A 57,671-nucleotide genomic window follows, 5' to 3' on the forward strand; every position below is an offset into this window, starting at 1 on the left:
CGCCGGGGCCGCCGGCCGGTCCGTCGCCGGCCTCCGGGCCCCGTGGTGCCCTCCCCGGGGCTGTTGGTCCCCGGGCGCTTCCGGGGGCGGGCACGTCCGGGCGCCGGACGCGTGGGCTCAGGCGGTGGCCGGGGGGTAGAGCTGCGGGGGGAGATGGGCGGCGGCGGCGCGGTCCAGCAGCCACAGGGTGCGGCGCCGGCCGTACACCCCGGCGGCCGGGGCCTGGAGTTCCCCCGCGCCGGACAGCGCCATGGCCACCGCCGTGGCCTTGTCCGCGCCCGCGGCCAGCAGCCACACCTCTCGCGCGGCCCGGATGGCCGGCAGGGTCAGGCTGATCCGGGTCGGCGGGGGCTTGGGCGAGCCGTGCACCCCGACCACGGTGCGCTGCCCCTCCCGCACCCCCGGATGCTCGGGGAAGAGCGAGGCCACATGGGCGTCCGGGCCGACGCCCAGCAGCAGCACATCGAAGGTGGGCACCGGGCCGTGCTCCTCCGAGCCGCAGGCCGCGGCCAGTTCGGCGGCGTACGCCGCGGCCGCGGCGTCGGCGTCGTCGCCCCAGGGGCCGCCGCCCGGGGCGGGCATCGGGTGCACCCGGGCCGGGTCGAGGCCCACCCGGTTCAGCAGCGCGTCCCGGGCCTGGGCGTCATTGCGTTCCGGATCGCCCGCCGGAACGAAGCGCTCGTCGCCCCACCACAGATCCAGCCGGGACCAGTCCACGGCGTCCCGGGCCGGGGACTCGGCCAGCGCGTGCAGCAGGGCGATGCCGTTCCGGCCGCCGGTGAGCACCACCGATGCGGTGCCGCGGCCGGCCTGGGCGTCCACCACCCGGGTGATCAGCCGGGCCGCCGCGGCCTGCGCCATCAGCGGGGCGTCGCGGTGCACCACGAGCTGCGGGACCCGCGAGGTGGCCTCGGAGGAGGCCATGGAGCCGGTCATGCGCCGCTCCCTTCCCCCTCGGCGGCGGGTACCGCCACCGGTGCGGGAGGCGCCGCGGGTACGGGCGGTGCGGCGGCGGAGGCGGCACCGGTACGGCCACCGTCGGCGGCCAGGCGCGGCACGCCGAACTTCACGGCATGGGCGTAGGCCGCGTCCGGGTCCAGCCGGCGCAGCTCCTCGGCGATCAGCTCGGCCGTCAGCCGGCGGTGCAGCGCCACATGGCGCTCCGGCTGGCCGGGCATGGCAAGGGTGGCCAGGGAGCCGTCCGGCCGGTCCAGGCAGATCACGCCGTCGGCGGTGATCAGCCGGACCGCGGTGATGCCCGGCCCGGCGGAGACGTCCCGGCGGACCGGGATGTGCAGGCGTTCGGCCAGCCACAGGGCGAGCAGTTCGGTGGAGGGGTTGTACTCCTCGCCCTCCACCACCGCCGATTCCAGCCTGCCGTGCCGCTGGTCCAGCGCGGAGGCCAGCACCGAACGCCACGGTGTGATCCGGGTCCAGGCCAGATCGGTGTCGCCGGGGGCGTAGCCGCGGGCCCGCACCGCCAGGGTCTCCACCGGGTCCTCGGTGGTCGCCGCGTCGGTGATGCGGCGCTGTGCCAGCGCGCCCAGCGGGTCCTTGGCCGGGACCTCCGGGGCGTCCTCCGGCCACCACACCACCACCGGCGCGTCCGGCAGCAGCAGCGGGAGCACCACGCTGTGCGCATGCGCGGACAGCTCGCCGTACAGCCGCAGCAGCACGGTCTCGCCGGTGCCGGACTCGCCGCCGGTGCGCACCTCGGCGTCCAGCCGGGCGCCGGCCCGCTGCCGCGCGGTGCGGCCCGGCCGCCGGATCACCACCAGGATGCGGCACGGATGCTCACGGGCCGACTCGGTGGCGGCCTTCAGGGCGTCGTAGTGATTGCCCTCGTCGGTGACGATGACCAGGGTGAGCACCATGCCCACGGCCGGGGTGCCGCTGGCCCGCCGTGCCTTCACCAGCGCCGCGTTGATCTGGCCCGCCGTGGTGTCCGTGAGATCGATGTTCATGGCCTGCGCCAGCTCCGTCCGTCGCGCGCGAGCATCTCATCGGCCGCCCTGGGGCCCCAGGTGCCCGCCGTGTACGGTTCGGGGCGGCCGTGCCGGGCCCAGTACTCCTCCACCGGGTCCAGGATCTCCCAGGACCGCTCCACCTCCTGATGCCGCGGGAAGAGATTGGCGTCGCCGAGCAGCACGTCCAGGATCAGCCGCTCGTACGCCTCCGGGGAGGACTCGGTGAAGGACTCGCCGTAGGCGAAATCCATGGTCACGTCCCGGATCTCCATCTGGGTACCCGGCACCTTGGAGCCGAACCGCAGGGTCACCCCCTCGTCCGGCTGCACCCGGATGACCAGGGCGTTGTTGTTCAGCTCCCGGGTGTCGGTGGCGTCGAAGGGGGAGTAGGGCGCCCGCTGGAAGACCACCGCGATCTCGGTGACCCGCCGGCCCAGCCGCTTGCCGGTGCGCAGGTAGAACGGCACCCCGGCCCAGCGGCGGTTGTCGATCTCCAGTTTGAGCGCGGCATAGGTGTCGGTGACCGAGTCCGGGGCGATGCCCTCCTCGTCCAGGTAGCCGGGCACCCACTTGCCGCCCTGCCAGCCCGCGGTGTACTGGCCGCGCACCGTGTGCCGGCCCAGGTCCTTGGGCAGCCGGACCGCGTTGAGCACCTTCAGCTTCTCGGTCAGCAGCGCCTTGGCGTCGAAGGAGGACGGCTCCTCCATGGCGGTCAGCGCCAGCAGCTGGAGCAGGTGGTTCTGGATGACGTCCCGGGCCGAGCCGATGCCGTCGTAGTAGCCTGCCCGGCCGCCGATGCCGATGTCCTCGGCCATGGTGATCTGCACATGGTCGACATAGCCGCGGTTCCAGACCGGCTCGAACATGGTGTTGGCGAACCGGAGGGCGAGGATGTTCTGGACCGTCTCCTTGCCCAGATAGTGGTCGATGCGGAAGACGTCCCGGCTGGGGAAGACCTCGTGCACCACCCGGTTGAGCTCCTGCGCGGAGGCCAGGTCGTGGCCGAAGGGCTTCTCGATCACCGCCCGCCGCCAGCTGTCGCCCGGCGCCTCGGACAGGCCGTGGGTCTTGAGCTGCCGCATCACCTGCGGGAAGAACTTCGGCGGCACGGAGAGGTAGAAGGCGAAGTTGCCGCCGGTGCCGCGTTCCTTGTCGAGCTGCTCGATGGTCCCGCGCAGGGTGCGGAACGCCGTGTCGTCGTCGAAGACCCCGGGCACGAACCGCATGCCCTGGGAGAGCTGCTGCCAGACCTCCTCGCGGAAGGGGGTCCGGGCGTGTTCCTTGACCGAGTCGTGCACCACCTGGGCGAAGTCCTCGTCCGCCCAGTCCCGGCGGGCGAAGCCGACCAGCGAGAAACCCGGCGGCAGCAGCCCCCGGTTCGCCAGGTCGTACACCGCCGGCATCAGCTTCTTGCGGGACAGATCCCCCGTGACGCCGAAAATGACCAGGCCCGACGGCCCCGCGATGCGCGGGAGCCGCCGGTCCTGGACACTGCGCAGCGGGTTCCCGGGGGCGGAGCCGGCGCCCCCGGTCGCGTCCCCTGGTCCGGGGGTGACGCTGCTGCTCACGTGTGGTTCAGCCTTCCTTCGGTGCGAGCCGTTCCAGTTCCGCGCGGGTCGAGTCGAGCAGGGCGTTCCAGGCGCTCTCGAACTTCTCCACGCCCTCGCGCTCCAGAAGGTTCACCACCTCGTCGTAGGAGATGCCGAGCTTCTCCAGGTCGTCGAGCACCTTGCGGGACTCCTGGTAGGTGCCCTTGACGGTGTCGCCGGTGACCTTGCCGTGGTCGGCGACGGCCTCCAGGGTGGACTCCGGCATGGTGTTGACGGTGCCCGGGGCGACCAGCTCGGTGACGTAGAGGGTGTCGGGGTAGGCCGGGTCCTTCACGCCGGTGGAGGCCCACAGCGGGCGCTGGGCGTTGGCGCCCTGGGCGGACAGCGCCTGCCAGCGGTCGGAGCCGGTGACCTCCTCGAAGGCCTGGTAGGCCAGGCGGGCGTTGGCCAGGGCGGCCTTCCCGCGCAGCGCGGCGGCCTCCCCGGTGCCCATGGCGTCCAGGCGCTTGTCGATCTCGGTGTCCACCCGGGAGACGAAGAACGAGGCCACCGAGTGGATGCGGGAGAGCTCCATGCCCTTGGCGGCGGCCTGCTCCAGGCCGGCCATGTAGGCGTCCATCACCTCGCGGTAGCGCTCCAGGGAGAAGATCAGCGTGACATTGACGCTGATGCCCTGGGCGATGGTGGCGGTGATGGCGGGCAGCCCGGCCCGGGTGGCCGGGATCTTGATCAGTACGTTGGGCCGTTCGACCAGCCAGGCGAGCTGCTTGGCCTCCGCGATGGTGGCCTCGGTGTCGTGGGCCAGCCGGGGGTCCACCTCGATGGAGACCCGGCCGTCCAGACCGCCGGTCTCCTCGTAGACGGGGCGCAGCACGTCGCAGGCGTCCCGGACGTCCGCGGTGGTGATCATGCGGAGCGCCTCTTCGACGGTGACCCGCCGGGTGGCCAGTTCGTGCACCTGGCGCTCGTAGCCGTCGCCGGCCGAGATCGCCTTCTGGAAGATCGCCGGGTTGGTGGTCACTCCGACCACCGAGCGGGTGTCCAGCAGTTCGCCGAGGGCTCCGGAGCTGATCCGGCGGCGGGACAGATCGTCCAGCCAGATCGCCACGCCCTCCTGGGACAGGCGGGTGAGTGCTTCGGTCATGGGGATCGTTTACTCCTGCTTGACGTCTCGTGGGTCTCAGCGCTGGACGGCGGCCAGGGATTCCCGGGCGGCGGCGGCAACGGCATCGGCGGTGATGCCGAACTCGCGGTACAGGGTCTGGTAGTCGGCGGAGGCGCCGAAGTGCTCCAGGGAGATGACCTTCCCCGCGTCACCGACCCAGCGGTACCAGGACTGGGCGATGCCGGCCTCCACCGCGACCCGGGCGCGCACCGTCGGGGGCAGGACGGCATCACGGTAGCCCTGGTCCTGCTCGGTGAACCACTCGACGCACGGCATGGAGACCACCCGGGTCGGGATGCCCTCGTCCTGCAGCGCCCGGCGGGCCTCCACGGCCAGCTGGACCTCGGAGCCGGTACCGATCAGGATCACCGCCGGTTCGGCCGCCCCGCCGTCCGGGCCGGCGGCCTCGGCCAGCACGTAGCCGCCGCGGACGGTGTCCTCGTTCGCCGGGTAGACGGGGACGTTCTGCCGGGTCAGGGCCAGGCCGTGCGGGGCCGGGGCGGCGGTGTGGCGGCGCATGATCTCCGCCCAGGCCAGGGCGGTTTCGTTGGCGTCGGCCGGGCGGACCATGTTCAGCCCCGGGATGGCGCGCAGCGCGGCGAGGTGCTCGACGGGCTGGTGGGTGGGGCCGTCCTCGCCCAGGCCGATGGAGTCGTGGGTCCACACGTAGGTGACGGGCAGCCCCATCAGCGCGGCCAGCCGGACGGCGGGGCGCATGTAGTCGGAGAAGACCAGGAAGGTGCCGCCGTAGACCCGGGTCTTGCCGTGCAGCGCGATGCCGTTCATGGTCGCGCCCATGGCGTGCTCGCGGATGCCGAAGTGCAGCGTGCGCCCGTAGGGGTCGGCACCGGGCAGCGGGTTGTCCGCGGGCAGGAAGGAGGAGGAGGCGTCGATGGTGGTGTTGTTGGAGCCGGCCAGGTCGGCCGAGCCGCCCCAGAGCTCCGGGATCACCGCGCCCAGCTCCGCCAGGACCTTGCCGCTGGCCTTGCGGGTGGCCATCGAGCCGCCGGCGTCGAAGGCGGGCAGCGCCTTCTCCCAGCCGGCGGGCAGCTGCCCGGCCTTGATCCGGTCGTAGACCTCCGCCCGCTCCGGGTGGGCGGTGCGCCAGGCGGCCAGCCGCTCCTCCCAGGCGGCGCGCGCGGCCTTGCCGCGCTCGCCGACCCGGCGGGCGTGCGCCAGCACCTCGGGCTCGACCTGGAAGTGCTGGTCGGGGTCGAAGCCGAGGACCCGCTTGGTGGCCGCGACCTCCTCCTCGCCCAGCGCCGAGCCGTGCGCGGCCTCGGTGTTCTGGGCGTTGGGCGCCGGCCAGGCGATGATGGAGCGCACCGCGATGACGGACGGGCGGCCGGTCTCGGCCCGGGCCGCCTTCATCGCCTCGTACAGTGCCTCCGGGTCCAGGTCGCCGCTGGGGGCGGGGGTCACCCGCTGGGTGTGCCAGCCGTAGGCGGCGAACCGGCCCAGGACGTCCTCGGAGATCGCGGTCTCGGTGTCGCCCTCGATGGAGATGTGGTTGTCGTCCCACAGCAGCACCAGGTTGCCCAGCTTCTGGTGCCCGGCCAGCGAGGCGGCCTCGGCGGCCACGCCCTCCTGCAGGTCGCCGTCCCCGGCGAAGGCCCAGACGGTGTGGTCGAAGGGAGATGTGCCCGGCGCGGCGCCGGGGTCGAACAGGCCGCGCTCCTTGCGCGCGGCCATCGCCATGCCCACCGCGTTGGCAACTCCCTGGCCCAGCGGGCCGGTGGTGGTCTCCACCCCGGTGGTGTGCCCGTACTCGGGGTGGCCGGGGGTCCTGCTGCCCCAGGTGCGGAAGGCCTTGAGGTCCTCCAGCTCCAGGCCGTAGCCGGACAGGTAGAGCTGGATGTACAGGGTCAGGCTGGAGTGCCCGACCGAGAGGACGAAGCGGTCCCGGCCGTCCCAGGCGGCGTCGGCGGGGTCGTGCCGCAGCAGCTTCTGGAACAGCAGATAGGCGGCGGGCGCCAGGCTCATGGCCGTGCCCGGATGGCCGTTGCCGACCTTCTGCACGGCGTCCATGGCCAGGACGCGGGCGGTGTCAACGGCCCGCTGGTCGAGTTCGGTCCAGTCGAGCGGGGCATCGGGCTCGGAGGCGATCGGCTTGCTGCTCACCCTGCGTCAGGGCTCCTCTCCGCGGTCTTCGGCTGTGTGGTGAGGGCGACCGCGCCGGTCCGTACGGGCGGCCGGCGTCGCTGCCGGCCCGGGGCTCACCAGTCCTGGCTGAGCCTACCTCCGCGGTACCCGGCGTCCGGACCGCCCCGGCCTCCAGTCTGCGCGGTCTCTTCGAAATTATCGATATCTAGACGAAAATTTCGGCCGCGAGAGGCCCGGCGGCTCCGCTGCGTGACCACCGCCTCACCGGCGGCGGCCCGTTGCCGGTGAGGCACCGGTCCCCCGCCGGTCAGCCGCCGGTCCGCCGCGGCGGGGTGCTCGCGGGCCGGCCGGGCGCGCCGAGGTCACCCCGGGGACAAGCCGGGTACAGCGGGCGTCTAGAGTGACCGAGTACGTGTGGGCCCGTTCCGGGCTCTGATCATCTGCCCGCAGCGCCCGACGCTGATGTCGCACAACCAGGGGTGTCCGTGACGGCCGTCGAATCCCGTCCCGTCGAGGAGCACAGCACGGGTTCCCGCCGGCTTTCGCCGGTCGCCCGGGCCGGGGCCTTCGTGGCGCTCACCAAGCCGCGGATCATCGAACTGCTGCTCATCACCACGATCCCGGTGATGTTCCTCGCCGAGCAGGGCGTGCCCGATCCCCGGCTGGTGCTCGCCACCTGCCTGGGCGGCTATCTCTCGGCGGGCGGGGCCAACGCGCTGAACATGTACCTGGACCGGGACATCGACGCGCTGATGCACCGGACCGGCAACCGGCCGCTGGTGACCGGCGCCGTCACCCCGCGCGAATGCCTGGCCTTCGGGCTGGCCCTGGCGGTGCTCTCCACCCTGTGGTTCGGCCTGCTGGTCAACTGGCTCTCGGCCGCGCTCTCGCTGGGCGCGCTGCTGTTCTACGTGGTCGGCTACACCATGCTGCTCAAGCGCCGCACCTCGCAGAACATCGTCTGGGGCGGCATCGCGGGCTGCATGCCGGTGCTGATCGGCTGGTCCTCGGTGACCGGCTCGCTCTCCTGGGCGGCCTTCATCCTCTTCCTGGTGATCTTCTTCTGGACACCGCCGCACTACTGGCCGCTCTCCATGAAGGTCAGGGAGGACTACGCCCGGGTGGGGGTGCCGATGCTGCCGGTGGTCGCCGCCAACACGGTGGTGGCCCGGCAGATCGTGCTCTACAGCTGGGTGATGGTGGCGGTGTCCCTCACCCTGGGGCCGCTGGGCTACGCCGGCTGGTTCTACACCACGGTGGCCGCGGCCTCCGGCGGCTGGTGGCTGTGGGAGGCCCACGCCCTGCGGGCCCGCGCCCGGGCCGGGCTCACCGGGGCCAGGCTCAAGGAGATGCGGCTGTTCCACTGGTCCATCACCTACGTCTCCCTGCTCTTCCTCGCCGTCGCCATCGATCCCTTCCTGCGCTGACCGGCGCACGGGCCGGCCGCGCGGGACCGGCGGGCCGGGTCCGGGGCGGCGCCGGCGACCGTGGCGCGCCACGGCATGCCCGTCGGCCCCGGCCGCGTCCCCGTCCGGGCTTGCGCGCCCCGGCTCCGGCCGCAGGGCGAGGAGGACGGCGGTGACGCCGTTCGGCCGGCTCCCGGGTGCCGGCCCGGTCCCGGCCCGGCGGGCACCGCTCCGGCGGCGGTGTGACGGACCTCCCGGCGGGGGGACGTGCCGGACGGTCCTACCAGTCGGTAATGTACGGGCATGACCGAGACCTCCGCGAGCAGCGACGACACCGGCGGCAGCGGCACCACGGGAGCCGGTGCGGACCGGCGGGCCGAGCGGGAGACCGCCCGGCTGGCCACGTGGATCCGGGCCTTCGCCGCGGCGCACGGCGGCAGCGCCGAGGGCCAGATCTCCTACCTGGGCGCCCGCGGCTTCCGGCTGGTGCTGGTCGGCGCGGACGGCGGCTGGGGCGATCTGATCGCCCGCCGCCGGCAGTCCGCCGAACGTGCCGCCGAGCGGGCCGGGGTGACCCTGCACGACAGCTTCGACGGCGCACTGGCCGCCCGGGTGCGCACCGGCCCGTACGAGTGGAGCCGGATGGCGGGCAGCCAGCTCGGCGGCCGGCACGGCTCCTGACCCCGGCCGCACCACCCCGCACTACCTTGCACCACTGTCCGTGCGCCATGCGCCCCCGCCGAGCGCCCCTTGCACAGTGCCAAACGCCTGAACCAGTGCCTTCCCGGGCACCATACTGATCACGGAACCGATCGCGGACCGTGAGCACTCCGACGGGCTCCGTTCCGTGCCCTGACGCGCGTAAGGCCAGCATGCACGCTCCGTCCCCGCTGCCCCCTTCCCTGCCCGCCGCGGCGTCCGCCTCCGCACCGGGAGGGGCACCGGCACCGGCCATGGTGGACCAGTACAGCCACAAGGTGGTGGGGGCCGAACTCGGCCTCGGCGCCTTCGAACAGCATCTGGCCGCGGCCGGCGGCACCAGCGGCGCCCCGTCCGCCGGCAACGTCTTCGACAGCCGCACCGGTCTGGCGCTGCGCCGCTGGTGCGCCCCGCTGCTGGGCCTGGAGCCGGACGCCCCGCCGGTCCGCTACCTGGCCCGCCGCCGCGAGCTCGGCGCCGACAACGCCACCCGCGCCCTGCTGCGCGGCAGCGGCATCACCACCCTGCTGATGGACGCCACGCCCGTCCCCGGCCTGCCCGACACCGCGGCCGTGGCGCCCGACGACCGGATCCGGGAACTCGTCCGGCTGGACCGGCTCGCCGCCCAGGTCGCCGACACCTCCGGCACCGTGCGCGGCTTCCTGGCCAACATCGGCGACGCCCTGCACTCCGCCGCCCGCGGGGCCCCGGCCTTCGTCTGCGACGCCCGGGAACTGCAGGGCACCGCCGGCACCGCACCCGGCCCGGCCGAGGCGGGCCTCGCGGCCGGCAACTGGCTCGCCGGCCGCACCGCCGCGGCCACCGCAGCGCTGCCGCCGGCCATCACCCTGCACCTGCTGTGGGGCGCCCTCGCCGCCGGCCGGCCGGTACAGCTGCTGTGCACCGATCCGGCGCCGCTGGCCGGCCTGCTGCGGGCCACCGCCGGCCGGGGCAGCCTGGTGCTGCTGCCGGGGCGGGGGCACCACCGGAGGGCCGCGGCGCTGGCGGCGGAGTTTGCCCATGTGTACGCCGACGCGGGCCCCGATCCCCGGGAGACCCTCGGCGAAGCCCCCTTCGGCAAGCTGCTGTTCTCCACCGGGGCCCGGCTGCTTCCGGAACTCCACGTCGTCCGCGCCCGCCAGTTCCGGCAGGCGCTCGCCCGGCTGCTGGGCGAGTGGGCCGCCGACGACGCCTGCACACCGGCCGACGCCGCCCGCATCACCACCCTGGTGACCACGGACAATGCCCGCCGTCTCTACCGGCTTGCCCCGGACGGGAGATGAGCCGCGCCCCGGGCCGGCACGCACGTGTCACACCCCGGTCACCGGTTCGTGCAGATACCGGGACGGCATGCGGACGGTCCGGTACGGCTGTCCTGCCCACCCGCTAGCCTGAACCGCGTGACGAACGGAGTGTTGCGCGTGCGTACGCGAGCTTTGATCGGTCCGGTCCTGGCCGCGGTTCTGGCCGTGGGGTGCTCCTCCGGGGAGGAGAGCGGGAAGGACGACGCCATCGCCGGGTCGCCGGCCCCGTCCTCCGAGCCCACCGGCCGGCCGGAGGAGCCGGAACCGCCGGAACAGCCGGACGACGCCGCGGATGTGGCCGCGCTGGAGCAGCTCCACGCCGACTACTGGGCCGCCATCGTGGAACTGGAGAACGGCGCCGAGCTGAAGCCGGATCCGCTCCGGGGCATCGCCGCGGATCTGCTCATCGAGGCCCAGCTCTCGCGCATGTACCCGATCCGCAACTCCGGCCATGTGCGCGAGGGCGAACCCGTCGTCGGCAACGTCACGGTCACCGTGGAGGGCGACGCGGCGACCGTGGAGTCGTGCGTGGACGAGGACGACTGGATCATCGTCAAGGACGGCGAGGAGGTGCCCCTGGACAAGACCGGTCCGGGCCCGCGGGTGTTCCTCGCCGAACGGACCGACGGCGCCTGGCTGCTCACCGAGCAACGGCCCATCGAGGAGGCGACCATCACATGCTGAGAACGGGGGCGCGGCTGCCGGGCGCGGGGCTGGTGGTGCTGGCCCTGGCCGGTGCGCTGCTGCTGGTTCCGGGCGCGCCGCGGGCCGCCGCGGACGGCCACTGCTGGGGGGAGGACGGCCAGGGAAACGTGATCTACACCTGCAGCGGCGGCGAGGACGGCTCCGGCGGCACCGGGGGAAGCGGCGGGAACAGCGGGGGGCCGCCGCCCTGCGACCTGGAGAAGATCAAGGGCTACGGCGGCTGGGAGGAGTCGGAGGGCGGCCAGGTCAGCCATCACTGCGAGGGCGAGGACATCGCCTGCTTCGTGAACTACCCCTCCGTCCTCCACGACGACGAGGACGAGGAGCCGCCGGGCAAGCCCAGCGAGGACGCCGTCTACGCCTACAAGGGCTGCTACGACGACGAGACCCTCGAACTGCTCTACAACGAATACTTCTGGTACCAGCCCGGCCAGCCCTCCGTACAGGAACTGGCCTGGCAGGCCTTCGGGCAGCTCCAGCTCCCGGACTTCACCCTGGTGTTCAACCCGCCGCAGCAGGCCGTGGTGCGGCTGGACACCTGGTGGTGGGCGGCCGGAGCGGGCGAAGGCCCGCTGGAGGGCACCTCGGCGGCCGGTGTGGTGGCCATCGCCGAACCCGACCACATGACCATCGACCCCGGCGACGGCTCCGGTGCCTTCACCTGCCCCCTGGTGACGAGCAGGTCCGACCGGTGTGCCCACGTCTACCAGCGGGCCTCCCGGGGCTACGAGGCGACGGCGACGATCGAGTACACCGTGCGGATCGAGCAGAACGGGAGCGAGATCGACGTACCGGGCATCCCGGAGACCATCACCACCGAGGAGCAGCAGGTGACCGTTCCGGTCACCGAGGTGCAGGCCGTGGTGGTCGACTAGCGTCCACCCGCCCGGCCCGGCCCGTCGGCGAGTGCCGTGACCAGGGCTTCCGCGGTCGGCACCGCGATGCCGTGCCTCGCGGCGGCGCGCAGCAGCGCGCCGCCGATGGCGTCCAGCTCCAGCGGCCGGCCCGCCTCGGCGTCCCGCTGCATGGAGGACTTCAGCCCGGCCGGCAGCCCGTCCCAGAAGGCGAGCAGGTCCCCGGCGGCGGCCGGGGCACCGCAGGCGGTGCTGACCGCCGCGGTCTCGGCCAGCAGGGCGCGCAGCTCCTCCCGGTGCCCGGTGCGGATGCCGCCGGCCGGCTCACCGTGGCGGGTGGTGAGCAGGGCCAGCGGGGCCAGGAAGGCCATCTTCGACCACAGCACCCCCGGCTCGTCGTCCCGGAGCGCGGTGCGCACCCCGGCGGCGGTGAGCGCCGCGGCCAGGTCCTCCAGCCGGGACCGGACGGCGGCGGGGGCCCCGGCCGGGACGGCGGCCTCGATGCCCGCGAACGGGCTGGTGTGCTCGATCACCCCGGGGGCGGTGCGGGTGGACTCCACCCGGATCGCCGCCGCGACCACCCGTTCCGGGGCGTAGCGCCCGCGCAGCAGGGCCGGGTGCTCGATGCCGTTGAGCAGCGGGACGAGCAGGCCCTCGCCGAGGGCGGCGGCGGGTATCCGGTCCAGCGCGGCCGGGAGCGCCGTGTGCTTGACCGCGATCAGGCAGGCGTCCACCGGCTCGGTCAGCTCGGTGCCGGCCGCCACCGGGGCGGTGAAGTCGCCGTAGCGGGCACTGCGCACGGTCAGGCCGTGGCGGGCGAGGTGATCCGCGGTGCCGGGGCCCGCGAGGCAGACCACCCGGTGGCCGGACCGGGCGAGCAGCGCCGCCAGCAGACCGCCCACACCGCCCGGGCCGAGGACGGCCACGGCCGGCGGGGACGGCGGGACGGAAGGGGCAGGAGGGGTCGATGCGTCCACGTCCGGGACCCTACCCCCGGCCGGGCGGCGCCAGTTGCGGCGGGACGCGTGTTCTCGCTCACGGGCGCGCGGCCCGGCGGGATCAGCCGGCGGCGGCCGGCGCGGGCCGTGCGGACTCCTCCGGCCGGGCCGTGACCGGGGCGGCGGCGGGAGACGGCGGCGCCGGGGCGGGGCCGCGCTCCCGCAGCGAGAGCAGCAGCCGCAGCATGGCGATCCAGACCAGGCAGGAACCGAGCAGGTGGATGCCGACCAGCAGCTCCGGCTCGTCCAGCGCGTACTGGAGATGGCCGACGCCGCCCTGGGCGAGCAGCACCAGGACCAGGTCCCGGGCGCGGGCCCGCGGGCCGGCCGGGGCGTCCACCAGCCGCAGCCCGGCCACCACGGCCAGCGCGCCCAGCACCACGGCCCAGGCCAGCAGCGCATGGACCCGGGTCACCGACTCCCAGTCGAAGGGCATCCGCGGCACATCGCCGCTGTCGCCCGCGTGCCGGCCGCTGCCGGTGACCGCGGTGCCCGCCACCAGCAGCGCCCCGCAGACCACGGTCAGGCCCTGCACCGCCCGCCGCACCGGCGCACCGACCAGCGGGCGCGGCGCCGCGTCGCTCTCCCGGGTGCGCTGCCATGTCACGGCGGCCGCCGTGATCAGCGCGGTGGCCAGCAGGAAGTGCCCGGCCACGCTGTACGGGTTGAGCCCGGTGAGCACCGTGATGCCGCCGAGCACGGCGTTGCCCAGCACGATCCAGAACTGTGCCCAGGCCAGCCGGGTCAGCGGCCGGCGCCGCGGCTCGGCGCAGCGGGCGGCCACGATGATCCAGCCCACGGCGGCGGAGAGCACATAGGTGAGCATCCGGTTGCCGAACTCGATCAGCCCGTGCACACCCATCTCGGCGGTGACCACGAGACTGTCGTCGGTGCACTTGGGCCAGGTGTCGCAGCCCAGGCCGGAGCCGGTGAGCCGGACCGCGCCGCCGGTGACCACGATGACCACGCTCATCAGCAGCGCGGCGGACGCGGCCCGCCGGATGGTGCGCGGCCGCGGGGTCCACCGCTCGGCGGTGTACGCGAGCGGGTTGCGCAGGACACGGGCGGCAGTCAGGAGCATGCTGGGCACCCGCTCATGGTACGGCCGTGCTTGTGCATCCCTTCACGAGCCCCCTGGAGGGGGCCGCGGGCAAGGGCGGGCGGGTGGTCATTCCCAGCGGAACCAGCGGGCCGCCGCCGCGGTCGCGGCGACCGCCCAGGCGGCCAGCACCGCCAGGCTGCCCCAGGGCAGCGCCTCGCCGTGCTGGAGCACCCGCCGCAGGCCGTCGGCCAGGGCGGTCACCGGCAGCAGGCCCAGTACGTCCTGGGCCGGCTCCGGGAAGTTCTCCAGCGGGAACACCACGTCGCTGCACAGCAGCAGCACCACGAAGACCAGATTGGCCCCGGCCAGGGTGGCCTCGGCCCGCAGGGTGCCGGCCATGAGCAGGCCGAGCGCGGAGAACGCGGCGGTGCCCAGCAGCAGCAGCGCCGCCGCGGCCGGGATGCCGCCGCCGTCCGGGGACCAGCCCAGGGCCAGGGCGATCGCGGTGAGCAGCACGGTCTGCAGCGCCAGGGTGACCAGAACCGCGCCGGTCTTGCCTGCCAGCAGGCCCCAGCGGGGCAGGGGGGTGGCGCCGAGCCGCTTGAGCACGCCGTAGCGGCGCTCGTAGCCGGTGGCGATGGCCTGGCCGGTGAAGGCGGTGGCGAAGGCGGCCAGGGCCAGGATGCCGGGGGCGAGGAACCCGGTCCGCTCCGCGGTGGAGCCGGCCCCGGGCAGGGAGAGGATGTCGACCGTGGCGAAGAGCAGCAGCAGCAGCGCCGGAATGATCACGGTCAGCAGCAGCTGTTCGCCGTGCCGGAGCAGCAGCCGGGCCTCCAGGGCGGTCTGCGCGGCGATCATCCGCGGCAGCGGCGCGGCACCCGGCCGGGGCGTGAAGGTCCCCGGCGGGGGCGGGGGCGGGGGCGCGGCGGCGGAGCCGGCGGGCGGCGTGGGGGCGGCGGGGCTCATGGGCGCAGTTCCTTGCCGGTGAGTTCCAGGAAGACGTCCTCCAGGGTGTGCCGCCGGGTGGTGATCCGGTCCGGCAGCACCCCGTGCTGGGCGCACCAGGCCGTGACCGTCGCCAGCAGGTGCGGGGTGACGTCGCCGGTCACCCGGTAGACCCCCGGGGAGGGCTCCTCCACCCCGGAACCGAGCGGCAGCGCGGCGCGCAGCGCGGCCAGGTCCAGGCCGGGGCGGCCGGCGAAGCGCAGGCTGTCGCCGCCGCCCCTGCACAGCCCGGCGGGTGTGCCCTCGGCGATCACCCGGCCGGCGTCGATGATGGCCACCTCGTCGGCCAGCTCCTCGGCCTCGTCCATGAAATGGGTGGTGAGCACCACGGTGACGCCGTCCGCGCGCAGGGCGCGGACCAGGTCCCAGGCGGCGCGGCGGGCCTGCGGGTCCAGGCCGGCCGTCGGCTCGTCCAGGAAGACCAGTTCCGGGCGGCCGATCACGGCCAGCGCGAGCGCCAGCCGCTGCCGCTGGCCGCCGGAGAGCCGGCGGTAGGGGGTGCGCGGGAAGGAGTCCAGGCCCAGGCGCTCGGCCAGAGCCGGGACGGGCAGCGGGCGGGCGTAGAGGCGGGCGGCGTGCCGGAGCAGTTCCAGGGGGCGCGCGCCGGGGTGGCCGCCGCCGTTCTGCGGCATCACGCCGATCCGGGCGCGCAGCCCGGTGGCGCGGGCGAAGGGGTCGAGGCCGAGTACCCGGACCGTGCCGGCGTCCGGTCTGCGGTAGCCCTCGCAGGTCTCCAGGGTNCCCGGACCGTGCCGGCGTCCGGTCTGCGGTAGCCCTCGCAGGTCTCCAGGGTGGTGGTCTTGCCCGCTCCGTTGGGGCCGAGCACGGCGGTGACCGTCTCCCGCCGGACGGTGAGGTCCAGGCCGTCCACGGCGGTGGTGCGGCCGTACCGCTTCACCAGCCCGGTGATCCGTACGGCCGCATCGCTGTTCATGCGGGCGAGTCTAGGGGAGCGCCTGCGGCGCCGGTCACGGGCGGGCGGGCCGCCGCGGGCGGGACGGCGGGACAGGCGGCGCTCGCCGCCCCGTCCCGCCGGCCGCGCCGGGCTCAGCCGGTGGCCAGCCGGGTGCCGCCGTCGGCGAGGCGGACCGGGAGGCCGGTGCGGGCCGACTCGTTGCCCGCCGCACCGATCAGTACGCTGCGGATGCCGTCCTCGAACCCGGCCTGCCGGGCCAGCGGGTCGTCCGAGGGGCCGCGGAAGACGTCGTCGAGCAGCAGCCGGTCGCCGCCGCCGTGCCCGCCCGCGCCCTGCTCGACCGGCACGTCCTGCGGCTCCTCCCAGTGCCGGTGCAGGGTGAGCTTCTCCCAGGCGCCGTCGGCCTGGTCCTTGCCGGCCGCCGAGGGGTCGACGGCGGCGTGCGGCGGGGTCCAGGCCCGCTCGCACACGGCCAGCTCGATGCGGCCCGCGGTGCCGTTGAACGCGACCCGGTAGCCCTCCCAGGGGGCGTAGGCGGTCAGCGAGTAGGTGAGCATCGCGCGGTTGTCGTAGCGGACCAGCAGCGACATGGTGTCGTCGATGGTGATGCCGGGCGCGAACACGTCCTGGTCGCGCAGGTAGCCGTCCTCGTGCTCGGCGTCCAGGTAGAGCCGCTTCAGCCGCTCGTCCCGGGAGATGTCCAGGATGAACGGGTCGCTGCCCAGGCCGGGGGCGCCCTGGCCGCGCTCCGGGCGCGGGCCGAGTCCGCGGGCCGCGGCGTTGGCGTCGCCGTAGAACCGCAGCGCGGTCTGGGCGAAGACCAGCTCGGCGCGGGCTCCCAGCCACCAGTTGACCAGGTCGAAGTGGTGGGTGGACTTGTGCACCAGCAGCCCGCCGGAGCTGCTCCGGTCGCGGTGCCAGCGGCGGAAGTAGTCGGCGCCGTGGATGGTGTCCAGGGTCCACTCGAAGTGCACCGAGGTGACCTCGCCGATCCGGCCCTCGGCGATCAGCCGCCGCACGGCCGAGTTGCGCGGCGAGTAGCGGTAGTTGAAGGTGACGACGATCTTTCCGGTGGAGCGTGCCGCGGCCTCGGCGATGGCCGCGCAGCCCGCCGCGTCGACGGTCAGCGGCTTCTCCACCACCACGTCCCGGCCGGCCTCCAGGGCGGCGCAGACGTACTGCGCGTGGGTGGCGTCCACGCTGGTCACGACCACGGCGTCGGCTCCCTGGAGCATGTCGCCGAACCGCTCGGGGGCGAAACAGGGCACCGGCTTGCCCCCGGCCGCCGCGATGCGGTCGTTGTAGTAGTCCATCCGGGTCCGGTTGGGGTCGCAGAACGCGACGATCTCCCCGGTGTCGCTCCAGTCGCCCAGCAGGGCGTCCACGTACATCTGGGCGCGGTGGCCGAGACCGACGAATGCGTAGCGGCGGCGTGTCACGGGTGAAGTCCTTCACTTCGGGGGCGCGTCAGGGGTGGGCGGCGGCGGCCGCCGATGTGCGGGCGCCGCCCCGGGAGTGCGGCAGAGCCGGTCCCGGGGCGGCGCGGAGGGCCGGCGGTGGTCAGCTGAGCACGCCGTTGGCTTCCCGGAGGAAGTCCTCGGCGGCCTGCTCCGGGGAGAGCTGGCCGAAGATGACCTGCTCGCCGTAGCGCTGCAGCATGTCCGGGATCTCACCGGCGCCGTTGGGGTACACGGTGGGCGCGGTCAGCGAGTCGGCGTGCTCCTCGATGAAGGCCAGCGACTGCTGGTCGGCCGGGGACAGGTCGTCGCGGATCTGGGAGAGCACCGCGTCGTTCATCGGCAGACCGCGGTCGCTGCCCAGGATGGCACCGGCCTCGGGGTCGTTGACCAGGAAGTCCACCAGCTTGGCGGCGGCCGTCTGCTTGTCGCTCTGCTCGCTGATCGCCCAGAACATGGTCGGCTGGAGGAACATGCCGTTGGTGGACGCGCCCTCGGTCCTGGGCATCTGCAGCAGCTGCACGTCTTCGCCGGAGCCGGTGGTCAGCGCGTTGAGCTGGTTGCTCCACCACATCCCCATCGCGCCGGTGTTGGTGGCGATCAGGGACTGCTCGACGCTGGTGGCGCCGATCTCGGTGGACAGGTCGGCGGGGGGCGCGCCGCCGTTCTCGATCAGGTCCAGGTGGGTCTGGAACCAGGCGGTGATGGTCTCCGGGGAGATGCCGATCTGGGTGCCCTCGTAGAACTCCTCGCCGTGCTGCGCGGCGAACAGCCGCAGATAGGCGTCGTTGAAGTTGAACTGGGTTCCGTAAATGTCGTCACCGGTGGCCTCGGAGATCTCGGCGGCCACGGCGTGGTAGTCGTCCCAGGTCCAGGCGGAGTCGTCCGGCAGTTCCACGCCGGCGTCGGCCAGGACCTTGGAGTTGGCCATCAGGGCGAAGGTGTTGGCACCGGTCGGAATGGCGTACTGGGTGCCGTCCACCTGGCCGGAGGTCAGCAGCTGGGTGTTCAGGCCCTCCGTGCTGACCAGGCTGCCGGCGTCCGCGAGCCGTCCGGCCCGGGCGAACTCGCCGAGCCGCCGGATCTCGATGGTGAAGACATCGGGGGCGTCGTTGGAGGCCACCTTGGTGGTCAGGGTGTCGTAGTACGAGTCCCAGTCGGTGAACTGGACGTTCACCTTGATGTCCGGGTACTTGGCCTCGAAGGCGTCCACGGCCTCCTCGGTCAGCCTGTGCCGCTCGTCAGAGCCCCACCAGGCGAACTCGATGGTGGTCTGGCCGCCGTCCTCGGAGCCGCCGGAGCCGCCGTTGTCGTCGTCACTGGAACAGGCGGCCGTGAGTGCGAGGGCACCGGTGACCAGCAGCGCCGGCCAGACTCTGCTCTTGCGGTTCATGTGCAGGGACACTGAACTCTCCTTTGAATTCTGTGGAACTCGGTGCAGGGTTGATCCGTGGTGCACGGATGAAGGGAGGAAGGGAAACTCGGATTACTTCAGGCCCGAGGTGGCGATGCCGCGGACCAGGTACTTCTGGCCCGCCAGGAAGAACCCGAAGATGGGCCCCAGCGACAGCACCGACATGGCGAACATGGGTCCCCACGACGATTCGCCACTGGAATCCAGGAAGGTGCGCAGCGCCACCGGGACGGTGTGCATATCAGGGTTGGTCAGGAAGATCAACTGGCTCAGGAAGTCGTTCCAGGTCCAGATGAACGTGAAGATGGCCGTGGTGGCCAGCGCGGGCATCGACAGCGGAATGATGATCCGGCTGAAGATGCGCCAGTGCCCGGCGCCGTCGATTGTCGCCGCCTCGTCCAGATCCCTCGGCAGTGTACGGATGAACTGCACCATGAGGAAGATGAAGAATGCGTCGGTCGCGAGGAATTTGGGCACGATGAGCGGATAGAACGTGTTGATCCAGTCCAGCTCGGAGAACAGGATGTACTGCGGCACGATCACGACGTGCAGCGGCAGCATGATGGAGCCCAGCATGACGGCGAACCACAGCCGCTTCAGCGGGAACTCCAGCCGGGCGAAGGCATAGGCGGCCAGCGAGCAGGCCAGCAGGTTGCCGATCACCGCGCCGGCCGTGATGATCGCCGAGTTCAGGAAGTAGTGGCTGAACGGGTGGCGCAGCGCGTCCCAGCCGTCGCCGAAGTTGTCGAAGGTGATACTGGACGGCCACAGGCCCTGCTCGCGGAAGATGAGTTCCTCCGGCTTGAGCGAGCTGGATATCATCCACAGCAGCGGATACAGCATGGCCAGGCCGAAGAGGATCAGGCCCAGGTGGGTCAGGAGCTTGTTGCCGCGGACGGCGAGCAGTGTCCTGGCCAGCAGGGTGTTGTTCAGTCCGGATTCGCCCGGAACCTGCTTCTTGATAGTCCGGTTACTTGTCACTGTAGAACACCCAATACTTCGACATCAGGAAGTTCACCGCAGTGAGGCTGGCGATGATCACGACCAGCACCCACGCCATGGCCGACGCATAGCCCATTTCGAAGGATGTGAACCCCTTGTTGTACACGTACATCGTGTACAGCAGTGTGGAGTCCGACGGACTGCCGTTTCCGCCGCTCACCACGAACGCCTGGGTGAAGGACTGGAAGGCATTGATGAGCTGGAGCACCAGATTGAAGAAGATGATCGGGGTGAGCAGCGGCATGGTGATGGAGAAGAACTGCCGGACCTTGCCCGCGCCGTCGATACTGGCCGCCTCGTAATAACTGGGCGGGATCTGCCGCAGGCCGGCCAGGAAGATCACCATCGGGGAGCCGAAGGTCCACACGTTGAGCACGATCAGGGTGGACAGCGCCGTGTCGGGGTCGGCGATCCAGCTCCGTCCCTCGATCCCGAAGATGTCCAGGAAGTCGTTGAACAGGCCGTTGGCGCCGAACATCTTCCGCCACAGGATGGCGACGGCCACGCTGCTGCCGAGCAGTGAGGGCAGGTAGTAGACCGAGCGGTAGATCGGCAGCCCCCGCACACCGCGGTCCAGGATCAGCGCCAGCGCCAGCGCGAACGCCAGCTGGAGCGGCACCGACACGAAGACGTAGACCGCGGTGTTGCTGAGCCCCTTCAGGAACCGCGGGTCGTCCAGCATCCGCGTGTAGTTCTCCAGCCCGATCCACGAGGCCCCGCCGATCGGGCTGTAGTCGGTGAAGGACAGGTACAGCGAGGCGAACAGCGGGCCGGCCGTGATGAACAGCAGCCCGACGAACCAGGGGGCCAGGAAGAGATGGGCGGTGAGCGCCTCCTTGCGCCGGCGCTTCTTGCGCGCCTTGTCGGCCCGCACCGCGCCGGGGCGGATCTCGGGCGGGGCTTTGTGCGCCCCCGCGGCGGGCGGGCGCACCTGTGTATCGGTCATGCGGGCCTCCCGGAGATCCCGGAGAACTGCGGCAGTTCGGAGTAGAGCTTCAGCTCGGCCGCAGCGGCGTGGACGAGTTCGGTGACCCCGGGGACGACCCGGCGGCGGGCGCCGTTGTCGCCGGGCAGATCCTCGGCGCGGATCGGGGCGGGGTCGGGGGCGGTCCGGACCGCCTCCAGCACCTGCATGAAGGGCCGGGTGGCGGACAGCGGCACCAGCAGCGGCGGCGGCCCGGCCGTGCCGTCCGCGGCAAGGTGGTCGGCCAGGTTGCGCAGCAGCACGGTGCGGGGATGGCCGGTGACGCGCGGCGGTTCACCCTCCCGCTCCACCGTCACCCGGTCGAGGGTGTAGTGCAGCACGATCCGGCCGTGCTCGCCGTGCACGGTGATCACCGGCGGCTGCTGTTCGGGAGCGGCCAGGGTGACGGCCACCACGATCGGGGCGCCGTCCAGCAGCCCGCCGCGGGTGCGCACCCGGAGCGCGGAGGTGTCGTCGGCCTCGATGTCGAACGCGCGGTACAGCTCGGTCTCCAGCCCGGTGATCTCCCCGCCGTCCAGGGCCAGGGCGGTCGCCACGGCGTGCGCGAACGGGTTGGTGAGCGCGCCGTCCACCACATCGGTGCCGTCCAGGCGGCGCATCCCGGCCCAGCGGGCCCGGCCGTAATAGGCGGTGTCCCGGGACCAGGCCCCGGCCACCCCGATGCCGCGCACCCGGCCGACGGCCCCGTCCGCGATCAGCTCGCGCACCGCCTGCGGCGCCCGCGAGCCCAGCGACTGGAAGCCGACCTGGCAGACCCGGCCGTGCTGCCCGGCCGCGGCCAGCAGCCGCTCGTACTGGGCCATGGACGCCACCGGCGGCTTCTCCAGCTGCAGATGGGCGCCGGCCGCCATGGCCGCCTCGGCCAGCTCGGCGTGGGTGTGCAGCGGGGTGGCGATGACGGCGATGTCGGCGGCGGTGTCCTCGACCAGCCCGGCCAGCTCCGCGGCCTGCACCGGGGTGCCCAGGCCGTCCAGCAGCTCCGGCGGCACCGGGTTGAGATCGCAGACCCCGGCCAGCACCGCGCGGCCCTCGGCCGTGAGTTCGCGCAGCACCGGGAGGTAGGTGCGGCCGAAGCCGTGCGCCCCGGCGAGGACGATGCGCAGCGGCCCGGCGGCGGAGTGCTCAGCAGTCATCGGACCGCCTCCGGATCGGGAAGAGCGGAAGAGGAGGAGGACGGGACGGCGGGGGAGGATGCGTCGCCGCCGGCCGGGCCGGCGCCCGCGGCGAGTTCCGCCAGGCGGGCGGGGTCGAAGCGCAGGCCCAGTCCCGGGGTGCGGTTCAGGCGCAGCACGGGGCCGTCCACGGTCACCGGGTGCGGCCCGGCCAGCAGGCCGAGTGAGGCGAAGGAGGCGTCCTCCACGTCCTCGACCATGGTTTCCAGCGGCAGGGCACAGGCCAGCTGGCCGGAGACGTCCGGCAGCAGATGGGGGTAGACCGGGACCGACCACAGCCGGGCCAGTTCGGCGATCCGCCGGAAGGGGGTGATACCCCCGACGCGGGCCACGTTCGGCTGGATCACATCGCAGCCGCCGGCGGTCAGCCAGTCCCGGAAGGCGTGCACGGTGCGCAGGTTCTCGCCGACCGCGATCGGCACCCCGGTGTCCCGGCGCAGCCGCACATGGCCGGCGAGGTCGTCGGCGCGCAGCGGCTCCTCCACCCAGTGCAGGCCGAACGGCCGCAGTGCCTCGATGGCCCGCCGGGCCCGGAAGGCGTCCCAGCGCTGGTTGGCGTCCACCATCAGCAGCACGTCGGGGCCGATCACCTCGCGCACGGCGGCGATCCGGGCCACGTCCGCCGACACATCCGGGTGGCCGACCTTGACCTTGACCGCACGGTGGCCCCGCTGGGCCCAGCGGCGGGCCTGGGCGGTCAGCTCCTGGAGCGGGTAGTGCAGATTGACCCCGCTGCCGTAGACCTCCACCGTCTCCNTCCGGGCCACGTCCGCCGACACATCCGGGTGGCCGACCTTGACCTTGACCGCACGGTGGCCCCGCTGGGCCCAGCGGCGGGCCTGGGCGGTCAGCTCCTGGAGCGGGTAGTGCAGATTGACCCCGCTGCCGTAGACCTCCACCGTCTCCCGGCGCAGGCCGAGTTCCTCGGCGAGGCTGTGCCCGGCGCCGGCCGCCCGCAGGTCCCACAGCGCGGTGTCCACGGCGGTCATGGCCATGGTGGTGATGCCGGAGGAGCCCGCCTCGTGCAGGTGCGCCCACAGCCCGTCCCAGACCGTCTCCGGGTGGGCCGGCCGGCCCAGCACCGCGTCCCGGCACTCCTGGGTGAGCAGGGCGTGCACCGCGGCCGCGCCGATCTGCGGGGTCCAGGCGAAGCCGGTGCCCCGCCGGCCGTCGTCCAGCGTGATCTCGCAGACGATGACGTGGTGGGCCGGCACGTCCGGGCCCCACGGGCGGGGCAGCGGCACCCGGTGGGAGCGGGCGGTCAGCCCGCGGATCAGGGGGAGGCTCATGCCGCGGACCTCACCAGGGCCAGTCCGGCGTCGATCAGCCGGGACAGCTCGGCCAGGTCGTCGGCGGCCGGCTCCACCAGCGGCGGGCGGACCTCTCCGGCGTCCAGGCCGCGGAGCCGCACCCCGGCCTTGACCAGGGACACCGCATAGCCGGGGACCTTGTTCCGCAGCTCCACCAGGGGGGCGTAGAACTCGGTGAGCAGCCGCCGGACCGGCTCCGGACCGGCGGTGCCGGCCCCGGTGTCCAGCGCCCGGTTGAAGGCGAGGGCGATCTCCGGCGCGAAGCAGAAGACCGCCGAGGAATACAGCTCCACCCCCAGCGCCCGGTAGGCGGGCTGGGTCAGCTCGGCGGTGGGCAGGCCGTTGAAGAAGACGAAGTCCTCGCCCAGGGCGGCGCGGGCGGCCAGCACGATGCGCTGCATCCGGTCGATGTCGCCCAGCCCGTCCTTGAGGCCGATCACCCCGGGAATCCGGCCGAGCGCGATCACCTGCTCCGGCTCCAGGACCAGCGGGCCGCGCTGGTAGAGCACCACCGGCAGGCCCACGGCGGCCACCGCGGCCACGTAGTCGTGCAGGCCCCGGCGCGGGCCCTGGGCCAGATAGGGCGGCAGCAGCAGGATGCCGTCGGCGCCCGCCTCGGCGGCCTGCCGGGCGTGGACCAGGGCGGTGCCCAGCGGCCCGCCCGCTCCGGCGAACACCGGCACCCGGCCGGCGGTCTCCTTGACCGCGGTGCGGACCACGGCGGCCTGCTCCTCGGCGGACAGCGAGGTCAGCTCCCCGGTACCGCAGGCGGCGAAGACCCCGCCGGGGCCGTGCGCCAGGCCGGCGGCCAGATGCTCGGCCAGTGCGCCGGTGTCCACCCGGCCCTCGCCGTCGAACGGCGTGACCGGGAAGAACAGCACTCCCGAGAGTTGCATGGCGGTTGGTTTCCCCTCAGGTTCGGGACGGGTCCGGTACGGACGCGTGGGCGGGCGGGCCGGTGCGCCGACCGGTGGCGCCGGCGTCGGGCAGCTCGGTGCGCCAGCTCCGCTTGGCGCGCCAGCCGAGCAGGCGCTCGGCCTTGGCGCTGGAGAAGGCGGGCGTGGTGCCGGTCAGCGCGGCGGCGGCCTGCTCGGTGGCGGGGTGGATCCGCGGCAGCAGGACGGACAGCGGCTCACGGGCGAAGGCGTCGGCGGCGCCGGCGAAGAAGACCTCGCCGTTGGGAATCTCCGGCAGCGCGGCGAGCAGGGTGTCCACCATCTCGCCGCCGTCCCGGGCATCGAGGTAGTTGAACAGCGAGGCGCCGGCGATCGCCGGGTCGTCGAGCCGCTCGGTGACCGAGTGGCCGGTCTGGGTGGGCGCGCCCTGCCACTCCTCGGGCGGGATCACGAAGCACGGCCGCACCGCGGCGAAGCGGACCGAGTCGCCCGCCGCGGCGGCGAAGGTCCGCATGGTCTGTTCGGCGGCGAGTTTGGACAGGCTGTAGGCGTTCCACGGCCGGACGGGGTGGTCCTCGTCGAGCGGCAGGCAGCTCGGCCGCCAGGAGCCGTCCGGGGCTCCGTAGCCGATCACGGTCGGGCTGCTGGCCACGATGACCCGGCGCACTCCCGTGCGGACCGCGGCCTCGCATACATTGAAGGCAGCCTGAGTGTTCACCCGGTAGGTGAGCCCGTCCGTCCGGCCGAAGGGGGTGGCGACAGCCGCGAGGTGCACCACCGCCTCCGGGCGGTAGCGGCTCATGACTTCGAAGGACTCCCCGAGGTCGGTCACGTCCGCGGCGAGCACCGAGGCGCAGGCGCCGTCGGCCGGGTCACCGGGACTGAGGTCAATCCCGATCACCTCATGGCCGGACGAGGCCAGCGCGGTGACAACGCTGCGGCCCATACGACCCGCGCTGCCCGTTACGAGCACCCTCATGGCTTCTGGATCTCCCATCAACACAACAAGCGGTTGCAGAACCGTGGCTTAACTACGCCGAAACGTCAAGACTTCCAGCGACTATTGATTACAACCGATTGCAAGCTAGGGTGGGGCAGTGTGAGCGAACACTTCGGCCGCACCGCGGACGGCACCCCGGTCGAGCGCTATCAGCTGAGCGCTCCGGGAATCCGTGCCTCGGTGCTCACCTTCGGATGCGTGGTGCAGTCCCTCGACGTCCCGGACTCCCGGGGCACGCCAGGAAACGTGGTGCTGGGACTGGACACCATGGACTGCTATCTCACCCGCAGCAGGTTCTTCGGCGCGGTCGTGGGGCGGTACGGCAACCGGATCGCGGACGCACGCTTCACCCTGGACGGCCGGACCCACGAGCTGCCGCGGAACCACGGCACCAGCAGTCTGCACGGGGGGCCGGAGGGCTTCGACAAGCGCGTCTGGCGGGTCGTCGGGTCCGCCGCGGACCGGATCAGCCTCGCCTACCGCAGCGAGGACGGCGAGGCCGGCTATCCCGGCACCCTGGACGCCACGGTCACCTACACGCTCGCCGGGCGTGAGGGCCCGGACGGCTTCGGGGAGCTGCGGATCGACTACCGCGCCGTCACCGACGCGCCCACCCACGTCAACCTGACCAACCACTCCTACTTCAACCTGGCGGGCGCCGACCCGTACGCCTCTCCGGGCCTGGGCACGGTGCACGACCACGAGGTGACCCTGCGTGCCTCACGGTTCCTGCCGGTGGACGACCGGCTGATCCCGACCGGCGAGCTGGCCCCGGTGGCCGGCACCCCCTTCGACTTCACCGCCCCGCGGCGGATCGGCGACCGGCTGCACGACGGGCACCCGCAGCTCAAGACCGCCGGCGGCTACGACCACTGCTGGGTCTTCGACGAGCCGGCCGGCCCGCTGCGCCCGGTGGCGCGGGTCACCGAGCCCCGCACCGGCCGCGCGCTGGAGGTCCTGACCACCGAGCCGGGAGTCCAGTTCTACTCTGGCAATATGCTCACGGACGCGGTGTACGGCCGGGGCACCGGCCTGTGCCTGGAGACCCAGCACTTCCCCGACTCCCCGAACCGTCCGGAGTTCCCCACGACCGTGCTGCGGCCCGGCCAGGTGCACTCCTCGACGACCGTGTACCGCTTCACCGCCGGAACCCCGGCGGGAGCCCGGTGAGCGACACCTGCGCGGCCGGGACGGGGCCGCGCGGTGCACGACGGACGCCCGGCGGGCCGTGGGCGCGGCCCGCGGGGCGCGACCCGCGCCCGCGCGGCGCGGGAGCACGGAACGACCTTGGGGGGACGGCGCAGTGGCGGTGACCATCCGGGATGTGGCACGGGCCAGCGGGGTCCACGTGTCCACCGTCTCCCGTACCTTCTCCGCGCCGCACCTGGTGAGCGCGGACACCCGCGACCGGGTGCTGGCCATCGCCGCCGAGCTGGGCTACCGGCCCAACCGGGCGGCCCGCGCGCTCACCNGCCAGCGGGGTCCACGTGTCCACCGTCTCCCGTACCTTCTCCGCGCCGCACCTGGTGAGCGCGGACACCCGCGACCGGGTGCTGGCCATCGCCGCCGAGCTGGGCTACCGGCCCAACCGGGCGGCCCGCGCGCTCACCACCGGCCGCACTCACAACCTGGGGCTGATCGTCTCCGACATCGCCAACCCCTTCTTCCCGCCGCTGATCAAGGCGGCGCAGGCGTATGCGCGGGAGCGCGAGTACCACGTCTTCGTGGCGGACACCGACGAGGACCCGCAGGCCGAGGAAGAGCTGATACAGACCCTCGCCAAGCAGGTCGACGGCGTGGTGCTGGTCGCGCCCCGGCTCACCAACCAGGCCATCGAGCGGCTGGGCATGGAGCTCCCCTTCGTGGTGGTCAACCGGAAGGTCAAGGGGCTGTCGGGGGTGCTGATGGACGTCGCCCAGGGCGCCGCCCTGGCGGTGGACCACCTCGCCGGGCTGGGCCACCGCCGGCTGGCCCTGCTCGGCGGCCCGCGCGGCTCCTGGACCAGCGAGCAGATGCGCAAGGCGGCGGAGGGCGCCGTGGCGCGCCACGGCCTGGACCTGACCGCCATCGGCCCGAACGCGCCGACCGAGGAGGGCGGCCAGGCCGCGGCCGCGGCCGTCCGGGAGAGCGGTGCCACCGCGGTGCTCGCCTACAACGACCTGGTCGCCATAGGCGTCATCGAAGGGCTCGGGGAGCTGGGCACCGAGGTGCCCCGGGACGTCAGCGTGGTCGGCGTGGACGACACGGTGGCCGGACGGCTCAACCGCCCCAAGCTCACCACCATTGTCATGCCCACCCCCGCAGCGGGCCGTACCGCGGTCGATCTGCTGCTCCAGGCCGTGGACGCGGGGGGCAGCCGCACCGCGGCCCAGACGACCCTGGAGACCAGCCTCATCGTCCGGGAATCCACCGGCCCGGCACCGGCCTGATCCCGCCGGCCGCCCCGGCCGCGAGGGCGCCGCACCCGCTCCGGGTGCGGCGCCCTCGCGCCGTTCCCCCCTGGCACCGGCCCCGCGCGCCGCCGACCGGGGCGGAGGTTAGGCATGCCTAACGTGATGAACGGCATTCACCCTGGTCAGGCAGCGGCTTGCCGGGTGTCCACGAATTACGCAACAATGGCGTTGTGAAAAAGCGGGACGGGCGACGGCAGACGCGCGAGACGGCGGTGGTCGAGGAGACCCCCGTCGCCGCGGGGATGTCCGCGGCCGCCGAGGAGCAGCAGGGCACCCGCCGCCGGGTGGCCCGCTCCATTCTGGACCACGGGCCGTCCACCGCCGCCGAGCTGGCCGGCCGGCTGGGCCTGACCCAGGCGGCCGTGCGCCGCCATCTGGACGCACTGGCCGGCGAGGGCACGGTCGAGGCCCGCGAGCAGCGGGTGTACGGCCACCGCGGCAGGGGGCGTCCGGCCAAGGTGTTCGCGCTGACCGACGCGGGCCGCGGCTCCTTCGGCCAGTCGTACGACGAGCTGGCCGTGGAGGCGCTGCGCTGGATCGCCGGCCGCGCGGGCGAGGGCGAGGACGCCCGGCAGGCCGTGCTGGCCTTCGCCCGGGCGCGGGCCGCCGCCCAGGCGGAGCGGTACCGTGCCGTGCTGGAGCAGCAGGCCGGTGACGGGTCGCCGACCGAGGCGCTGGCCCGGGCACTGTCCCGGGACGGTTACGCTGCTGTGGCGCGCGCCGCCCCGGCGGCCGCCGGGGAGCAGCTCTGCCAGCACCACTGCCCGGTGGCGCATGTGGCGGAGCGGTTCCCGCAGCTCTGCGAGGCGGAGACGGAGGCGTTCTCCCGCCTGCTGGGCACCCATGTGCAGCGCCTGGCCACCATCGCCCACGGGGACGGGGTCTGCACGACCTTCGTTCCGGCGGCGGGGCACACCGCCCCGCACACCGAGCACCGCGGATCCGCCGCGGCGAAGACCACCACCGACAGCACTGCCGGGAGGAACCCCGCATGACGCTCCCCACGGAGACCGCCCACCCCGAGCTGGAGGGCCTGGGCAGGTACGAGTACGGCTGGGCCGACTCGGACATCGCCGGCGCATCGGCCCGGCGCGGCCTCTCCGAGGAGGTCGTCCGCGACATCTCCGCGAAGAAGGCCGAGCCCGAGTGGATGCTCAGGCTGCGGCTGAAGGGCCTGAAGCTCTTCGGCAAGAAGCCCATGCCCAGCTGGGGCTCGGACCTGTCCGGCATCGACTTCGACAACATCAAGTACTTCGTGCGGTCCACCGAGAAGCAGGCCCAGTCCTGGGAGGACCTGCCGGAGGACATCCGCAACACCTACGACAAGCTGGGCATCCCGGAGGCGGAGAAGCAGCGGCTGGTGGCCGGTGTCGCCGCGCAGTACGAGTCCGAGGTGGTGTACCACCAGATCCGCGAGGACCTGGAGAAGCAGGGCGTCGTCTTCCTGGACACCGACACCGCGCTCCGCGAGCACCCGGAGATCTTCCAGGAGCACTTCGGCACCGTGATCCCGGCCGGGGACAACAAGTTCGCCGCGCTGAACACGGCCGTGTGGTCCGGCGGCTCCTTCATCTACGTGCCGAAGGGCGTGCACGTGGACATCCCGCTGCAGGCCTACTTCCGGATCAACACCGAGAACATGGGCCAGTTCGAGCGGACCCTGATCATCGTGGACGAGGACGCCTACGTCCACTACGTGGAGGGCTGCACCGCCCCGATCTACCAGTCGGACTCGCTGCACTCGGCGGTGGTGGAGATCATCGTCAAGAAGGGCGGGCGCTGCCGCTACACCACCATCCAGAACTGGTCGAACAACGTCTACAACCTGGTGACCAAGCGTGCGGTGGCCTACGAGGGCGCCACCATGGAGTGGGTCGACGGCAACATCGGCTCCAAGGTCACCATGAAGTACCCGGCCGTCTACCTGATGGGCGAGCACGCCAAGGGCGAGACCCTGTCGGTGGCCTTCGCCGGCGAGGGCCAGCACCAGGACGCCGGCGCCAAGATGGTGCACATGGCGCCGAACACCTCCTCGAACATCGTCTCCAAGTCGGTGGCCCGGGGCGGTGGCCGCACCTCCTACCGCGGTCTGATCGAGATCGGCGAGGGCGCGGCCGGCTCCAAGTCCAATGTGCTGTGCGACGCCCTGCTGGTGGACACCGTCTCCCGTTCCGACACCTACCCGTACGTGGACGTGCGGGAGGACGACGTCACCATGGGCCACGAGGCCACCGTCTCCAAGGTGAGCGACGACCAGCTCTTCTACCTGATGCAGCGCGGCCTGTCCGAGGACGAGGCCATGGCGATGATCGTGCGCGGCTTCGTCGAGCCGATCGCCAAGGAGCTGCCGATGGAGTACGCCCTGGAGCTGAACCGGCTGATCGAGCTGCAGATGGAGGGCGCGGTCGGCTGACGCCGCGCCGCGCACCTCCGTCAGCGACCGATCCCGTACCCGTCCGCGGAAGCAGAAAGCGAGCACGACAACAGCCATGGCCAAGGCCCAGACCCCTACCCCGGCCGGCACCCCTGCGGGTGCCGCCGGCGGCGGCGCCGTCGCGGTGGCCGCCGAGTCCACCGTCGCCACCCGGATGAGCGCCCCGCCGTCCTTCGACGTGGCCGACTTCCCGGTCCCGCACGGCCGGGAGGAGGAGTGGCGGTTCACCCCGCTGGAGCGGCTGCGCGGCCTGCACAGCGGCACGGCCAGGGCCGACGGCTCGGTCAAGGTGGACATCTCCGCCCCGGACGAGGTCACCGTCGAGACCGTCGGCCGGGACGACGCCCGGCTGGGCCGGGCCGGTACCCCGGTCGACCGGGTGGCCGCCCAGGCCTACTCCTCCTTCGAGAAGGCCGTGGTGGTCACGGTGCCGGCCGAGCGGGTGCTGGACGAGCCGATCCGGCTCACCGTGCACGGCGAGGGCGGGGTCACCTTCGGCCACACCGTCTTCGAGCTCAAGCCGTTCGCCGAGGCGGTGCTGATCCTGGACCACACCGGTGACACGGTGCGCGCCGCCAACGTCGAGTACGTGCTCGGCGACGGCGCCCGGCTCACCGTGGTCTCCGTGCAGGACTGGGACGACACCGCCGTCCACGTCTCCCAGCACAACGCCCTGGTCGGCCGGGACGCCGCGCTGAAGTCCGTCGTGGTGACCTTCGGCGGCGACCTGGTCCGGCTGCACCCCCGGGTCGGCTTCGCCGGGCCGGGCGGCGAGGCCGAGCTGTACGGCCTGTACTTCACCGACAACGGCCAGCACCACGAGCACCGGCTGTTCATCGACCACGACTCCCCGAACTGCCGCTCCCATGTGGCCTACAAGGGCGCCCTGCAGGGCCAGGACGCGCACGCGGTGTGGGTCGGCGACGTGCTGATCCGGGCCCGGGCCACCGGCACCGACACCTACGAGCTCAACCGCAACCTGGTGCTCACCGACGGCGCCCGGGTGGACTCGGTGCCCAATCTGGAGATCGAGACCGGCGAGATCGCCGGTGCCGGGCACGCCTCGGCCACCGGCCGGTTCGAGGACGAGCAGCTCTTCTACCTGATGGCCCGGGGCATCCCGGCCGAGGAGGCCCGCCGCCTGGTGGTGCGCGGCTTCTTCGCCGAGCTGGTCCAGCAGATCGGCGTGCCGGACGTCGAGGAGCGGCTGATCGCCAAGCTGGAGGCCGAACTGGAGGCGTCGATCGCATGAGCTCCGCCGCCCCCGCCGGGCCGGCCGCCGAAGGCTTCGTCCAGGTCTGTGTCCTGAAGGAGCTGGAGGAGGACATGCCCAAGCGCGTGGAGATCGGCGAGACCCCGGTCTCCGTCGTCCGTACCGAGGGCGAGGTGTTCGCCGTCTACGACATCTGCTCGCACGCGAACGTCTCGCTCTCCGAGGGCGAGGTCGAGGACTGCCAGATCGAGTGCTGGCTGCACGGCTCCATGTTCGACCTGCGCACCGGCGAGCCCTCCGGCCCTCCGGCCACCCGTCCCATCCCCACCTATCCCGTCAAGATCGTTGGAGACGGCCCCGACGCGGCTGTGCTCGTCTCCGTCACCCAGGAGTCCTAGTTCCCCATGGCAACGCTTGAGATCAACGACCTGCACGTTTCCGTCGAGACCGAAGGCGGTCCCTCGGAGATCCTGCGCGGTGTCAACCTGACCGTGAAGCAGGGCGAGACCCACGCCATCATGGGGCCCAACGGCTCCGGCAAGTCCACCCTGGCCTACTCGCTGGCGGGTCACCCCAAGTACACGGTCACCGGCGGCACGGTCACCCTGGACGGGGAGGACGTGCTGGAGATGGCGGTGGACGAGCGGGCCCGGGCCGGTGTCTTCCTCGCCATGCAGTACCCGGTCGAGGTGCCGGGTGTGTCCGTCTCCAACTTCCTGCGCACCGCCGCCACCGCCGTCCGCGGCGAGGCCCCCAAGCTCCGGACCTGGGTGAAGGAGGTCAAGGAGGCCATGGCGCGGCTGGAGATGGACCCGGCCTTCGCCGAGCGCAACGTCAACGAGGGCTTCTCCGGCGGTGAGAAGAAGCGCCACGAGATCCTCCAGCTGGAGCTGCTCCGGCCGAAGATCGCGATTCTCGACGAGACCGACTCCGGTCTGGACATCGACGCCCTGCGCACGGTCTCCGAGGGCGTCAACCGGGTGCGGGGGTCCGGCGAGGTCGGCACCCTGCTGATCACCCACTACACCCGCATTCTCCGTTACATCCAGCCCGACCACGTGCACGTCTTCGCCAGGGGCCGGATCGTCGAGTCCGGCGGTCCGGAGCTGGCGGAGAAGCTGGAGGCCGAGGGCTACGAGCAGTACGTCAAGGGAGGCGCTGCCGAGTGAACCTGCCCGGCCTCCTCGACACCGAGGCGATTCGCAAGGACTTCCCCGTTCTGGACCGGGTGCTCCATGACGGGAAGAAGCTGGTGTACCTGGACAACGCGGCGACCTCGCAGAAGCCGCGCCAGGTGCTCGACGCACTCCAGCAGTACTACGAGCTGCACAATGCCAATGTGCACCGCGGCATCCATGTGCTCGCCGAGGAGGCCACGGCCCTCTACGAGGGCGCCCGCGACAAGGTCGCCGCGTTCATCAACGCCCCCAGCCGGGACGAGGTGATCTTCACCAAGAACGCCTCGGAGTCACTGAATCTGGTGGCCAACATGCTCGGCTGGGCGGACGAGCCCTACCGGGTGGACGGGCGCACCGAGATCGTCATCACCGAGATGGAGCACCACTCCAACATCGTGCCGTGGCAGCTGCTCGCGCAGCGCACCGGAGCGACGCTGAAGTGGTTCGGCATCACGGACGACGGCCGGCTGGACCTGTCCCGGATCGACGAGATCATCACGGAGAAGACCAAGATCGTCTCCTTCGTTCTGGTCTCCAACATCCTGGGCACCCACAACCCGGTGGAGACCATCGTCCGCCGTGCGCAGGACGTCGGTGCCCTGGTGCTGATCGACGCCTCCCAGGCGGCCCCGCACATGGCGCTGGACGTCCAGGCGCTGCAGGCCGACTTCGTGGCCTTCACCGGCCACAAGATGTGCGGTCCGACGGGCATAGGGGTGCTGTGGGGCCGGCAGGAGCTGCTGGAAGACCTGCCGCCCTTCCTGGGCGGCGGGGAGATGATCGAGACGGTCTCCATGCACTCCTCCACCTACGCCCCGGCCCCGCACAAGTTCGAGGCCGGCACCCCGCCGATCGCCCAGGCGGTCGGTCTGGGCGCGGCCGTGGACTACCTGTCCTCCCTCGGCATGGACCGGATCGCCGCCCACGAGCAGGCCCTCACCGAGTACGCGCTGCAGCGGCTGCGGGACATCCCCGGGCTGCGGATCATCGGTCCGGAGACGGCGGAGGACCGCGGCGCGGCGATCTCCTTCACGCTGGGCGACATCCATCCGCACGACGTCGGCCAGGTTCTGGACGAGCAGGGCATCGCGGTACGGGTGGGGCACCACTGCGCCCGCCCGGTCTGCCTGCGGTTCGGAATTCCCGCGACCACCAGGGCGTCGTTCTATCTGTACTCCACGCCGGCCGAGGTGGACGCCCTGGCCGGGGGGCTGGAGTACGTCCGGAACTTCTTCGGCTGACCGGCGCGAGGGAATGACTCCATGAAGCTGGATTCGATGTACCAGGACGTGATCCTGGACCATTACAAGAACCCGCACGGGCGCGGGCTGCGCGACGGCGATGCCGAAGTGCACCACGTGAACCCGACCTGCGGTGACGAGATCACGCTCCGGGTCAGCCTGGAGGGCGAGACCATCCGGGACGTCAGCTACGAGGGCCAGGGCTGTTCGATCAGCCAGGCCAGCGCCTCGGTGCTGAACGAGCTGCTGGTCGGCAAGGAGCTGCCGCAGGCCCGGCGGATCCAGGAGACCTTCCTGGAGCTGATGCAGTCCAAGGGCCGGATCGAGCCGGACGACGAGATGGAGGAGCTGCTGGAGGACGCCGTGGCGTTCGCCGGCGTCTCCAAGTACCCGGCCCGGGTCAAGTGCGCGCTGCTGTCCTGGATGGCCTGGAAGGATGCCACCGCCCAGGCCCTGGGCACCGGCGGAAAGGAACCCCACCCCGCATGACCACCACCGACACCGACACGACCGCCCTGCCCGCCGAGGACGAGATCCGCGAGGCCCTGCACGACGTCGTCGACCCGGAGCTGGGCATCGACGTGGTCAACCTCGGTCTGGTCTACGGCATCCACGTCGACGACGACAAGTCCGTCACCCTGGACATGACCCTCACCTCGGCGGCCTGCCCGCTGACCGAGGAGATCGAGGAGCAGGCCAGGGCGGCCACCGACGGCCTGGTGAGCGAGCTGCGGATCAACTGGGTCTGGATGCCCCCGTGGGGTCCGGACAAGATCACCGACGAGGGGCGTGAGCAGCTCCGCGCCCTCGGCTTCAACGTCTGACCCGCGGTCCGGCCCGCAGTCCGGCCCGCAGGACCGGCGCACCCCGTCCGAGCCCCTGTCCGCCCGCACCGGCGGCCGGGGGCGGGCGGGGTTTTTCCATGACGTCTTCCGCGGGGCGGGGGGTTTGAACGGCCTGTCGCTGCGGGCAGGCTGGAGGAGGAGCCGGAAGGGGGGCACGGCTTGCTTCGGCTTTGCATCATGCAGTTCACCCTTTGTACATCCACACAGGTGGATGACGTCACAAGGCCGGTTTACCCTGCCCGGAACCATACGCCGCCATTCGCCGTCCTGCGGCGGGCTGGGGAGGAGAATCCGGGTGCAGTTCAGAATCGGTAGGCCGGTGCGCCGCGCAGCGGCCGGGGTGCGGAAGGAGTCCCCGAGGGACGGCTCCGACCTCGCGGCCCGCATCCACGAGTGCGCGGTCATCGGCGGGCAGCTTGCCGGCAACGCCGATCCGCAGCGGCAGAAGCTCGCCGAGGCGATCCGCACGCTGACCGCCGCCTACGCGGCCGCGCTGAGCAGACCGGCCGACGCGGAGTCCCTCCTCTCCGACGACCGGAGCTGGCCCAAGTCCCACCCGGAGATCTTCGACGGCCTGATCCAGACCGGGCGCATCGCGGCCGAGCTCCAGACCGAAGACCTGCTGGCCTTCGCTCTGCGCATCACCGACACCCTGCTCGCGGTGCGCAAGGACTCCCGGGCCACCTGGCGCCTTCGCGCCCGGGTGCTGGACCTGAAGGGGGACGACCGGGCCGCCGTCGCCGCCCACGAGCGCTACCTCCAGGTCTGCACCCTCGACGACCTGGGCATCGGTGCCCGCGTCACCGGGCTGAAGCGGAGCCGGGAGCGGTTCACCGAGTGCCTGCACCTGCTGCGGGAGCGGAATCCGCGGGCCGCGGAGCAGGCCGGCGAGCCCGAGGCGGAGCTGTGGTCCCGGGCCGTGGCGCTGCGCGAGGCGGGCGACCGTGCGGGCGCCGAGGAGCTGATGACCGCCGCCCTGGATGCCATGGAGCGGGCCGGACGCCCGCTGGGCGAGCTCAGCGCGACCCTGACCTCACTGATCGACATGCTGATGGAGGACGGCGGGGTCCCCGGGCCGCGCGAGACGCGGCTGCTCGACGCCTACTCCGAGCACCGGCGGCTGCTGCGCCGCGAGGAGACCCCGGAGCCGCTGCTCGGCGGCAGCCGGGTGATCGGCATCAGCGACTTCCGCAATCTCATCGCCGGCAAGTCGGTCTGCCTGGTGGCCAACTCCAACAAGGTCGGGGAGAGCCGGATGGGCGAGGAGATCGACTCCTACGACCTGGTGGTCCGCTTCAACTCCTTCCGGATCGACGCCGCCCACACCGGCCGGCGCACCGACATCCACGCCACCATCCACAAGCACAACTACAACTGGGACGTCCCGGTGCAGACCCGGCTGGTCTTCGGCGGCAAGGCGGGCGCCTGGGGCACCTCGCTGCGCCGCCGCCTGGTGCCGGGCGCCCAGACCTACATCAACGACCGCACCCTGCGCTGGCCGGTGCGCGAGGTCGGCAAGGTGTCGGTCAAGGCCTGGCCGTCCATCCCCACCAGCGGTTTCAACATGCTCTGGCTGCTGGATTTCCTCGACGTCAGCCCGCGCATCGATCTCATCGGCTTCGACTTCTACGCCTCCGGCGCCTACCGGCTGCCCGACGCCATGAAGCATCCGATCACCGCGGTCCACGAATACCGCCGCGAGCGCGAGTGGATCATGGCCCGCGCCCGCCACTCCGATGAGATGAGGATCGCCCTCCGATGACCACCAGCACCTCCGCGCAGCCCCTCAAGCGGCGGGTGGCCTTCGCCTCCTACGTGGACGAGAACTACCTGCCCGGCTTCCTCACCCTGCTGCGCTCCCTCGCCCTGACCAACCCGGGCGTGTGCGAGGACTTCGTCGTCCTCTACGACGACCTGCGGCCGGTCTCCGTGGCGAAGATCCGCAATCTGCACCCGCGGATCGTGCTGCGCCGCGTGCGCGACGCGCACTACGCCGACTTCGTCAAGGGAGACCCGCACAACTACCTGGTCCGCAAGGCCTACTTCATCCTGGACGTGTTCCGGATCCGGGAGTACGACACCGTCATCACCCTGGACACCGACATGGTGGTGCTGGGCGACATCGGCGAACTGCTGCGCATGCGCACCGGCCTGGGCGCGGTGGCCCAGTTCTTCCACGGCCAGGACAAGCTCAACAGCGGTCTGCTGGTGATCCAGCGGGAGTACCTGACCGACGAGTTCTGCGCCCGGATCGACGCCACCGGCCGCTCCGGCGAGTACGAGCTCGACAAGCACGACCAGGGCATCCTCAACGCCGTGCTGGCCGGCGGTTTCGTGCGCATCGACCCGCGCTACAACTTCGTCAAGCGCCGCCTGTCCGGCAACCTGCCGGTGCCCGAGGACACCGTCATCCTGCATTTCACCGGCCGCCACAAGCCCTGGAACGGCGGCGAGCGCGGCTACGAGCTGGCCGAGGCCGCGTGGCGCGAGTACGAGCTCAGCGACGCGGAGTTCCGCGAGCGGTTCTTCGCCCTGGACGGGCCCAATCACCCCGACCTGGTGCGCCACTACGGCCGCCAGGCGCTGCGCGACGGCACCGTGCTCTCCGTGGCCCAGCAGGTCGCCGCCGCCTGCCAGGAGCAGGGCCGCTACCGGGAGGCGGTGGAGGTTCTCTCCGGCTTCCGCATCCCCGTCCGCCGCCACGCCGCGCACCAGCTGCTGGGCACCGCGCTGATGGCCGAGTCCCGGTACGCCGAGGCCGAGGCGCACCTGCTGCTCGCCGCCGCCGACCCGGCCGGCGCCGCCAAGGCGTTCGGCAAGCTCTCGCAGCTGCGCTGGATCGTCCGGGACGACCAGGGCGCCCAGCGCTACGCCCTGCGGGGCCTGGCCGGCGATCCGACCGACCGGCTGCTCGGCATCCACCAGCGCCGCACCGCCACGCCCGGGGCCAGTGACGACCCGGGTCCGGGCCGGGCCTGGTCCTCCGGCGCCCCGGCCGGGGAGCCGTCAGCGCAGCTCGCCCACGTGGCGTTCTACATGGACGGCCAGGGCAACGCGGGCGACAAGGTGCTGCCGGACTCGGTGCGGCTCTGCTTCGGCAACGACAACGGCCCGGCCGCCTGGCACCCCGAGCATGTGCACCGGGTCTTCGACGAGGGCGCGCTGGAACGCGTCAACCAGCGGCGCGGCCTGGTGATCGGCGGCGGCGGGCTGTTCATCCCGGACACCTCGCCCAACGGCAACAGCGCCTGGCAGTGGAACGTCCCGGACGAGATGATCCGGCGCATCGAGGTGCCGGTGGCGGTCTTCGCGGTGGGCTACAACAACTTCGAGGGGCAGGAGTACGCCCGCTCGCGGTTCGACGAGAGCCTGCGCACCCTGGCCGAGCGGGCCGACTTCTTCGGGCTGCGCAACAACGGCTCGGTGCAGCGGGTGCGCGATCTGCTGCCGGCCGCGCTGCGCGACAAGGTGGTCCACCAGCCCTGCCCGACCACGGTTCTGCGGCACCTGGTGCCCGGCTGGCAGGACCCGGTGCGGCGGGCCGACACCGTGCTGGTCAACTGCGCGTACGACCGCTCCGGGCTGCGCTTCGGCCATGACTACGGGTACTTCCTGGAGCAGATGGCGCAGGCCGTGCGGCAGCTGGGCGAGCACGCCGAGGTGCGGTACGCGGCGCACGCGGTGACCGATGAGAAGTTCGTCTTCGATCTGCGCCGGGAGCACGGCATCAGCATGCCGGTGGACCCGATGTACGACTGGTCCACGGAGAAGATCCTCGACGAGTACGCCCGCACCCGGCTGGTGATCGGCATGCGCGGGCACGCCGGGATGATCCCGTTCGGCTGTGGCACCCCGATCATCAGCCTGGTCTCACACCCCAAGCTGGCCTATTTCCTCGCCGACATCGACCGCCCGGAGTGGGGGGTGTCGGTGCACGAGCGGGAGCTGGCGGCCCTGCTGGTGGAGCGGGCGCGCGGCATGCTGGACGCGCACCGGGAGGCGGTCGCCGATGTGCACGGCCGGCAGGAGCTGCTGTGGCGGATCACCCGCGGCAACATGGACCTGCTGGGCGATCTGCTGAAGACGCCGGCCGGCTGAGCGCCGGCGCAGCGGGCGCCGCACAGGCCGCGGGGCCGGTCCGGGTACTCCCGGACCGGCCCCGCGGCCCGTCTCCGGCCGTGCCGCCGTTATCCGCCGTGCGCTGCTGTGTACGCCCGTACGCATGCTTGTGTACGCTCGTACATATGGTGTATCTGACCCTGGCGGGTGCCATCCTGGCGGAGATCCTCGGCACCACCGCGATGAAGTACAGCGACGGTTTCAGCAGGCTGTGGCCGACGCTCACCACCGCGGTCTGCTATCTGCTGGCCTTCACGCTGCTGGCCCGGACCCTGAAGACCATGGAGGTGGGCATCGCCTACGCCATCTGGGCGGGCGTCGGCACCGCGCTGATCGCCGTGATCGGCGTGGCGGTCTTCCACGAAAGCGTCACCGCGCTCAAGATCACCGGCCTGCTGCTGGTGATCGCCGGCACCGCCGCGCTCCATCTCGGCGGGAGCCACTGATGGCCGGAGCCACCCGCCGCCACGACCCCGACCGCCGCCGCCGGATCACCGAGGCCGCCCTGCGGGTCATCCGCGAGCGCGGCATCTCCGGCCTCAGCCACCGGGCCGCGGCGGCCGCCGCCGATGTCCCGCTGGGCTCCACCACCTACCACTTCGCCGGCCTGGACGACCTGCTGCTGGCCGCGCTCCGGGAGGTCAACGCCGCCTGGCTGGCCCGCTTCCGGACGTGGTCCGACTCGGTGGACCCGCACCGCCCGGTGGCCGAGGAGATCACCCGCTTCGTGGCCGGGTCGCTGGCCGCCGAACGCGGCCGCACCGAACTGGAGTACGAGCTCTACTTCGCCGGGCTGCGCAACCCCGTGGTGCGCCCGGTCGCCGCGGGCTGCCTGGAGGAGATGGTGGCCGTGCTGCGCCGCCACATCCCCGACGAGGACACCGCACGCGCGGTGATCGCCCTGCTCGACGGCCTGATGCTCCAGTACCTGCTCACCGGCCGCCCGTTCCGCCCCGAGGAGGTGCGCGCCCAGCTCGCCCGCCTGCTTCCCGCTGCCCCGCAGGGCGCCCCGCCGCACTCCGGGACCGGTTCGCCCCCGCCCGCCGCGGCCGGTTAGCGTAACCCCCATGACCGCCACTGAAACACCCGCGACCGGCGGCGCGGTCGCCACCGGAATCGCCCGCATCGCCGAGGACGGCACCGTCCTGGACACCTGGTACCCCAGCCCCGGCCTCAGCGCCGATCCCGGGCCGGCCGGGACCACCCGGCTCAGCGAGGAGGAGGCCGCCGGGATCTTCGGGGAGGCCGTCCACGAAACCCTCGGCCAGGACGAGGTGCTGGGCCTGGAGACCGCGGCGGTCCGCACGGTCATCACCGCGCTGACCGACAAGCCGCTGGACGCCCACGACGTCTACCTGCGCCTCCACCTGCTCAGCCACCGGCTGGTACGGCCCCACGGGCTCAACCTCGACGGCATCTTCGGCCTGCTGGCCAATGTCGCCTGGACCAACTACGGCCCGGTCCCGGTGGACAGGGTGCCCGCCGTGCGGCTGGCCGCCGCCTTCGGCGCCGAGGTGCCCCTGGCGGTCACCAGCGTGGACAAGTTCCCGCGGATGACCGACTACGTGGTCCCCTCCGGGGTGCGGATCGGCGACGCGGACCGCGTCCGGCTCGGCGCCCACCTGGCCCCCGGCACCACCGTGATGCACGAGGGCTTCGTCAACTTCAACGCCGGCACCCTCGGCTCCTCCATGGTCGAGGGCCGGATCAGCGCCGGTGTCGTGGTCGGCGACGGCACCGACATCGGCGGCAGCGCCTCGATCATGGGGACCCTGTCCGGCGGCGGCAAGGAGGTCATCTCGCTGGGCGAGCGCTGCCTGCTGGGCGCGCAGGCCGGCATCGGCATCTCGCTGGGCGACGACTGCGTGGTCGAGGCCGGGCTGTACGTCACCGCCGGCACCCGGGTGACCCTGCCGGACGGCCAGGTGGTCAAGGCCCGCGAACTGTCCGGCGCCGACAACCTGCTGTTCCGCCGCAACTCCACCACCGGCGCCGTCGAGGCCCTGCCCCGCTCCGGCTCCTGGGGCGGCCTCAACGCCGTGCTGCACAGCAACGACTGATCCGCGCCGCGCGGCCCCGCCCCCGGCCCCGTTCCCGGCCCCGGGGCGGGCAGCCGGCCCGGGGCCGCGCGGAGTTGACGGGAATCCGTAACCGGGAGGTAGCGGTCGGCCACCGTGTCTAGGCTGGAGCACTGCAGAACGCTGCCGATCCGTGCCGTCCGTCGCGAGGAGCCGCCCGTCATGTCCGTTCCGGACCGTCCCGCCATGCCGCCCGTCCGGCTGCCCTCCGAAGCCGAACTGGCCCGCGAGGCGCTGGCCGCACCCCTGTTCGCGCGCGCGGTCCGGCTGGCCCGCTGGGCCGCCGACGGCGTCCCGGTCGGTGTGGCCGGGGAGCTGACGGACGGCCACCTCAAGGACGCCACCCTCCGGCTCGGCCTGGCCGAGGAGTCCGACGGCCCGGCCCTGGCCGCCGACGCCTGGTCCTTCGCCCTCGAATCCGGCCTGGTGGAGACCGACGGGGAGGGCGGCGCCGTCGCCCTGGCCCGGCCCGGTCCCGGTCTGGACCGCGTCACCGGGGGATCGCCCGAGGAGATCCTGCGGATCTGGGAGGACGGCCTGGAGGCCGTGCTGGCCGACGCCGCCGCGCCCGGCATCGAGGATCTCGCCGGGAACCTGGACGGCGTCATCGGCGAGGACGGCTCCGTCGACACCGAGGCCCTCGGCCGGGCGGCGGCCGACTGGGACCCGGAGGAGGAGGGCGGCCTGCTGGACGCCGCCCTCGGCAACCTCTATCTGCTCTCCGCCGGGGACGAGAACGTGGCGGCCGGGGCCATGGTCCCGCTGCCCGTGCTGGCCATGTCCCTGACCGCGCCGGAGGAGATGGACGAGCCCAGCAACGAGGTGCTGGACAGCATCTCCATGGTCATGATGCGGCTGGACGAGCTGTTCCTGCTGCTGACCTCCACCGGTGTGATCGAGTACGACCCGGTGGACGAGACCCTCGGCACCGAGGACGATCCCGGCCCGGCCGCCGAGGGCGAGGACGAGGAGGAGGACCTCTCCCGGTACGGCCAGGTGCGCCTGACCGCGCTCGGCGTCCACAGCGTGCGCCGCCGGCTGGCCGCCGCCGGGATCGGCACCCCCGCCGTCGGCGATCTGGCCAGGGGCGGCGCGGCGGAGCTGCTCCTGGCCCTGCCCTCGCTCCCCGAAGCCCTGGTCCGCGAGGAGACCGACGGCTGGCTGAGGCGGCACGGACCGGGGGCCGACGGCCTGCGTGCCCTGCTCGCCGCCGCCCGCGGCAACGACCCGGCCGCGCCGGTACGGCGGCTCGGCTGCCAGCTCGCCCTCTCCCTCGCCGACACCACCGCCGAACCCGTGCTCCGGGAGGTCCTGGACGACCCGGAGCTGGGCGGCCTGGCAAGGGTCTGGCTCGCCGAACGCGGCATCACCGATGTCCCGGCCCCGGCCAGGGAGGCGGTGTTCTGGCTGGCCATCGACACCCTGGCCGCCCAGCTCGGTCTGCTCCCGGCCGAGCTGGAGGAGCCCCCGGAGGAGCTGACCGAACTGGTCGTCGGTCTGGTCGACCAGCACAGCGGCTTCTTCGACCGCGCCTGGCGGGTGGACCACCCGGCCACCCCCGAGGTGCTGGAGGCGATGAGCCGCGTCCACCCCGACCGCGACGCCGCCAAGGCCGCGCGCCGCGCCGCCTTCAAGTCCCGCAGCCGGCCGTGAGCGGCGCGCCGGGCCGCCGCCGGCTCATCCGGCGGCGGGCGGCCAGGGATCCGGGCGGCTGGTGAACGGGCCGCCCAGCCAGGCGCGGTCGTGCTCGGTGGCACGGGCGGCGGGGTCGGCGAGGATGCGGTCGGCATACCGCTCGGCATCGTCCTGCGGCTCGTACCCCAGCGCCCGGGCCGGGGCGAGGTCCAGCCAGCCGCGGGTGTTGGCGGAGACGCCGTAGACCACGGTGTGGCCCACCTCGGGAGCGGTCAGCGCGGCATGCACCAGCCGGGCGCAGTCGTCCGGGCTCAGCCAGGTGGACAGCGACCGCTCGTACGGCGGCGGCTCGGTGGCGCAGGAGCCGATGCGCAGCGAGACCGTCTCGATGCCGGCCCGGTCCCAGTAGAGCTGGGCCAGGTCCTCGCCGAAGCACTTGGACAGCCCGTAGTAGGTGTCGGGGCGGTGCGGGCCGCCCACACCGACCCTCGGCTCTCCCGGGCCCGGGACGGCGGCGAATCCGGTGGCGTGCACGCTGGACGCGTAGACGATCCGCAGGATGCCCTCGGCCCGCGCCGCCTCGTACAGGTGGAAGGTGCCGACCATATTGGTGCGCAGAATGGCGTCGAAGCTCTCCTCGCCGGGCAGCGCGGCCAGATGGACCACGGCGTCCATGCCGCGCACCGCCTCGCGCAGCGCCGCGGTGTCGTCCAGATCGGCGACCACGGCCTCGGGTCCGGAGCCGGAGCCCGTTGCGGAGCCCGTTCCGGGCGCGGGGGCCGGAAGCGGGACGCGGTCGAGGAGACGGAGACGGTAACCGTAGCCGGGCAGCCGCTCGCGCAGCATGGTGCCGACGCGTCCGGCGGCGCCGGTGAGCAGCACGGTACCTGGTGAGGACATGTGGGGGTTCCCTCTCCTTCGTGGCGCGGGACCTTGTGGGGGGAGCGTGCCGGGTCCTGCTTATTCTGCTGTCCGGTCCGGCTGGTGCGCCGGTGGTGGTGCGAGTGGAGGTCGGTGAAGCCGATGCCAGAAGTAACTGATGAGGTGCCCGCGACGATACGGGGCACGGTAGCGGACGGTTTCGAGCCGGTGCGCGAGGAGTTCGCCGCGCTGCTGCGCGAGACGCCCGGACACGCCGCTCAGGTTTCCGTCCATGCCGGGGAACGTCAGGTCGTCGATCTGTGGGGCGGGCCCGGCATCGAGGGGGACACCCTGACCGGGGTGTTCTCCAGCACCAAGGGTGCGGCCTATCTTGCCGTGGCGCTGCTGATCCAGGCCGGGGAACTGGAGCTGGACCGGGAAGTCACCGCCTACTGGCCGGAGTTCGGGGCGGAGGGCAAGGGTGCCGTGACCGTCCGTGACCTGCTGAGCCACCGGGCCGGGGCGATCGGCACGGACCGGGGCTTCACCGTGGAGGAGCTGTCCGACGACCGCGTCGTGGCCGAGCGGGTGGCCGCCCACCACCCCTACTGGCGGCCCGGCTGCGGCTTCGGCTACCACGCCCTGACCATCGGCGCGCTGGCCGGCGAGGTGCTGCGCCGGATCACCGGCCGCACCATGCAGCAGTTCTACGAGGAGGAGATCCGCGCACCCCACGGCATCGACTTCTACATGGGGCTGGGAGAGGAACTGGAGCACCGGGTGGCCGAGGTGCTGCCGGCCCGCCTCACCCCCGAGGAGCGCCGGGAGGCGGAGGCGTCCGCCTCCGCACCGGACAGCCTGGGCGGCATCGCGGGCAACGAACACCGCCCGGAGCAGCCGCCGCTGGCGGAACTGCCCAACCAGCGCTGTGTGCGGGCCGGCGGCCCGGCCTCGGTCGGCGGGGTGGGCTCGGCGCGCGGACTGGCCCGGCTGTACGCGGCGGCGATCAGCGGCACCGGCGGACGCGGGCCGCTGCTGCGGCCGGAGACCGCGGCGCTGGTGGCGCGCCCGCACTCGGTGGGCCACGACATGGTGCTCGGCAACCACCGCTGCTTCGGGCTCGGCTTCATGACCGGGCTGCCGTTCCTGGGCGCCGGCTCGTTCGGGCACGACGGCGCGGGCGGCTCGATGGCGTTCGCCGATCCGCGCACCGGGCTGGCCTTCGGCTATGTCCGGCGCCGCTTCCCGCACCCGGGCGGCGCCGGTCCGGACGCCGAGCGGCTGAGCAGGGCGGCCCGCCGCTGCGTGCTGGGCTGACCGCGTTCCGCGGGCGCCCCCGCGGTGCGGTGCGGCGGTGCGGTGCCGCGGTGCGGGCCGCTGACCGCGGGCCGCGGGGAGCGTGACGGGGCGTGACCGGGGTGTGGGAAGAGTCCTGCTCAGGGACGCCGAAGCGACTCGATTGGGTAACGGACCGGCATCCTGTCCCCAGGTGAAACCTGTACCGGTCACCGGCCCGGCACAATCCCCCCGTCGGTCCTGTCAGTTCTGTCAGTTCTGTCAGTCCCGACGGTCCCGACGGCCCCGTCAGTCCCCTCCCAGCCCGAGGAGCAGAGGTCCACCCCGATGTCACCTTCCTCAGCACCCACCGGACAGGTGGGCACGGAGCACCGGCACCCGCTGATCCGGCGGATCGACTCCTACTTCCAGATCTCCGCCCGCGGCACGTCCTTCGCCCGTGAGGTGCGCGGCGGCCTGGCCACGTTCTTCACCATGGCCTACATCCTGGTGCTGAACCCGATCATCCTGGGCGGCGCCCAGGACGTGAACGGCGAGCAGCTCGACTTCGGGCAGCTGGTGACGGCCACCGCCCTGGTCGGCGCGGTGATGACGGTGCTCATGGGGGTGACGGCCAATCTCCCGCTGGCGCTGGCCGCCGGCCTCGGGCTGAACGCCATGGTCGCCTACGGCCTGGCGCCCCGGATGACCTGGCCGGACGCCATGGGCCTGGTGGTCCTGGAGGGCATTCTGATCTGCCTGCTGGCGGCCACCGGGCTGCGCGAGGCGGTGATGCACGCCATCCCGATGCCGCTCAAGCACGCCATCGGCGTGGGCATCGGCCTGTTCATCTCGCTGATCGGCATGGTGAACGCGGGCTTCGTCAGCCAGGGCGACGGCACGGCGGTCACCCTGGGCACCGACGGCAGTCTCACCGGCTGGCCGGTGCTGATCTTCTGCGTGGGTGTGCTGCTGGCCTTCGCGCTGCTGGTCCGCAAGGTCAAGGGCGCGATCCTGATCAGCATCGTCACCATGACCGTGGTGGCGATGGCCGTCAACGCCGTGGCCGACGGCATCGAGTGGGGCCTGACCACTCCACAGTGGCCGGACGACCTGGTGGCCGCCCCCGACTTCGGGCTGATCGGCGAGTTCAGCCTGTTCGGCGCCTTCGCCGAGGTGAGCGTGATCACCGTGGTGCTGCTGGTGTTCACGCTGTTCCTCACCGACTTCTTCGACACCATGGGCACGGCGGTGGGCGTCACCGGCGAGGCCGGGCTGCTGGACGAGCGCGGCCGGGTGCCCCGGCTGGGCCGGCTGCTGTTCGTGGACGGCCTGGCCACGGTGGGCGGCGGTGCGGCCTCGGCCTCCTCCGCCACCTCCTACATCGAGTCGGCGGCGGGTGTCGGCGAGGGCGCGCGGACCGGCTTCGCCAACCTGGTCACCGGCGGACTGTTCGCGTTCGCCCTGTTCTTCGCTCCGCTGGCCGCCGTGGTCCCCGCACAGGCGGCGGCACCGGCGCTGGTGGCGGTCGGCTTCCTGATGATGACCCAGGCCGCCCGGATCGACTGGTCGGACATCACTCTGGCCGTCCCGGCGTTCCTGACCATGGCGGTGATGCCGTTCACCTTCTCCATCACCAACGGCATCGGCGCGGGCTTCATCGCCTACGCGGTGCTGATGGCGGTGGTGGGCCGGGCGCGCAAGGTGCACTGGCTGCTGTGGGTGGCGGCGCTGCTGTTCGTGGTCTACTTCGCCATCGACCCCATCGAGCAGCTTCTGGGCGTGCGCTGACCTCGTGCCGCGGCGCTGTCAGCCGGCGGTGGCGTCGTCCGGCGCGGCGGGGGCGGTGCGGGCCTGGAGGGGGAGGCGGGCGAAGAGCCGCCAGCGGCCGTTCTCGGTGCCCCAGCGGGCGGCACCGCCGAGCAGCGCGGCACGTTCCGCCACACTCTCCAGGCCCGGGTCCCCGCCCGGCCGGGGCAGCGCGCTGCCGCCGCCCGTCCCGGCCGCGTTCTCCAGGGTGATGGTCAGCTCGGTGCGGTCCGCGGCCACGGTGAGCCGCACCGGCCGGTCCCGGGCATGCCGCAGCAGGCTGGAGAGGCCCTCCTGGACGACCCGGTAGCCCTCGCGGGACACCGGTCCCGGCAGCCGGTCCACCGGATCCAGCCGCTCCAGCCGTACCCGCAGGCCGGCCGTGCGGCTGCCGTCCAGCAGGCCCGGCAGGTCCGCCAGGGTGGGCGCGGGCGCCGTCTGCGCGTCCTCGCCGTCCCGCAGCAGACCGACCAGGGTGCCGAGCTCGGCGAGCGCCTGGTGGCTGGTCTGTTCCATGGCGGAGAGCGCGCCGCGCACGAAGGCGGGGTCGGAGTCCAGCACCTTGCGGGCGGCGGCGGCCTGGGAGGCGACCGCGCTGAGCGAGTGGACCACGGAGTCGTGCAGCTCGCGGGCCAGCCGGCTCCTGGCGGCCAGCCCGGCCGCCAGCCGCTCGGCCTCTGCCAGCCGGTCCGCCGCGGTCGGGCCCAGCAGCGGCGGGGCCAGCCGGGCCAGCAGCGACCCGGCCGCCGCCACCGCGATCAGCAGCCCGGCCAGCAGCGACATCCCGGCGGCCGGGGCCAGTGCGGCGGGCAGCGCACTGTCCGCCAGCAGGCTGTCGGCGAGCCCCGGTACGAAGGGGACCGCGAGCAGTACCGAGGCCATCGGCGGCACACAGACCGTGGCCGCGCCGGCCAGGGCGCCCAGCTCCAGGTGGACCACGTTCCACACCGCGGTGCGGCGGCGGGCGGCGCCGGCCGCGACCGCGCGGCTCTCCGGCGGCAGCGGCAGGGCCTCCGGGCCGACGCTCAGCGCCCGCGCCGCCCGGATCTGGAGCATCCGCAGGTCGAGCAGCATTTCACAGGCCGCGATCAGCGGCGCGGACACGGCCAGGGCCAGCAGGTGCAGCGAGGGGTCCGGCCACCCGCCGTCGCCCGGAACGGCCAGCACCAGCACGGCCAGCGTGAGCAGGTAGTACGGCAGGCAGAGCACGCTGCCCAGCAGCAGATGCGCCCAGCGCCGTCGCACCAGGGTCATGCGGGGCGTGGTGCGGGGCGCGGTGCGCCGGTGCGGTGGACGGCCCGGGGGCGGGCGAGGGCCCGGGCGCCGACGGCAGGCAGCTGTGATCGGCTGATCATCTGGCCAGACTAGGCCAACGGCGGCGGCTCGGGGGGCGGTTCACCACTCCTTGGTGGTGGCAGCCAGTGATGGGGCGGTGGCCGAGGGAGACCGGCGGGCCAGCTCACCCGCACGGAGAGCCGGCCCGCTGTCTGCCCCGGAGAACACCCCACGGGGGACCGCCCGGCGCACCCCTCAACGCGACAAGCGGTTGCGTGATCCTCGCGCTTTCTCGCCCATACATCAAGAGGGCATGCATCTATCGCTGCAACCGCTTGCGGGATAGGCTGCGATGAGCTCCGGCGGGCGGCTGCCGGGCGCGGGGCGGGCGCCTTGCTCGCGCCGCGCGGCGGCCGATAGGGTCCGAGGGGCGGAATTCGCAGATGCAGACGATGTTCGGCATCCCGGCCGAGAGTGTTGAGAGTCCGGTGGAACGGCAGGAGGAGCAGGCGGTGCCAGCACCAGTGTGGAGCGTCGACCCCCGGACGGGGCAGCAGCGCGAACAGGTCGGCCTGGAGGCCACCGCCGCCGACGTGGACGCGGCGGTGCGCGCGGCAGAGGCCGCCCGGGAGCAGCTCGCCGACCGTGCCGCGCGGACCGCCCTGCTGCGCGCCGCTGCCGCGCAGCTGGAGGCGGCGGGCGAGGAGATCGTGCGCACCGCCGATGCCGAGACCGCCCTCGGCGAGGCCCGGCTCCGGGGCGAACTGGCCCGCACCACCGGACAGCTGCGGGCCTTCGCGGACGAGGCCGAGGACGGCGGCCACCTCGGCGTGATCATCGACCACGCGGACCCCTCGCTCACCCCGCCCCGGCCCGATCTGCGGCGCTACCGCATCCCGCTGGGCGTGGTCGCGGTGTACGCCGCCTCCAACTTCCCGCTCGCCTTCTCGGTGCCAGGGGGTGACACCGCCAGCGCGCTGGCCGCGGGATGCCCGGTGGTGGTCAAGGCCCACCCGGACCACCCGGCCACCTCCGAGCTGTGCGCCGCCGCGCTGCGCCGGGCCGCGGCCGAGGCGGGGCTGGACGCGAACGTGGTGAGCGTGGTGCACGGCTTCGAGGCCGGGGTGGAGCTGGTGCAGCATCCGCTGGTGGCCGCGGCCGGGTTCACCGGCTCGGTGCGCGGCGGCCGCGCGCTGTTCGACGCGGCGGCCGCCCGGCCGGTGCCGATCCCGTTCCACGGCGAACTGGGCAGCCTCAACCCGGTGGTGGTCACCCGGGCCGCGGCCGAGGAGCGGGCCGAGTCCATCGGTGCCGGGCTGGCCGGCTCGATGACCCTGGGCACCGGCCAGTTCTGCACCAAGCCCGGCCTGGTCTTCACCCCGGCCGGCGCGGCGGGTGACCGGCTGGTGAAGTCCCTGGCCGAGCGGCTGGCCCAGGCCCCCGAGGGGATCATGCTGGACGCCCGGATGCGGGAGGCGTTCGCCGACGGCGTGGCCTCCCGCAGCCGGCTGGCGGAGGTGCAGGCGCCGGTCGCCGCGGGCCGCGGCGGCAACGGCGGAGTGACCGCCGGTTTCCTCACCGTCCCGGCCGGGAGGCTGGCGGACGGCGGTGAGGAGTACGCACTGCTGCTGGAGGAGTGCTTCGGGCCGGTCACCGTGATCGCCCGCTACCAGGAGCCGGCCGAGGTGAGCGCGGCGCTGCAGCGGCTCGGCGGCTCGCTGACCGCGACCGTGCACCTCGGGGACGGCGAGGGCCGTGAGTCGGGCGGCGAGGCCGCGCGCCTGCTGGCCGAACTCCGGCCGCGCGCCGGACGGCTGCTGGTGAACGGCTGGCCGACCGGGGTGGCCGTCGCCCCGGCCCAGCACCACGGCGGCCCCTACCCGGCGACCACCACGACCTCCACCTCGGTCGGCGCCACCGCCATCGAGCGCTGGCTCCGCCCGGTCGTCTACCAGGACACCCCGGAGGCCCTGCTGCCGCCCGAGCTGCACGACGACAACCCGCTCCGCCTGCCGCGCCGCGTGGACGGCCGCCGCGAGGAGCCGGCCGCCGGCTGACGGCTCCGGGGGAGGACACCGGAAGAACGGCACCGGCCCGCCGCGCACCGTGCGCGGCGGGCCGGTGCCGTCCCGGCTGTCCGGTGCGCGCCGTGCGGGTCACGTCGGGAGTACGGAAGCTGGTGGGCGGGTGTTCATTTTTGTGGTGACCTGTGGTCACCACCGGCTCCTAGCCTCGCGTCGCATCAAGTCCCCCCANGTCACGTCGGGAGTACGGAAGCTGGTGGGCGGGTGTTCATTTTTGTGGTGACCTGTGGTCACCACCGGCTCCTAGCCTCGCGTCGCATCAAGTCCCCCCACCCCGCACCGGCGGGGAGCTGCGAGCACAGTGAGGCCAGTGCATGTCAGACCGGTCAGCCAAGCCCGAGGTGTTTCCCGCGTACGACCCGGACGAGAACAGCTCCAACCCGTCCGGCAACCGGCCGTTCCGTGAGGTCGCCGAAACGTTCCTGTCCCGCCGTGCCGCACTGCGCGGCACCACCGCCGCGGCGGCCGGCTTCCTGGTCGCCGGCTCCGTGCTGGGCGGTGCCGAACCGGCCGCCGCGCACGGCCGGCCGGGCGGCAAGCCCGGCAAGGGCCACGGCCGCAAGGAACTGCTGGGTTTCGAAGCCGTTCCCACCAGCACCGACGACACCTTCGTGGTGCCGCCCGGCTACCGGACGCAGGTGATCATCCCCTGGGGGACGGCCCTGAGGCCCGGCGGCCCCGAGTGGCGCAAGGACGCCTCCAACACCGCCGCCGAGCAGGCCGAGCAGATCGGCATGAACCACGACGGCATGCACTACTTCCCGCTCGGCCACGACCACGGCCTGCTGGTGCTCAACCACGAGTATGTCGACCAGGACCTGCTCTTCCCCGACGGCCCGGCCGAGATGACCGCCGAGAAGGTGGCCAAGGCCCTCGCCGCGCACGGCGTCAGCGTGGTGGAGATCAAGAAGAAGCGCGGCAGCTGGCAGGTCGTCGACTCGCGGTACGCCCGCAAGGTCACCGGCACCACCCCCGTGGCCTTCTCCGGCCCGGTCCGCGCCGACCACCCGAAGCTCCGGGCCAACAACGAGCCCATGGGCACCCTCAACAACTGCTCGCACGGCGTCACCCCCTGGGGCACCTACCTCACCTGCGAGGAGAACTGGAACGGCTACTTCGGCACCGCCGACGAGAGCTGGACCCCCACCCCGGAGGAGCAGCGCTACGGCATCAACGCCGGCGGCTTCGGCTACCGCTGGCACGAGGCCGACCCCCGCTTCGACCTGGCGGTCAACCGCAACGAGACCAACCGCTTCGGCTGGGTGGTGGAGATCGACCCCAGGAACCCGGACGCCAAGCCGGTCAAGCGGACCGCCCTGGGCCGGTTCAAGCACGAGGGCTGCACCGTCACCGAGTCCCGAGGCCGGGTCGTGGCCTACAGCGGCGACGACCAGAACGGCGACTACATCTACAAGTTCGTCGGCCACGGCCCCTGGCGCTGGCAGCGGGCCATGGGCCGCAGCCCGCTGGACCACGGCACCCTCTACGTGGCCCGGTTCAACGACGACGGCACCGGCGACTGGCTGCCCCTGGTCTTCGGCAAGGGCCCGCTGACCAAGGAGAACGGCTGGCAGGACCAGGCCGATGTGCTGATCCGCACCCGCCAGGCCGCGGACGCGGTGGGTGCCACCAAGATGGACCGCCCCGAGTGGATCGCGGTCAACCCGAAGAACAAGGACGTCTACTGCACCCTCACCAACGGCAACGGCTGGCCGGGCGAGGCCAACCCGCGCACCCCCAACCCGTACGGCCACATCATCCGCTGGGCGGAGAAGCGCTGCGACAACACCGCCACCAGCTTCACCTGGGACCTCTTCCTGCTCTCCGGTGACCCGGCCTACGACGACGCGGTGACCCTGGACCAGGACGGCATCCACGGTTCACCCGACGGTCTCTGGTTCGACGCCGACGGCCGGCTGTGGATTCAGACCGACGTCTCCAACTCCACCCAGAACCGGGCGGACCGCGGCCACGACAACATCGGCAACAACCAGATGCTGGCCGCCGACCCGAGGACGGGCGAGGTCCGCCGCTTCCTCACCGGCCCGCGCGGCTGCGAGATCACCGGCGTGGTGACCACCCCCGACCGGCGCACCATGTTCGTCAACGTCCAGCACCCGGGCGAGGCCACCGCCTTCTGGGGCGAGCCCACCCCGGACAACCCGCGGGCCGTCTCCAACTGGCCCGACTTCGACCCGGACGGCCGGCCGCGCTCGGCTACCGTGGTGATCAGCCGCACCGACGGCGGGGTGATCGGCGCCTGAGGCCGCCCCGGCCGGGCGCACACCGCTCCGCCCGCTGCCCCTCCCCGGCGGGACCCCCGGGGAGGGGCAGCGGCTTTCCGCCTCCTCAGCGAGGAGACCGGCCCGGCGACCGGAGCGATCAGCGCTGCACCGTGGTGGCGCCCAGGGACAGCCGATCCCGCGGCCCGGCCGGTCACCGTTGGACGACCGGCAACGGCTCCTGCTCAGCTGGGGCGAGGACCGCGACGAGGTGCCGGCGGAGATGGAGACCGGCTCAGGGCCCGGCATGGACCTGGCCGAGCACGCGGCGTGCCGGCTGCTCGGCACCGGGGATCTCAGCATCGTCGCCGGACGAGATCCGTACGCGGCCCGGGTGCAGGCCCAGGTCCGCATCTGGACCCCGGAGGCGGCGATGAGGACGTGGGCGGGGCCGTCGTAAGGGCAGTCTCCGGGGCGCTCACGGGAACGCTCGGCCCTGGCTGGACTCCCGCGTGCGAGGCCGCGGACGGTGCGACGGCCAGGGACATGCTCCCGGGGTCAGAGCCGGAGCGAGAAGACCCCGATGCCGATGGTGTAGAGGGCCAGGGTCAGCAGGACGACGCCGATCAGGTTGAGCCAGACGCCGGCCCGGACCATCTGGCCGATGGTGACCTGGCCGGAGGCGAAGACCAGGGCGTTCGGCGCGGTGGCCACCGGCAGCATGAAGGCGCAGCTCGCCGCCACCGCCACCGGGATCAGCAGCAGCATCGGATCCATGCCCAGGCCGCCCGCCACCCCCGCCATGATCGGCAGGAAGGTGGCCACGGTGGCGGTGTTGCTGGTCAGTTCGGTGAGGAAGAGCACCAGTACCGCTATGGCCACCACGAACAGCAGCACCGGCCAGGCGTCCAGCCCGGTCACCCGCTCGCCGATCCACGGGCCGAGCCCGGTGGTGCCGCCCTGGCCGTCGTCCCGGCTGAAACTGGCCGACAGGGCAAGCCCGCCGCCGAACAGCAGCAGGATGCCCCACGGCAGCTCACGGGTGTCCTCCCAGGCCAGCGCCCGGGTGCGGGCCTGCGGTCCCACCGGCAGGGTGAACAGCAGCAGGGCCGCGACGAGGGCGATCACCGAATCGTCGATCCGTTGCGTCCACGGCCAGACGTCGTGCAGCTGCGGGAAGACCACCCAGCTCGCGGCCGCACCGAGGAAGACCGCGAGCACCGTCCACTGCGGGCGGCTGATCGGGCCCAGTTCCCGCCGCCGTGCCGCGATCAGCTCCCGGCCGCCCGGGACCTCCTCGGTGCCCGGCCGGAACACCACCTTGGTCAGCACCAGCCACGCTATGACCAGAAAGACCGCGGAGAGCGGCACCCCGAACTGCATCCACTGGAAGAAGCTGATCCGGATGCCGAGGTTCTCGTCCACGAAGCCGCGCAGCAGGGTGTTGGGCGGGGTGCCGATCACCGTGGCCAGCGAGCCGATGGTGGCGGCGTAGGCGATGCCCAGCATCAGCGCGGTGGCGAAGTTCGGGTCCCGGCGGCCGTCGCCGAGCTGCGCCATCAGGCCCAGCACGGCCACCCCTATGGGCAGCATCATCACGGCCGTCGCCGTGTTGGAGATCCACATCGACAGCACGGCGGTGGCCACCATGAAGCCCAGGATCATCCGGGCCGGGGCCGTCCCCACCAGGGCCACCGTGGCCAGCGCGAACCGGATGTGCAGGTTCCACCGCTGCATGGCGATGGCGATCATGAACCCGCCCATGAAGAGGAATATCACCGGATTGGCGTACGGGCCGGCGGCCTCCGCGAGCGGCGCGATGCCCAGGGCCGGGAAGGCCACCAACGGGACCAGCGCGGTGACCGGCAGCGGGATCGCCTCGCTCATCCACCACACCGCCATCAGGGCGGCAACCGCGGCCACGTTCTTGTCCTGCGGCGCCAGCGAGTCGGGCAGCACCAGCCGCAGCAGCACCGCCAGCGCCACCCCGGCCGCCAGCCCGATCCACTGCCTCGGCCGTACCCCGCCGGCCTCCCCGCCGGCCTCCCCGCCGTCGTCCGGCCCGGGCTCGCCGGCATCGCCGGGGGCCGGAAGAACTGCGCGGGCGGGCTCTGTGCTGCGCTCGGTCTGTGACACGGTCCGTCCTCGGTGCGTGATCCCGGCCGTGCCCGGTACGGGGACGGCCAGGCCAAATCTGGCATCACCGCCCGCCCCGGGCAAGGGCCGCCCGTACCCCTGCGCACCGGGCGGACGCTCCCTCGGGACGGCCGGGCTCCTGCCGCGGCCGGCCGCGGCGGGCCGTCGCGTCCGGTGGGGCTGTGCCGAGGCCGGTCGGACGACTCCGGCGGGAGCTACGGAGCAGGAAACCGCGCCGCTGCCCTGCCGGTTCCGGCGGGCGCCGGTCTCAGACCACGTGGTCCTTCTCCCACTGCTGGTACTGCTCGCTGTAGTCGCATTCGGTGAGTTCCACGGCGGCGTTCTTCCGGGCGGCCGTCAGACAGCCGCCGTGGGTCCGGCTGCGGTAGACATACGCGTTGTCTCCCACCTTGACCTCGATCCAGTACGTCACGCCCCCGTTGTCGCACCGCTGCATGGAGACCTCGACGATGCCGCTGGTGGGGACCGCGGAGACGCACAGTGCCTCTCCGCCGATGTTCTGCTGGATCTGGACCGGGTTGCGGCCTGCCGGAGTGACGTTCCACGTCTGGTTCGTCCCGCCGTTGCGCTGGTAGACCAGCACGCTTGAATCCGTGCTGCCGCCGCGGTCGTTGTCGAGTACGTACCCCTCCATGCCGATGTTCTTCAGCGCGACTCCGCTCTGCGCCACGGCCTGGCCCGATCCCGCGAGCGCGCCGGTGGTGAGCACGCCCAGGGAGACCGCGGCGGTCATCACCGCCCTTGCCGCCTTCTTCATGAGCATTCCCCTTCTTCCTCGAACTGCCCTTTTTCACTGCTTCTTGAAAGGCTGTCCAAATAAAGGGAAGGGGAAGTTATACTTCGCTCAAAGTAGTGAATTGGAAATATTGTATTATGCGGGTTCGGTGATAACCGGGCGGGCGCTATGCCGAGGCCCGGCGGATGAGTTCGGTGGGGAGGACGACGGCGGACGGGGGTTCGCCGGCGAGCTGGGCGAGCAGGACGCGGACCATTTCGGTGGAGATCCGGTCCCAGGGCTGGCGGATGGTGGTCAGTTCCGGGCGGGCCGCGAGCGCGGCGGGCGAGTCGTCGAAGCCGGCGACGGCCACGTCCTCGGGGACGCGGCGGCCGGCCGCCTCCAGGGCGGCGAGGACGCCCTGCGCCATCAGGTCGGAGGCCACGAAAACGGCGTCCAGGTCCGGCCGGCGGGTGAGGAGTTCGGTGGCGGCACGGGCCCCGCTGTCGCGGCTGTAGTCGCCGGCCGCGATCAGGTCCTCGTCCGGCGGGAGGCCGGCCTCGGCGAGGATTTCCCGGTAGCCGCCGAGCCGGTCCACCCCGCCGGGGGTGTCGGGCGGGCCGGCCACGGTGGCTATCCGGCGGCGGCCGGATGCGATCAGATAGCGCACCATGTCCCGGGCCCCGGAACGGTCGTCGGCGGCGACATAGGACAGGCGGGCCGAGGTGCCGTCCCTGCCGACCGGTTTGCCGCAGGCGACGACCGGTATGCCGGCGTCGGTCAGCTGCTGCGCCACCGGGTCGCCGGTGTGGCTGGAGACCAGCAGGACGCCGTCCACGTGACCGGCGGCGATGAAGCGGAGGTTGCGCTGCTGCTCGGCGCGGGTACCGGCGATCATCAGCAGCAGCGGGATGTCGTGCGCGGCCAGCGCCCGGGTGCAGCCGCGCAGCAGCACATTGAAGTTGGGGTCCTCGAAGAACCGCTCCTGCGGCTCGGTGAGCAGGAACGCCACCGACCCGGAGCGGCCGGTGATCAGCGACCGGGCGTGGCGGTTGACCACATAGCCGGTCCGGCGGATGGCGGCCTTCACGGACTCCGCCGCGGCCGGGCTGACATGGTGGCCGCCGTTGAGGAAGCGGGAGACGGTGCCGCGCGACACGCCCGCCACCCGGGCCACGTCATGGATGGTGGGCGGCCGGCGTCGCGCGGGGTTCTGCATGGTCACGACTTTACGGCTCCGGAGAGGACGTCCAGGCTCCAGAACCGCTGGATGACCAGGAACAGCAGGATCAGCGGCACGATCGCCAGCAGGGCGCCGGTGATCACCAGGGTGTACAGGGCGGGCAGCGTGGAGCCCTGGTTGAGCAGGGTGAACAGGCCCAGCGTCAGCGGGAACTTCTCGTCGTCGCTGAGCATCACGTAGGGGAGGAGGAAGTTGTTCCAGATGGCGACGAACTGGAAGAGGAAGATGGTCACCAGGCCGGGCAGCATCATCGGCAGGGCCAGGGAGCGGAAGATGCGCCACTCCCCGGAGCCGTCCAGCCGCCCGGACTCCAGCACCTCCATCGGCACCGCGGCGGCGGCGTAGATCCGGGCCAGGTAGACGCCGTAGGGGGAGAGGATCACCGGCAGCAGCACGGACAGCCGGGAGCCGGCCATGCCCGCCTCGGCCATCAGCAGGTACTGCGGCACGGCCAGGATCACCGGTGGCATCAGCACCCCGGCCAGCAGGGTGTTGAAGACGGCCTCCCGGCCGCGGAAGCGGTACATGGCCAGGGCGTAGCCGCTGATCGCGGAGACCGCCGTGGACAGCAGCGCGCCCAGGCCCGCGTAGAGCGCCGAGTTGAGCATCCAGCTCCAGTAGACGCCGTCCCGGTAGGCGAACAGGTCGGACACGTTGCCGGCGAAGCCGGTGCCGGGCAGGAAGGTGAAGGTGGAGAACAGTTCCGAGCCGGACTTGGTGGCGGCGACCAGCACCCAGGCCACCGGGACCAGACAGTAGACCGCCCCCAGCGCCAGCGCGGCGGTGGGCAGCAGGGCCGTGCGGCGCGGGCGGCGGGCGGGGGCGGCGTGACCGCCCGGCCCGGGTCCGGACGGCGCCGGGCGGGCGGCGGCCGGGGTGGTCGCGGCGGCGCTCATCGCCGGTCCTCCGTTCCGCGGCGGGAGCCGGCAAGTCGCAGGAAGCCGAACGACAGCAGCAGGGTGGCGGCGGCGATGATCACCGCGGTGGCGGACGCGGCATGGATGTCGCCCCGCACAAAGGCGTCCTGGTACACCTTCATCAGCGGACTCCAGGTGGTGGAGAGGGAGTTGGTGAGCGGCTTCAGGGTGGTGGGTTCGTTGAACACCTGGAGGGTGGCGATCACCGAGAAGAAGAAGGTGAGCACCAGCGAGGGCGCCACCATGGGGATCTTGATGCGCAGCGCGATCTGCCGCTGGGAGCAGCCGTCCAGCCGGGCGGCCTCGTAGACCTCGGCCGGGATGGCGCGCAGCGCGGTGTAGATGACGATCATGTTGAAGCCGGTGCCTCCCCAGACCGCGATGTTGGACAGCGCCAGGTAGAGCGGGCCGCCGCTGAGCAGATCGGGTTCGGGCAGGCCCAGCTCGCCGAGGGCGTAGTGCAGCGGGCTGACCGAGGGGAGGTAGAGGAAGCCCCACAGCAGGGCGGCGATCACTCCGGGCACGGCGTAGGGCAGGAAGATGGTCAGCCGGGCGAAGCTCCGCCCGCGCACCCGGTCGGCGTCCAGCATCAGGGCGAAGGCCAGGGCCAGGCCCAGCATCACCGGGATGACGATCATGCCGTAGCCGAGCACCCGCAAGGTGCCGTCGAGCAGTTCGGGATCGCTCAGCGCCCCGGTGTAGTTGGACAGGCCGGCCCAGACCTCCTGGCGGGCGCCGGAGCCCAGGCCCAGCCCCTGCACCTCGATCTTGCGCAGGCTGAGGTGGACGGCGTAGCCGATGGGCAGCGCGAAGAAGGCGAGAAAGAGCAGGACGGCCGGCAGCAGGAAGAGGCAGGGTGCCCGGCGGCCGGGGCGCCCGCCCCGGGCACGGCGGCGTGCCCGGGGCGCGGTGACGTCGGTGACGTCGGTGACGTCGGCGGCGACGGTCATTCGGCGACCTTGAAGCC

At 72.8% G+C, this 57,671-nt stretch carries 50 protein-coding genes and 2 pseudogenes (1 of these 52 running past the window's edge); 27 read left to right on the top strand and 25 right to left on the bottom strand.

All coding sequences use genetic code 11. The annotated features are described in order from the left end of the window. Nucleotides 1-117: 117 nt before the first annotated feature. The 5 genes from pgl to tkt form a co-directional block, all read right to left on the bottom strand. Nucleotides 118-936 carry a 6-phosphogluconolactonase gene (gene pgl / locus GQS09_RS03700; RefSeq protein WP_243761086.1) on the bottom strand — a complete coding sequence of 273 codons (819 nt, stop codon included), beginning with the start codon at nt 934-936 and terminating at the stop codon, nt 118-120. After that, nucleotides 933-1,964, bottom strand: coding sequence for a glucose-6-phosphate dehydrogenase assembly protein OpcA (opcA, locus tag GQS09_RS03705; RefSeq protein WP_165984512.1), 1,032 nt, complete (start codon nt 1,962-1,964; stop codon nt 933-935). Before opcA ends, pgl begins: the two co-directional genes overlap by 4 nt. After that, nucleotides 1,961-3,466 carry a glucose-6-phosphate dehydrogenase gene (zwf, locus tag GQS09_RS03710; protein WP_207957426.1) on the bottom strand — a complete coding sequence of 502 codons (1,506 nt, stop codon included), beginning with the start codon at nt 3,464-3,466 and terminating at the stop codon, nt 1,961-1,963. Before zwf ends, opcA begins: the two co-directional genes overlap by 4 nt. A gap of 76 nt (nt 3,467-3,542) precedes the next feature. Next, nucleotides 3,543-4,661 carry a transaldolase gene (tal, locus tag GQS09_RS03715; RefSeq protein ID WP_165984514.1) on the bottom strand — a complete coding sequence of 373 codons (1,119 nt, stop codon included), beginning with the start codon at nt 4,659-4,661 and terminating at the stop codon, nt 3,543-3,545. Nucleotides 4,662-4,697: 36 nt separating this feature from the next. Then, entirely contained in the window at nt 4,698-6,803 is a 2,106-nt protein-coding gene (gene tkt, locus GQS09_RS03720; protein WP_165984515.1) for a transketolase, read from the bottom strand. A gap of 467 nt (nt 6,804-7,270) precedes the next feature. On the opposite strand from tkt, the gene GQS09_RS03725 reads away from it, so the two are divergent. The 5 genes from GQS09_RS03725 to GQS09_RS03745 all read left to right on the top strand — a co-directional run bounded on the left by GQS09_RS03725 (nt 7,271) and on the right by GQS09_RS03745 (nt 11,774). Further along, nucleotides 7,271-8,212 carry a heme o synthase gene (locus GQS09_RS03725; protein WP_165984516.1) on the top strand — a complete coding sequence of 314 codons (942 nt, stop codon included), beginning with the start codon at nt 7,271-7,273 and terminating at the stop codon, nt 8,210-8,212. A 282-nt stretch (nt 8,213-8,494) separates the two neighbouring features. Continuing rightward, on the top strand, nt 8,495-8,872 hold the full coding sequence (locus GQS09_RS03730) for a hypothetical protein (protein ID WP_165984517.1): 378 nt from the start codon (nt 8,495-8,497) through the stop codon (nt 8,870-8,872). Nucleotides 8,873-9,063: 191 nt separating this feature from the next. Next, nucleotides 9,064-10,173, top strand: coding sequence for an amidohydrolase (locus GQS09_RS03735; protein ID WP_243761087.1), 1,110 nt, complete (start codon nt 9,064-9,066; stop codon nt 10,171-10,173). Nucleotides 10,174-10,311: 138 nt separating this feature from the next. Next, nucleotides 10,312-10,878, top strand: coding sequence for a hypothetical protein (locus GQS09_RS03740; RefSeq protein ID WP_165984518.1), 567 nt, complete (start codon nt 10,312-10,314; stop codon nt 10,876-10,878). Continuing rightward, nucleotides 10,872-11,774 (top strand): hypothetical protein, encoded by a 903-nt coding sequence (locus GQS09_RS03745; protein ID WP_165984519.1) that lies wholly within the window; start codon nt 10,872-10,874, stop codon nt 11,772-11,774. Before GQS09_RS03740 ends, GQS09_RS03745 begins: the two co-directional genes overlap by 7 nt. Here GQS09_RS03745 and GQS09_RS03750 read toward each other — a convergent pair. From GQS09_RS03750 to GQS09_RS03805, 12 genes and pseudogenes are all read right to left on the bottom strand, one after another. Beyond that, the gene (locus GQS09_RS03750; protein ID WP_313895974.1) at nt 11,771-12,730 is read right to left on the bottom strand and encodes a 2-dehydropantoate 2-reductase; all 960 of its coding nucleotides are present in this window, start codon (nt 12,728-12,730) and stop codon (nt 11,771-11,773) included. The two genes, GQS09_RS03745 and GQS09_RS03750, sit on opposite strands and share 4 nt — an antisense overlap. An 82-nt stretch (nt 12,731-12,812) precedes the next feature. Then, nucleotides 12,813-13,832 (bottom strand): heme A synthase, encoded by a 1,020-nt coding sequence (locus tag GQS09_RS03755; RefSeq protein WP_165984563.1) that lies wholly within the window; start codon nt 13,830-13,832, stop codon nt 12,813-12,815. 87 nt (nt 13,833-13,919) lie between these two features. Then, nucleotides 13,920-14,651 (bottom strand): ABC transporter permease, encoded by a 732-nt coding sequence (locus GQS09_RS03760; RefSeq protein WP_243761091.1) that lies wholly within the window; start codon nt 14,649-14,651, stop codon nt 13,920-13,922. A 104-nt stretch (nt 14,652-14,755) separates the two neighbouring features. Next, nucleotides 14,756-15,732 (bottom strand): annotated as a pseudogene (locus tag GQS09_RS03765) (ABC transporter ATP-binding protein). 113 nt (nt 15,733-15,845) lie between these two features. Beyond that, nucleotides 15,846-17,153, bottom strand: a complete 1,308-nt coding sequence (locus GQS09_RS03770) for a Gfo/Idh/MocA family protein (RefSeq protein WP_165984521.1) — start codon at nt 17,151-17,153, stop codon at nt 15,846-15,848. 121 nt (nt 17,154-17,274) lie between these two features. Beyond that, nucleotides 17,275-18,576: an extracellular solute-binding protein gene (locus tag GQS09_RS03775; RefSeq protein ID WP_165984522.1), complete on the bottom strand. Its 1,302-nt coding sequence runs from the start codon at nt 18,574-18,576 to the stop codon at nt 17,275-17,277. A gap of 81 nt (nt 18,577-18,657) precedes the next feature. Further along, entirely contained in the window at nt 18,658-19,566 is a 909-nt protein-coding gene (locus GQS09_RS03780) for a carbohydrate ABC transporter permease (protein WP_313895975.1), read from the bottom strand. Further along, nucleotides 19,556-20,533, bottom strand: coding sequence for a carbohydrate ABC transporter permease (locus GQS09_RS03785; RefSeq protein ID WP_165984523.1), 978 nt, complete (start codon nt 20,531-20,533; stop codon nt 19,556-19,558). Before GQS09_RS03785 ends, GQS09_RS03780 begins: the two co-directional genes overlap by 11 nt. Further along, a complete protein-coding gene (locus GQS09_RS03790) occupies nt 20,530-21,705 on the bottom strand; it encodes a Gfo/Idh/MocA family protein (protein ID WP_165984524.1) in 1,176 nt (391 codons plus the stop codon). Before GQS09_RS03790 ends, GQS09_RS03785 begins: the two co-directional genes overlap by 4 nt. Then, entirely contained in the window at nt 21,702-23,033 is a 1,332-nt protein-coding gene (locus tag GQS09_RS03795; protein WP_243761088.1) for a mandelate racemase/muconate lactonizing enzyme family protein, read from the bottom strand. The genes GQS09_RS03790 and GQS09_RS03795 overlap by 4 nt, the downstream gene beginning before the upstream one ends. Continuing rightward, on the bottom strand, nt 23,030-23,950 hold the full coding sequence (locus GQS09_RS03800) for a 5-dehydro-4-deoxyglucarate dehydratase (RefSeq protein ID WP_165984525.1): 921 nt from the start codon (nt 23,948-23,950) through the stop codon (nt 23,030-23,032). The genes GQS09_RS03795 and GQS09_RS03800 overlap by 4 nt, the downstream gene beginning before the upstream one ends. A gap of 16 nt (nt 23,951-23,966) precedes the next feature. Then, nucleotides 23,967-24,947: an NAD(P)-dependent oxidoreductase gene (locus GQS09_RS03805; RefSeq protein ID WP_313895976.1), complete on the bottom strand. Its 981-nt coding sequence runs from the start codon at nt 24,945-24,947 to the stop codon at nt 23,967-23,969. A 102-nt stretch (nt 24,948-25,049) separates the two neighbouring features. Between GQS09_RS03805 and GQS09_RS03810 the strand changes: the two genes are divergently transcribed. From GQS09_RS03810 to GQS09_RS03890, 17 genes and pseudogenes are all read left to right on the top strand, one after another. Beyond that, a complete protein-coding gene (locus GQS09_RS03810) occupies nt 25,050-26,120 on the top strand; it encodes an aldose epimerase family protein (RefSeq protein ID WP_313895977.1) in 1,071 nt (356 codons plus the stop codon). A 314-nt stretch (nt 26,121-26,434) separates the two neighbouring features. Further along, nucleotides 26,435-26,527, top strand: a pseudogene (locus GQS09_RS30250) (LacI family DNA-binding transcriptional regulator); the annotation flags it as partial. After that, a complete protein-coding gene (locus tag GQS09_RS03820; RefSeq protein WP_313895980.1) occupies nt 26,501-27,379 on the top strand; it encodes a LacI family DNA-binding transcriptional regulator in 879 nt (292 codons plus the stop codon). The pseudogene GQS09_RS30250 and the gene GQS09_RS03820, both read left to right, overlap by 27 nt. A gap of 266 nt (nt 27,380-27,645) precedes the next feature. Then, a complete protein-coding gene (locus GQS09_RS03825) occupies nt 27,646-28,398 on the top strand; it encodes a metalloregulator ArsR/SmtB family transcription factor (protein WP_165984566.1) in 753 nt (250 codons plus the stop codon). Next, nucleotides 28,395-29,816, top strand: a complete 1,422-nt coding sequence (gene sufB, locus GQS09_RS03830; protein WP_165984529.1) for a Fe-S cluster assembly protein SufB — start codon at nt 28,395-28,397, stop codon at nt 29,814-29,816. The genes GQS09_RS03825 and sufB overlap by 4 nt, the downstream gene beginning before the upstream one ends. A 76-nt stretch (nt 29,817-29,892) precedes the next feature. Beyond that, the gene (sufD, locus tag GQS09_RS03835) at nt 29,893-31,089 is read left to right on the top strand and encodes a Fe-S cluster assembly protein SufD (protein ID WP_165984530.1); all 1,197 of its coding nucleotides are present in this window, start codon (nt 29,893-29,895) and stop codon (nt 31,087-31,089) included. After that, nucleotides 31,086-31,448 (top strand): non-heme iron oxygenase ferredoxin subunit, encoded by a 363-nt coding sequence (locus tag GQS09_RS03840; protein WP_165984531.1) that lies wholly within the window; start codon nt 31,086-31,088, stop codon nt 31,446-31,448. Before sufD ends, GQS09_RS03840 begins: the two co-directional genes overlap by 4 nt. 6 nt (nt 31,449-31,454) lie before the next feature. Continuing rightward, on the top strand, nt 31,455-32,219 hold the full coding sequence (gene sufC / locus GQS09_RS03845; RefSeq protein ID WP_165984532.1) for a Fe-S cluster assembly ATPase SufC: 765 nt from the start codon (nt 31,455-31,457) through the stop codon (nt 32,217-32,219). Next, entirely contained in the window at nt 32,216-33,469 is a 1,254-nt protein-coding gene (locus GQS09_RS03850; protein ID WP_165984533.1) for a cysteine desulfurase, read from the top strand. The genes sufC and GQS09_RS03850 overlap by 4 nt, the downstream gene beginning before the upstream one ends. 21 nt (nt 33,470-33,490) lie before the next feature. Beyond that, entirely contained in the window at nt 33,491-33,958 is a 468-nt protein-coding gene (sufU, locus tag GQS09_RS03855) for a Fe-S cluster assembly sulfur transfer protein SufU (RefSeq protein ID WP_165984534.1), read from the top strand. Further along, nucleotides 33,955-34,293, top strand: coding sequence for a metal-sulfur cluster assembly factor (locus GQS09_RS03860; protein WP_165984535.1), 339 nt, complete (start codon nt 33,955-33,957; stop codon nt 34,291-34,293). Before sufU ends, GQS09_RS03860 begins: the two co-directional genes overlap by 4 nt. A gap of 316 nt (nt 34,294-34,609) precedes the next feature. Then, on the top strand, nt 34,610-36,076 hold the full coding sequence (locus tag GQS09_RS30575; RefSeq protein ID WP_313895978.1) for a glycosyltransferase family 29 protein: 1,467 nt from the start codon (nt 34,610-34,612) through the stop codon (nt 36,074-36,076). Then, nucleotides 36,073-38,412, top strand: a complete 2,340-nt coding sequence (locus GQS09_RS03870) for a glycosyltransferase (RefSeq protein WP_165984536.1) — start codon at nt 36,073-36,075, stop codon at nt 38,410-38,412. Before GQS09_RS30575 ends, GQS09_RS03870 begins: the two co-directional genes overlap by 4 nt. A 146-nt stretch (nt 38,413-38,558) precedes the next feature. After that, nucleotides 38,559-38,879 (top strand): multidrug efflux SMR transporter, encoded by a 321-nt coding sequence (locus GQS09_RS03875; RefSeq protein ID WP_165984537.1) that lies wholly within the window; start codon nt 38,559-38,561, stop codon nt 38,877-38,879. Then, nucleotides 38,879-39,490: a TetR/AcrR family transcriptional regulator gene (locus tag GQS09_RS03880; protein ID WP_165984538.1), complete on the top strand. Its 612-nt coding sequence runs from the start codon at nt 38,879-38,881 to the stop codon at nt 39,488-39,490. The genes GQS09_RS03875 and GQS09_RS03880 overlap by 1 nt, the downstream gene beginning before the upstream one ends. 10 nt (nt 39,491-39,500) lie before the next feature. Next, complete coding sequence (gene dapD / locus GQS09_RS03885) at nt 39,501-40,493, top strand: 2,3,4,5-tetrahydropyridine-2,6-dicarboxylate N-succinyltransferase (RefSeq protein WP_165984539.1); 993 nt, start codon at nt 39,501-39,503, stop codon at nt 40,491-40,493. A gap of 180 nt (nt 40,494-40,673) precedes the next feature. Next, a complete protein-coding gene (locus GQS09_RS03890) occupies nt 40,674-42,164 on the top strand; it encodes a hypothetical protein (protein WP_165984540.1) in 1,491 nt (496 codons plus the stop codon). A 24-nt stretch (nt 42,165-42,188) separates the two neighbouring features. Here GQS09_RS03890 and GQS09_RS03895 read toward each other — a convergent pair whose 3' ends face one another. After that, entirely contained in the window at nt 42,189-43,046 is an 858-nt protein-coding gene (locus GQS09_RS03895; protein WP_165984541.1) for an NAD(P)-dependent oxidoreductase, read from the bottom strand. Between the two features lie 144 nt (nt 43,047-43,190). Between GQS09_RS03895 and GQS09_RS03900 the strand changes: the two genes are divergently transcribed. Next, nucleotides 43,191-44,324, top strand: coding sequence for a serine hydrolase domain-containing protein (locus GQS09_RS03900; RefSeq protein ID WP_313895979.1), 1,134 nt, complete (start codon nt 43,191-43,193; stop codon nt 44,322-44,324). 306 nt (nt 44,325-44,630) lie between these two features. Continuing rightward, entirely contained in the window at nt 44,631-46,073 is a 1,443-nt protein-coding gene (locus GQS09_RS03905; protein WP_165984543.1) for an NCS2 family permease, read from the top strand. Between the two features lie 18 nt (nt 46,074-46,091). Here the strand turns inward: GQS09_RS03905 and GQS09_RS03910 are convergent, their stop codons facing one another. Next, the gene (locus GQS09_RS03910) at nt 46,092-47,345 is read right to left on the bottom strand and encodes a sensor histidine kinase (RefSeq protein ID WP_165984544.1); all 1,254 of its coding nucleotides are present in this window, start codon (nt 47,343-47,345) and stop codon (nt 46,092-46,094) included. A gap of 545 nt (nt 47,346-47,890) precedes the next feature. On the opposite strand from GQS09_RS03910, the gene GQS09_RS03915 reads away from it, so the two are divergent. The 3 genes from GQS09_RS03915 to GQS09_RS03925 all read left to right on the top strand — a co-directional run bounded on the left by GQS09_RS03915 (nt 47,891) and on the right by GQS09_RS03925 (nt 52,132). Beyond that, entirely contained in the window at nt 47,891-49,423 is a 1,533-nt protein-coding gene (locus GQS09_RS03915) for an aldehyde dehydrogenase (NADP(+)) (protein ID WP_165984568.1), read from the top strand. 341 nt (nt 49,424-49,764) lie between these two features. After that, complete coding sequence (locus GQS09_RS03920) at nt 49,765-51,714, top strand: PhoX family phosphatase (protein WP_165984545.1); 1,950 nt, start codon at nt 49,765-49,767, stop codon at nt 51,712-51,714. A 178-nt stretch (nt 51,715-51,892) separates the two neighbouring features. After that, nucleotides 51,893-52,132, top strand: a complete 240-nt coding sequence (locus GQS09_RS03925; protein ID WP_207957425.1) for a hypothetical protein — start codon at nt 51,893-51,895, stop codon at nt 52,130-52,132. A 98-nt stretch (nt 52,133-52,230) separates the two neighbouring features. Here the strand turns inward: GQS09_RS03925 and GQS09_RS03930 are convergent, their stop codons facing one another. The 6 genes from GQS09_RS03930 to GQS09_RS03955 form a co-directional block, all read right to left on the bottom strand. Next, the gene (locus GQS09_RS03930) at nt 52,231-53,808 is read right to left on the bottom strand and encodes a DASS family sodium-coupled anion symporter (protein WP_165984547.1); all 1,578 of its coding nucleotides are present in this window, start codon (nt 53,806-53,808) and stop codon (nt 52,231-52,233) included. Between the two features lie 268 nt (nt 53,809-54,076). After that, on the bottom strand, nt 54,077-54,592 hold the full coding sequence (locus tag GQS09_RS03935) for an RICIN domain-containing protein (protein ID WP_165984548.1): 516 nt from the start codon (nt 54,590-54,592) through the stop codon (nt 54,077-54,079). 139 nt (nt 54,593-54,731) lie between these two features. Then, nucleotides 54,732-55,763, bottom strand: a complete 1,032-nt coding sequence (locus GQS09_RS03940) for a LacI family DNA-binding transcriptional regulator (protein WP_165984549.1) — start codon at nt 55,761-55,763, stop codon at nt 54,732-54,734. Nucleotides 55,764-55,765: 2 nt separating this feature from the next. Then, entirely contained in the window at nt 55,766-56,683 is a 918-nt protein-coding gene (locus GQS09_RS03945; RefSeq protein WP_165984550.1) for a carbohydrate ABC transporter permease, read from the bottom strand. Further along, nucleotides 56,680-57,654, bottom strand: a complete 975-nt coding sequence (locus GQS09_RS03950) for a carbohydrate ABC transporter permease (RefSeq protein WP_165984551.1) — start codon at nt 57,652-57,654, stop codon at nt 56,680-56,682. The genes GQS09_RS03945 and GQS09_RS03950 overlap by 4 nt, the downstream gene beginning before the upstream one ends. Further along, a protein-coding gene (locus GQS09_RS03955) for an extracellular solute-binding protein (protein ID WP_165984552.1) crosses the window boundary here: on the bottom strand, nt 57,651-57,671 show its 3' end. 1,299 nt of this gene lie beyond the right edge of the window; the window shows 21 of its 1,320 coding nt (coding positions 1,300-1,320); its start codon lies beyond the right edge, outside the window; the stop codon is at nt 57,651-57,653. The genes GQS09_RS03950 and GQS09_RS03955 overlap by 4 nt, the downstream gene beginning before the upstream one ends.

The sequence above is a fragment of the Streptomyces sp. YIM 98790 genome (genome assembly GCF_011421595.1).
Lineage (GTDB): Bacteria > Actinomycetota > Actinomycetes > Streptomycetales > Streptomycetaceae > Streptomyces.

Coding starts and splice junctions, on each gene's coding strand:
- pgl (WP_243761086.1), bottom strand. CDS start 936: ATGACCGGCTCCATGGCCTCCTCCGAGGCCACCTCGCGGGTCCCGCAG.
- opcA (WP_165984512.1), bottom strand. CDS start 1,964: ATGAACATCGATCTCACGGACACCACGGCGGGCCAGATCAACGCGGCG.
- tal (WP_165984514.1), bottom strand. CDS start 4,661: ATGACCGAAGCACTCACCCGCCTGTCCCAGGAGGGCGTGGCGATCTGG.
- GQS09_RS03730 (WP_165984517.1), top strand. CDS start 8,495: ATGACCGAGACCTCCGCGAGCAGCGACGACACCGGCGGCAGCGGCACC.
- GQS09_RS03735 (WP_243761087.1), top strand. CDS start 9,064: ATGCACGCTCCGTCCCCGCTGCCCCCTTCCCTGCCCGCCGCGGCGTCC.
- GQS09_RS03745 (WP_165984519.1), top strand. CDS start 10,872: ATGCTGAGAACGGGGGCGCGGCTGCCGGGCGCGGGGCTGGTGGTGCTG.
- GQS09_RS03755 (WP_165984563.1), bottom strand. CDS start 13,832: ATGCTCCTGACTGCCGCCCGTGTCCTGCGCAACCCGCTCGCGTACACC.
- GQS09_RS03760 (WP_243761091.1), bottom strand. CDS start 14,651: ATGATCGCCGCGCAGACCGCCCTGGAGGCCCGGCTGCTGCTCCGGCAC.
- GQS09_RS03785 (WP_165984523.1), bottom strand. CDS start 20,533: ATGACCGATACACAGGTGCGCCCGCCCGCCGCGGGGGCGCACAAAGCC.
- GQS09_RS03790 (WP_165984524.1), bottom strand. CDS start 21,705: ATGACTGCTGAGCACTCCGCCGCCGGGCCGCTGCGCATCGTCCTCGCC.
- GQS09_RS03800 (WP_165984525.1), bottom strand. CDS start 23,950: ATGCAACTCTCGGGAGTGCTGTTCTTCCCGGTCACGCCGTTCGACGGC.
- GQS09_RS03805 (WP_313895976.1), bottom strand. CDS start 24,947: ATGGGAGATCCAGAAGCCATGAGGGTGCTCGTAACGGGCAGCGCGGGT.
- GQS09_RS03825 (WP_165984566.1), top strand. CDS start 27,646: ATGTCCGCGGCCGCCGAGGAGCAGCAGGGCACCCGCCGCCGGGTGGCC.
- sufB (WP_165984529.1), top strand. CDS start 28,395: ATGACGCTCCCCACGGAGACCGCCCACCCCGAGCTGGAGGGCCTGGGC.
- sufD (WP_165984530.1), top strand. CDS start 29,893: ATGGCCAAGGCCCAGACCCCTACCCCGGCCGGCACCCCTGCGGGTGCC.
- GQS09_RS03840 (WP_165984531.1), top strand. CDS start 31,086: ATGAGCTCCGCCGCCCCCGCCGGGCCGGCCGCCGAAGGCTTCGTCCAG.
- sufC (WP_165984532.1), top strand. CDS start 31,455: ATGGCAACGCTTGAGATCAACGACCTGCACGTTTCCGTCGAGACCGAA.
- sufU (WP_165984534.1), top strand. CDS start 33,491: ATGAAGCTGGATTCGATGTACCAGGACGTGATCCTGGACCATTACAAG.
- GQS09_RS03860 (WP_165984535.1), top strand. CDS start 33,955: ATGACCACCACCGACACCGACACGACCGCCCTGCCCGCCGAGGACGAG.
- GQS09_RS03870 (WP_165984536.1), top strand. CDS start 36,073: ATGACCACCAGCACCTCCGCGCAGCCCCTCAAGCGGCGGGTGGCCTTC.
- GQS09_RS03875 (WP_165984537.1), top strand. CDS start 38,559: ATGGTGTATCTGACCCTGGCGGGTGCCATCCTGGCGGAGATCCTCGGC.
- GQS09_RS03880 (WP_165984538.1), top strand. CDS start 38,879: ATGGCCGGAGCCACCCGCCGCCACGACCCCGACCGCCGCCGCCGGATC.
- dapD (WP_165984539.1), top strand. CDS start 39,501: ATGACCGCCACTGAAACACCCGCGACCGGCGGCGCGGTCGCCACCGGA.
- GQS09_RS03890 (WP_165984540.1), top strand. CDS start 40,674: ATGTCCGTTCCGGACCGTCCCGCCATGCCGCCCGTCCGGCTGCCCTCC.
- GQS09_RS03895 (WP_165984541.1), bottom strand. CDS start 43,046: ATGTCCTCACCAGGTACCGTGCTGCTCACCGGCGCCGCCGGACGCGTC.
- GQS09_RS03905 (WP_165984543.1), top strand. CDS start 44,631: ATGTCACCTTCCTCAGCACCCACCGGACAGGTGGGCACGGAGCACCGG.
- GQS09_RS03910 (WP_165984544.1), bottom strand. CDS start 47,345: ATGACCCTGGTGCGACGGCGCTGGGCGCATCTGCTGCTGGGCAGCGTG.
- GQS09_RS03920 (WP_165984545.1), top strand. CDS start 49,765: ATGTCAGACCGGTCAGCCAAGCCCGAGGTGTTTCCCGCGTACGACCCG.
- GQS09_RS03935 (WP_165984548.1), bottom strand. CDS start 54,592: ATGCTCATGAAGAAGGCGGCAAGGGCGGTGATGACCGCCGCGGTCTCC.
- GQS09_RS03940 (WP_165984549.1), bottom strand. CDS start 55,763: ATGCAGAACCCCGCGCGACGCCGGCCGCCCACCATCCATGACGTGGCC.
- GQS09_RS03945 (WP_165984550.1), bottom strand. CDS start 56,683: ATGAGCGCCGCCGCGACCACCCCGGCCGCCGCCCGCCCGGCGCCGTCC.
- GQS09_RS03950 (WP_165984551.1), bottom strand. CDS start 57,654: ATGACCGTCGCCGCCGACGTCACCGACGTCACCGACGTCACCGCGCCC.